This is a genomic window from Streptacidiphilus jiangxiensis, assembly GCF_900109465.1.
Lineage (GTDB): Bacteria > Actinomycetota > Actinomycetes > Streptomycetales > Streptomycetaceae > Streptacidiphilus > Streptacidiphilus jiangxiensis.
In genome coordinates this window covers 1-54,821 of the sequence record NZ_FOAZ01000034.1, presented here as the reverse complement: position 1 = coordinate 54,821, position 54,821 = coordinate 1, and the positions used below count along the sequence as shown (strand labels likewise).

Annotated in this window: 57 protein-coding genes and 1 pseudogene (1 of these 58 running past the window's edge); 26 read left to right on the top strand and 32 right to left on the bottom strand. The window is 71.8% G+C overall.

The features are described from left to right. Both BMY61_RS39175 and BMY61_RS39170 read right to left on the bottom strand, forming a co-directional pair. Positions 1 to 343 carry the 5' portion of a hypothetical protein gene (locus BMY61_RS39175; protein ID WP_042442566.1) on the bottom strand. It extends 170 nt beyond the left edge of the window, so 343 of the gene's 513 nt are visible here — the first part of the coding sequence; its start codon is at positions 341 to 343; its stop codon lies beyond the left edge, outside the window. A gap of 95 nt (positions 344 to 438) precedes the next feature. Then, positions 439 to 891: a MarR family winged helix-turn-helix transcriptional regulator gene (locus BMY61_RS39170; protein ID WP_236655849.1), complete on the bottom strand. Its 453-nt coding sequence runs from the start codon at positions 889 to 891 to the stop codon at positions 439 to 441. Between the two features lie 111 nt (positions 892 to 1,002). Between BMY61_RS39170 and BMY61_RS39165 the strand changes: the two genes are divergently transcribed. Both BMY61_RS39165 and BMY61_RS39160 read left to right on the top strand, forming a co-directional pair. After that, complete coding sequence (locus BMY61_RS39165) at positions 1,003 to 2,151, top strand: alpha/beta hydrolase family protein (RefSeq protein ID WP_075004234.1); 1,149 nt, start codon at positions 1,003 to 1,005, stop codon at positions 2,149 to 2,151. A gap of 355 nt (positions 2,152 to 2,506) precedes the next feature. Next, entirely contained in the window at positions 2,507 to 2,794 is a 288-nt protein-coding gene (locus tag BMY61_RS39160; RefSeq protein ID WP_143094743.1) for a hypothetical protein, read from the top strand. Between the two features lie 146 nt (positions 2,795 to 2,940). Here the strand turns inward: BMY61_RS39160 and BMY61_RS39155 are convergent, their stop codons facing one another. After that, positions 2,941 to 3,852, bottom strand: coding sequence for a LysR family transcriptional regulator (locus tag BMY61_RS39155; protein WP_042442571.1), 912 nt, complete (start codon positions 3,850 to 3,852; stop codon positions 2,941 to 2,943). Positions 3,853 to 3,957: 105 nt separating this feature from the next. Here BMY61_RS39155 and BMY61_RS39150 point away from each other — a divergent pair, with 105 nt between their 5' ends. Then, the gene (locus BMY61_RS39150) at positions 3,958 to 4,386 is read left to right on the top strand and encodes a nuclear transport factor 2 family protein (protein ID WP_042442573.1); all 429 of its coding nucleotides are present in this window, start codon (positions 3,958 to 3,960) and stop codon (positions 4,384 to 4,386) included. A gap of 157 nt (positions 4,387 to 4,543) precedes the next feature. On the opposite strand, the gene BMY61_RS39145 is transcribed toward BMY61_RS39150, so the two are convergent. After that, positions 4,544 to 6,184 (bottom strand): S53 family peptidase, encoded by a 1,641-nt coding sequence (locus BMY61_RS39145; protein ID WP_042442574.1) that lies wholly within the window; start codon positions 6,182 to 6,184, stop codon positions 4,544 to 4,546. Between the two features lie 284 nt (positions 6,185 to 6,468). On the opposite strand from BMY61_RS39145, the gene BMY61_RS39140 reads away from it, so the two are divergent. Then, positions 6,469 to 7,380 (top strand): dioxygenase family protein, encoded by a 912-nt coding sequence (locus tag BMY61_RS39140; protein ID WP_042442576.1) that lies wholly within the window; start codon positions 6,469 to 6,471, stop codon positions 7,378 to 7,380. 58 nt (positions 7,381 to 7,438) lie between these two features. Beyond that, a complete protein-coding gene (locus BMY61_RS39135; RefSeq protein WP_236655850.1) occupies positions 7,439 to 8,524 on the top strand; it encodes a maleylacetate reductase in 1,086 nt (361 codons plus the stop codon). Between the two features lie 40 nt (positions 8,525 to 8,564). On the opposite strand, the gene BMY61_RS39130 is transcribed toward BMY61_RS39135, so the two are convergent. The 3 genes and pseudogenes from BMY61_RS39130 to BMY61_RS39120 form a co-directional block, all read right to left on the bottom strand. Then, positions 8,565 to 8,867, bottom strand: coding sequence for a muconolactone Delta-isomerase family protein (locus BMY61_RS39130; RefSeq protein ID WP_042442578.1), 303 nt, complete (start codon positions 8,865 to 8,867; stop codon positions 8,565 to 8,567). A 90-nt stretch (positions 8,868 to 8,957) separates the two neighbouring features. After that, positions 8,958 to 9,050: pseudogene (locus BMY61_RS48150) on the bottom strand (NAD(P)H-dependent oxidoreductase); the annotation flags it as partial. 7 nt (positions 9,051 to 9,057) lie between these two features. Beyond that, complete coding sequence (locus tag BMY61_RS39120; RefSeq protein WP_042442580.1) at positions 9,058 to 9,720, bottom strand: SDR family NAD(P)-dependent oxidoreductase; 663 nt, start codon at positions 9,718 to 9,720, stop codon at positions 9,058 to 9,060. 109 nt (positions 9,721 to 9,829) lie between these two features. On the opposite strand from BMY61_RS39120, the gene BMY61_RS39115 reads away from it, so the two are divergent. Beyond that, positions 9,830 to 10,183 (top strand): MerR family transcriptional regulator, encoded by a 354-nt coding sequence (locus tag BMY61_RS39115; protein WP_042442581.1) that lies wholly within the window; start codon positions 9,830 to 9,832, stop codon positions 10,181 to 10,183. 72 nt (positions 10,184 to 10,255) lie between these two features. Here the strand turns inward: BMY61_RS39115 and BMY61_RS39110 are convergent, their stop codons facing one another. The 4 genes from BMY61_RS39110 to BMY61_RS39095 are packed head-to-tail and all read right to left on the bottom strand — an operon-like array spanning position 10,256 to position 14,904. After that, positions 10,256 to 11,149, bottom strand: a complete 894-nt coding sequence (locus BMY61_RS39110) for an amidohydrolase family protein (protein WP_143094742.1) — start codon at positions 11,147 to 11,149, stop codon at positions 10,256 to 10,258. Between the two features lie 16 nt (positions 11,150 to 11,165). Further along, positions 11,166 to 12,122, bottom strand: coding sequence for a 3-hydroxyacyl-CoA dehydrogenase NAD-binding domain-containing protein (locus BMY61_RS39105; protein WP_042442583.1), 957 nt, complete (start codon positions 12,120 to 12,122; stop codon positions 11,166 to 11,168). After that, positions 12,119 to 14,116 (bottom strand): acetoacetate--CoA ligase, encoded by a 1,998-nt coding sequence (locus BMY61_RS39100; RefSeq protein WP_042442584.1) that lies wholly within the window; start codon positions 14,114 to 14,116, stop codon positions 12,119 to 12,121. Before BMY61_RS39100 ends, BMY61_RS39105 begins: the two co-directional genes overlap by 4 nt. Continuing rightward, the gene (locus tag BMY61_RS39095) at positions 14,113 to 14,904 is read right to left on the bottom strand and encodes a crotonase/enoyl-CoA hydratase family protein (RefSeq protein WP_042442585.1); all 792 of its coding nucleotides are present in this window, start codon (positions 14,902 to 14,904) and stop codon (positions 14,113 to 14,115) included. The genes BMY61_RS39100 and BMY61_RS39095 overlap by 4 nt, the downstream gene beginning before the upstream one ends. A gap of 83 nt (positions 14,905 to 14,987) precedes the next feature. On the opposite strand from BMY61_RS39095, the gene BMY61_RS39090 reads away from it, so the two are divergent. The 6 genes from BMY61_RS39090 (at position 14,988) to BMY61_RS39070 (ending at position 19,847) form a co-directional block, all read left to right on the top strand. Beyond that, a complete protein-coding gene (locus BMY61_RS39090) occupies positions 14,988 to 15,416 on the top strand; it encodes a MarR family winged helix-turn-helix transcriptional regulator (protein ID WP_042442587.1) in 429 nt (142 codons plus the stop codon). A 120-nt stretch (positions 15,417 to 15,536) separates the two neighbouring features. Further along, positions 15,537 to 15,707 carry a hypothetical protein gene (locus BMY61_RS46770; protein ID WP_161791194.1) on the top strand — a complete coding sequence of 57 codons (171 nt, stop codon included), beginning with the start codon at positions 15,537 to 15,539 and terminating at the stop codon, positions 15,705 to 15,707. Continuing rightward, a complete protein-coding gene (locus BMY61_RS39085) occupies positions 15,704 to 16,279 on the top strand; it encodes a hypothetical protein (RefSeq protein WP_042442589.1) in 576 nt (191 codons plus the stop codon). Before BMY61_RS46770 ends, BMY61_RS39085 begins: the two co-directional genes overlap by 4 nt. A gap of 352 nt (positions 16,280 to 16,631) precedes the next feature. After that, complete coding sequence (locus BMY61_RS46765; RefSeq protein WP_161791195.1) at positions 16,632 to 18,044, top strand: DUF6777 domain-containing protein; 1,413 nt, start codon at positions 16,632 to 16,634, stop codon at positions 18,042 to 18,044. A gap of 159 nt (positions 18,045 to 18,203) precedes the next feature. Beyond that, positions 18,204 to 18,743, top strand: coding sequence for a hypothetical protein (locus BMY61_RS39075; RefSeq protein WP_143094741.1), 540 nt, complete (start codon positions 18,204 to 18,206; stop codon positions 18,741 to 18,743). Positions 18,744 to 18,971: 228 nt separating this feature from the next. Then, on the top strand, positions 18,972 to 19,847 hold the full coding sequence (locus tag BMY61_RS39070; RefSeq protein ID WP_042442593.1) for a hypothetical protein: 876 nt from the start codon (positions 18,972 to 18,974) through the stop codon (positions 19,845 to 19,847). 12 nt (positions 19,848 to 19,859) lie between these two features. Here the strand turns inward: BMY61_RS39070 and BMY61_RS39065 are convergent, their stop codons facing one another. The 6 genes from BMY61_RS39065 to BMY61_RS39040 all read right to left on the bottom strand — a co-directional run bounded on the left by BMY61_RS39065 (position 19,860) and on the right by BMY61_RS39040 (position 25,940). Next, a complete protein-coding gene (locus BMY61_RS39065; RefSeq protein WP_042442595.1) occupies positions 19,860 to 21,542 on the bottom strand; it encodes a glycoside hydrolase family 99 protein in 1,683 nt (560 codons plus the stop codon). A gap of 205 nt (positions 21,543 to 21,747) precedes the next feature. After that, positions 21,748 to 22,590 carry an aldo/keto reductase gene (locus BMY61_RS39060; RefSeq protein ID WP_042442930.1) on the bottom strand — a complete coding sequence of 281 codons (843 nt, stop codon included), beginning with the start codon at positions 22,588 to 22,590 and terminating at the stop codon, positions 21,748 to 21,750. A 77-nt stretch (positions 22,591 to 22,667) separates the two neighbouring features. Beyond that, positions 22,668 to 23,555, bottom strand: a complete 888-nt coding sequence (locus tag BMY61_RS39055; RefSeq protein WP_425314736.1) for an SDR family oxidoreductase — start codon at positions 23,553 to 23,555, stop codon at positions 22,668 to 22,670. An 8-nt stretch (positions 23,556 to 23,563) separates the two neighbouring features. Then, positions 23,564 to 23,974, bottom strand: a complete 411-nt coding sequence (locus tag BMY61_RS39050; RefSeq protein WP_201777515.1) for a cupin domain-containing protein — start codon at positions 23,972 to 23,974, stop codon at positions 23,564 to 23,566. A gap of 132 nt (positions 23,975 to 24,106) precedes the next feature. Beyond that, positions 24,107 to 25,018 (bottom strand): helix-turn-helix transcriptional regulator, encoded by a 912-nt coding sequence (locus BMY61_RS39045; protein ID WP_042442598.1) that lies wholly within the window; start codon positions 25,016 to 25,018, stop codon positions 24,107 to 24,109. Positions 25,019 to 25,034: 16 nt separating this feature from the next. Continuing rightward, the gene (locus BMY61_RS39040) at positions 25,035 to 25,940 is read right to left on the bottom strand and encodes a helix-turn-helix transcriptional regulator (protein ID WP_042442601.1); all 906 of its coding nucleotides are present in this window, start codon (positions 25,938 to 25,940) and stop codon (positions 25,035 to 25,037) included. A gap of 359 nt (positions 25,941 to 26,299) precedes the next feature. Here BMY61_RS39040 and dacB point away from each other — a divergent pair, with 359 nt between their 5' ends. Beyond that, positions 26,300 to 27,898 (top strand): D-alanyl-D-alanine carboxypeptidase/D-alanyl-D-alanine endopeptidase, encoded by a 1,599-nt coding sequence (dacB, locus tag BMY61_RS39035; RefSeq protein WP_052438304.1) that lies wholly within the window; start codon positions 26,300 to 26,302, stop codon positions 27,896 to 27,898. Between the two features lie 82 nt (positions 27,899 to 27,980). Here dacB and BMY61_RS39030 read toward each other — a convergent pair whose 3' ends face one another. Next, the gene (locus BMY61_RS39030; protein WP_042442603.1) at positions 27,981 to 29,075 is read right to left on the bottom strand and encodes a polyprenyl synthetase family protein; all 1,095 of its coding nucleotides are present in this window, start codon (positions 29,073 to 29,075) and stop codon (positions 27,981 to 27,983) included. A gap of 130 nt (positions 29,076 to 29,205) precedes the next feature. Between BMY61_RS39030 and BMY61_RS39025 the strand changes: the two genes are divergently transcribed. Continuing rightward, entirely contained in the window at positions 29,206 to 29,862 is a 657-nt protein-coding gene (locus BMY61_RS39025; protein ID WP_143094740.1) for a hypothetical protein, read from the top strand. 80 nt (positions 29,863 to 29,942) lie between these two features. On the opposite strand, the gene BMY61_RS39020 is transcribed toward BMY61_RS39025, so the two are convergent. Together BMY61_RS39020 and BMY61_RS39015 are read right to left on the bottom strand one after the other, a co-directional pair. Further along, positions 29,943 to 31,196, bottom strand: a complete 1,254-nt coding sequence (locus BMY61_RS39020; RefSeq protein ID WP_075004232.1) for a serpin family protein — start codon at positions 31,194 to 31,196, stop codon at positions 29,943 to 29,945. Positions 31,197 to 31,315: 119 nt separating this feature from the next. Continuing rightward, positions 31,316 to 32,554, bottom strand: coding sequence for a CopD family protein (locus tag BMY61_RS39015; protein ID WP_042442605.1), 1,239 nt, complete (start codon positions 32,552 to 32,554; stop codon positions 31,316 to 31,318). 175 nt (positions 32,555 to 32,729) lie between these two features. Here BMY61_RS39015 and BMY61_RS39010 point away from each other — a divergent pair, with 175 nt between their 5' ends. Beyond that, positions 32,730 to 33,080 carry a hypothetical protein gene (locus BMY61_RS39010; RefSeq protein ID WP_042442607.1) on the top strand — a complete coding sequence of 117 codons (351 nt, stop codon included), beginning with the start codon at positions 32,730 to 32,732 and terminating at the stop codon, positions 33,078 to 33,080. Between the two features lie 244 nt (positions 33,081 to 33,324). Further along, complete coding sequence (locus BMY61_RS39005) at positions 33,325 to 34,356, top strand: FUSC family protein (RefSeq protein WP_236655851.1); 1,032 nt, start codon at positions 33,325 to 33,327, stop codon at positions 34,354 to 34,356. Between the two features lie 41 nt (positions 34,357 to 34,397). On the opposite strand, the gene BMY61_RS39000 is transcribed toward BMY61_RS39005, so the two are convergent. Next, on the bottom strand, positions 34,398 to 36,077 hold the full coding sequence (locus BMY61_RS39000) for a serine/threonine protein kinase (RefSeq protein ID WP_161791196.1): 1,680 nt from the start codon (positions 36,075 to 36,077) through the stop codon (positions 34,398 to 34,400). 221 nt (positions 36,078 to 36,298) lie between these two features. Further along, entirely contained in the window at positions 36,299 to 37,027 is a 729-nt protein-coding gene (locus tag BMY61_RS38995) for a hypothetical protein (RefSeq protein WP_143094739.1), read from the bottom strand. A gap of 292 nt (positions 37,028 to 37,319) precedes the next feature. On the opposite strand from BMY61_RS38995, the gene BMY61_RS38990 reads away from it, so the two are divergent. Both BMY61_RS38990 and BMY61_RS38985 read left to right on the top strand, forming a co-directional pair. Further along, on the top strand, positions 37,320 to 38,489 hold the full coding sequence (locus BMY61_RS38990; protein WP_042442615.1) for a metallophosphoesterase family protein: 1,170 nt from the start codon (positions 37,320 to 37,322) through the stop codon (positions 38,487 to 38,489). 159 nt (positions 38,490 to 38,648) lie between these two features. Continuing rightward, on the top strand, positions 38,649 to 39,047 hold the full coding sequence (locus BMY61_RS38985; RefSeq protein WP_042442617.1) for a hypothetical protein: 399 nt from the start codon (positions 38,649 to 38,651) through the stop codon (positions 39,045 to 39,047). A 42-nt stretch (positions 39,048 to 39,089) separates the two neighbouring features. Here the strand turns inward: BMY61_RS38985 and BMY61_RS48145 are convergent, their stop codons facing one another. Both BMY61_RS48145 and BMY61_RS38975 read right to left on the bottom strand, forming a co-directional pair. Then, entirely contained in the window at positions 39,090 to 39,791 is a 702-nt protein-coding gene (locus tag BMY61_RS48145; protein WP_042442619.1) for a TetR/AcrR family transcriptional regulator, read from the bottom strand. A gap of 2 nt (positions 39,792 to 39,793) precedes the next feature. Further along, on the bottom strand, positions 39,794 to 41,257 hold the full coding sequence (locus BMY61_RS38975) for an MFS transporter (protein WP_042442621.1): 1,464 nt from the start codon (positions 41,255 to 41,257) through the stop codon (positions 39,794 to 39,796). Between the two features lie 245 nt (positions 41,258 to 41,502). On the opposite strand from BMY61_RS38975, the gene BMY61_RS38970 reads away from it, so the two are divergent. Beyond that, positions 41,503 to 42,027 (top strand): DUF4383 domain-containing protein, encoded by a 525-nt coding sequence (locus BMY61_RS38970; protein WP_042442623.1) that lies wholly within the window; start codon positions 41,503 to 41,505, stop codon positions 42,025 to 42,027. Between the two features lie 50 nt (positions 42,028 to 42,077). Here the strand turns inward: BMY61_RS38970 and BMY61_RS45620 are convergent, their stop codons facing one another. The 3 genes from BMY61_RS45620 to BMY61_RS38955 form a co-directional block, all read right to left on the bottom strand. Beyond that, complete coding sequence (locus BMY61_RS45620) at positions 42,078 to 42,614, bottom strand: MarR family winged helix-turn-helix transcriptional regulator (RefSeq protein WP_063773168.1); 537 nt, start codon at positions 42,612 to 42,614, stop codon at positions 42,078 to 42,080. Between the two features lie 84 nt (positions 42,615 to 42,698). Next, positions 42,699 to 44,744 carry an MMPL family transporter gene (locus BMY61_RS38960; RefSeq protein ID WP_075004231.1) on the bottom strand — a complete coding sequence of 682 codons (2,046 nt, stop codon included), beginning with the start codon at positions 44,742 to 44,744 and terminating at the stop codon, positions 42,699 to 42,701. 234 nt (positions 44,745 to 44,978) lie between these two features. After that, on the bottom strand, positions 44,979 to 45,260 hold the full coding sequence (locus tag BMY61_RS38955) for a membrane protein (RefSeq protein WP_042442627.1): 282 nt from the start codon (positions 45,258 to 45,260) through the stop codon (positions 44,979 to 44,981). Between the two features lie 165 nt (positions 45,261 to 45,425). Between BMY61_RS38955 and BMY61_RS38950 the strand changes: the two genes are divergently transcribed. From BMY61_RS38950 to BMY61_RS38940, 3 genes are all read left to right on the top strand, one after another. Beyond that, positions 45,426 to 45,926 carry a hypothetical protein gene (locus BMY61_RS38950; protein WP_042442629.1) on the top strand — a complete coding sequence of 167 codons (501 nt, stop codon included), beginning with the start codon at positions 45,426 to 45,428 and terminating at the stop codon, positions 45,924 to 45,926. Between the two features lie 116 nt (positions 45,927 to 46,042). Further along, positions 46,043 to 46,393, top strand: coding sequence for a hypothetical protein (locus tag BMY61_RS38945; RefSeq protein WP_042442631.1), 351 nt, complete (start codon positions 46,043 to 46,045; stop codon positions 46,391 to 46,393). Between the two features lie 328 nt (positions 46,394 to 46,721). Continuing rightward, a complete protein-coding gene (locus tag BMY61_RS38940) occupies positions 46,722 to 47,246 on the top strand; it encodes a DUF427 domain-containing protein (RefSeq protein ID WP_082014733.1) in 525 nt (174 codons plus the stop codon). A 28-nt stretch (positions 47,247 to 47,274) separates the two neighbouring features. Here the strand turns inward: BMY61_RS38940 and BMY61_RS38935 are convergent, their stop codons facing one another. Further along, positions 47,275 to 47,619 carry a hypothetical protein gene (locus BMY61_RS38935; protein ID WP_042442633.1) on the bottom strand — a complete coding sequence of 115 codons (345 nt, stop codon included), beginning with the start codon at positions 47,617 to 47,619 and terminating at the stop codon, positions 47,275 to 47,277. Further along, entirely contained in the window at positions 47,616 to 48,914 is a 1,299-nt protein-coding gene (locus BMY61_RS38930) for an NAD(P)/FAD-dependent oxidoreductase (RefSeq protein WP_042442634.1), read from the bottom strand. The genes BMY61_RS38935 and BMY61_RS38930 overlap by 4 nt, the downstream gene beginning before the upstream one ends. Positions 48,915 to 49,145: 231 nt before the next feature. Between BMY61_RS38930 and BMY61_RS38925 the strand changes: the two genes are divergently transcribed. The 4 genes from BMY61_RS38925 (at position 49,146) to BMY61_RS38910 (ending at position 52,561) form a co-directional block, all read left to right on the top strand. Continuing rightward, positions 49,146 to 50,657 carry a cryptochrome/photolyase family protein gene (locus BMY61_RS38925; RefSeq protein ID WP_042442639.1) on the top strand — a complete coding sequence of 504 codons (1,512 nt, stop codon included), beginning with the start codon at positions 49,146 to 49,148 and terminating at the stop codon, positions 50,655 to 50,657. A gap of 126 nt (positions 50,658 to 50,783) precedes the next feature. Beyond that, the gene (locus BMY61_RS38920) at positions 50,784 to 51,014 is read left to right on the top strand and encodes a hypothetical protein (protein ID WP_042442641.1); all 231 of its coding nucleotides are present in this window, start codon (positions 50,784 to 50,786) and stop codon (positions 51,012 to 51,014) included. A gap of 36 nt (positions 51,015 to 51,050) precedes the next feature. After that, positions 51,051 to 52,049 (top strand): MerR family transcriptional regulator, encoded by a 999-nt coding sequence (locus BMY61_RS38915; protein WP_042442643.1) that lies wholly within the window; start codon positions 51,051 to 51,053, stop codon positions 52,047 to 52,049. Positions 52,050 to 52,099: 50 nt separating this feature from the next. Continuing rightward, positions 52,100 to 52,561: an SRPBCC family protein gene (locus BMY61_RS38910; RefSeq protein ID WP_236655852.1), complete on the top strand. Its 462-nt coding sequence runs from the start codon at positions 52,100 to 52,102 to the stop codon at positions 52,559 to 52,561. Positions 52,562 to 52,579: 18 nt separating this feature from the next. On the opposite strand, the gene BMY61_RS38905 is transcribed toward BMY61_RS38910, so the two are convergent. The 3 genes from BMY61_RS38905 to BMY61_RS38895 all read right to left on the bottom strand — a co-directional run. Then, positions 52,580 to 52,918 carry a UBP-type zinc finger domain-containing protein gene (locus BMY61_RS38905; protein WP_082014754.1) on the bottom strand — a complete coding sequence of 113 codons (339 nt, stop codon included), beginning with the start codon at positions 52,916 to 52,918 and terminating at the stop codon, positions 52,580 to 52,582. Positions 52,919 to 52,947: 29 nt separating this feature from the next. Continuing rightward, entirely contained in the window at positions 52,948 to 53,313 is a 366-nt protein-coding gene (locus BMY61_RS38900; protein ID WP_143094738.1) for a phospholipase, read from the bottom strand. Between the two features lie 125 nt (positions 53,314 to 53,438). Then, the coding region (locus BMY61_RS38895) for a DUF4331 domain-containing protein (RefSeq protein ID WP_075004230.1) at positions 53,439 to 54,821 on the bottom strand (1,383 nt) is incomplete at its 5' end.

The following is a 54,821-nucleotide window of genomic DNA, read 5'->3' as shown; positions in this document are numbered from 1 at the left end:
CGAGGTCGGCCCCGGCCGGGGCGTCGGAGAAGAACAGGACGAGCTCCACGCTCCACAGCTGCGTCTGCCCGAAGCCGTCGTCCCGGTCGCTCTCGTCGCGCACCGCGAACTGCCGGGTGAAGGCGAGCGCGGGACGGTTGTCGTGCCAGGCCCAGCGGCCGCACTGCACGCTGAACCCGTCGCCGTCGTCCTCCGCCGGCTCGATCCCGTCGATGTCCGTCTGGACGAACTCCTGGAACGCGGACCATGCCCGCGTGACGTCGTCGACCGCGTCCGGGTCGAGTCCCTGGCGCCGAAGAAGCAGCGCGAAGGTCTCGGAACTGTTCGTCCAGTGCGTGGCCATGCGGGATGCTAACCGCTCCTCGTCCGACGCGAAGCCGCCCACCGATCTCATCGGGGCCGTGTGCGCCTTCGGACAACTCCTGAGTCGACGCCGTGTCAGGCCTCGGCCTGGGCCTGTGCGGCGCGGCGGACCGCGTGGTTGCAGCGGGCCAGGAGTTCGCGCAGTTGGGTGCGTTCGGCCTCGGTCAGTTCCTCGGCGATGGCGTGTTCGATGGCGCAGGCCCTGGCGTCGGCGAGGGTCAGGGCGGTGTGGCCGGCGGGCGTGAGGCGCGTCTCCAGGACGTTGCCGTGCCAGGGGTGGGGCGCGCGTTCGACCAGGCCACGGTCGGTGAGGTTCTTCAGCACCACGGCCATGGCCTGCGGGGTGACCTGGCAGGCGCGGGCCAGAGCCGCCCCGCTGATCCCGGCGTTCTCGGCCAGCACATGGAGGGTGGCGTACTGCGGCACGGTGAGTCCGGCCGGTTCCACCGCGGCCCGCTTGGCGGCCATCAGCTCCTGCTCAGCGCGTCGGATGTCGAGTCCGAGGCGCTCGTTCGCGGGCATTCCCATGATCCCACCATACAAGGCTTGGCGAGAGACAAGCTGGTTGACAGTCATCAATGCTTTGATGATGATCCATGTGTTGAAGATCGGACAGGGGAACCATCGGAAGGATCTGTTGTGACATCAGCAAACGGGGGACCGGCAGGCCCAGGGGAGCAGGTCGACCTGGCGTTCCTGGAGACGCCCGGGCTGGCGGCCGCCTTCGTCGCCGGGAACCGGCCACGGGCGCACGGTGCAGGGCTGGACGTGTACGAGTACGACCGGGTGACGGCCGACCTGACCTCCCTGTTGGACTGGCCCGTGCGCTGCGAGGCGTCCGGCCGAGAGCACCTGACGGTAGGTGAGCGAGCCGCGACGGCGCAGACGGCGGGGGCGGCGTACCGGATGGCCGCGCGCTGGTTCCACTTCGGCACGCTGCTCCCGCACCCCGACCGCGCGGCGGTGGCCCGGCTCGCGCTGGAGGCGGACCGGGCCATGGGTCGGGCGTTGGCCCTGCTGGACCCGGCGGCCGAGCGGGTCGAGGGCGAGGGCTTCGCGGGGTGGTTGCGGCGGCCGGCCGAGGGCGGGCGCGTTCCGGTGGCACTGGTGGTGCCCGGGCTGGACTCCAGCAAGGAGGAGTTCCATGCCGTGATCGAGGCGCTGTTGTCGCGGGGGCTCGGCGTGCTCGCGATCGACGGGCCGGGACAGGGCGTGCTGGCAGGTACGAGCACGTTCGAGCCCGAGTACCAGCAGATCGCCGGTCGAGCCCTGGACGCCCTGTCCGAGCGGAGCGATCTGGATGTCGAGCGGTCGGCCGTGGTGGGCCTGAGCCTGGGTGGCTGGTTCGCCGCCAAGTCTGCCGCGGGCGAACGCCGGCTTCGGGCTGCGGTGTTGGTCAGCGGGCCCGGCCGGCTGGACTGGGCGGGTCTGGTGCCCTTCGTCACGGCCACCCTGGCACAGCGCTGCGGCGGCCCGGCGGCGGCGCGCAGCTTCGCCGCGCGGGTGGACCTGGCCGGCCTGGCCGAGCAGCTCACCGGACCGGTCCTGCTGGTCGAGGGGGGTGAGGACCGCATTCCCGGAGTTCTGAACGCGGGCGATGTGCGCACCGAACTCCCCTCCGGGGAGCTCCTCCTCGTCCCGCACGGGAACCACCTCCTGGGCAACGCGCAGGGCGAATGGCTGCCGCAGGCAGCGGACTGGGTGGTGAGGGCCCTGGCGGACGCCGACGCCAACGCCGATGCCGATGCCGATGCCGACGCCGACGCCGATGCGGGCGTGTGCGCCTGATACTGCGCCAGTCGAGGGCGGGGAGGGGGGTTCGTGGCGCGGTCTGCGCCGCGGCCCCCTGGTTCGCTGCCCGTGATCCATGCGCGATCTGCTCCCGGGCGGGGAGTGCGCGGCTCGGTGCAACTCCAGCAGGTATCGACCGCCTTCACTCTGCTGCGTGGGCGTTTCGTGTGGTAACCCTGGTGGGTGGAGGAGAGGGAACAATGACTTTCCGTGATGTCCTGAACCAGGGGCTCGTCCACGGCATCGGCCATGCCGATGCAGATCGGCGCGCTCTTCGTCATGCGGTCCGCGGCTCGGACGAGACGTGCCCGCGCCTGGCCCGGCTCACCTCCCGACCGTCCAGGGGGCCGCGGTGACGCACCGTTCGTACGCGCTGGGGCTGGCGATCGTCGCCTACTCCGGGTTCGCGGTCAGCGGTGCCCTGTTCGCCGCGGGCTCGCTGGCCCACGTCGGCGGGGGTGACGCGCTGCTGGTGTTCCTGTCGGTGCTCACCGTGCTGTGGACGGCGGCAGGCGTCGTCGGTGCTCGGCTTCTTGTCGTGTTCGAGCGGGCCTGGGACCGGCAGTTCGACGAGACCGGGACGTCGTGGGCGGTCCGCGAGGCTGAGCGGATCCTGCAGAAGGCGGGCGAGCAACGGTGAGCGGCGCGGCCGACGGGACGTCGGCGGCGGGGGCCGTGCGGCACTGAGTCGTCGCCGGTGTGGGGTCGGTGTCGGCTGGGGGGAAGCCCACCAGGCCCGTCCGTGACACGGTCGGCGTCCGGCTGAAGCCGCCCCAACTCAGACGCTCATGGGCGCGGGTCCTCCGGCTCGGCACAGACCGTCGTGCAGGCGTGGACGAAGTCCTGGACGATCCGGTCGTGGTCGGCGGCCGCGCTCCACGCGACCGCGACGTGGCTGGGGCTGACACCGGTGACGGGGCGGTAGACGATACCGGGGCGTTGGTAGAAGCGGGCGGTGGCAGCGGGCGTGAGGCTGACGCCGTAGCCGTTGACGATGGCGTTGAGCCACTCGTCGGGGTTGTGCGCCACGACGCCGATGCGGGCCGGGTGGCCGTCGCGTTCGTCGGCGGCCAGCCACCAGTCACGCCACGAGCCGGACTCCGGCGGGGTGGCGACGAACGGCTCGTCCCACAGGTCGTGGAAGGGAACTTCGGAGACCTGCGCCAGCCGGTGACCGGCGGGCAGCGCGACCCAGCGGGGCTCCGTCAGCAAGGTCGTGACGCGGAAGGCCTCCTGACCGGGGAAGGGGAGCCGCAGCAGTGCGGCGTCGACCGAGCCGTCGGCCAGGCCCGCCGTGGGGTCCGCCCAGTCGGACTGGTGCATCTCGAGGCGCCAGCCCGGGTGCCGCCGGGCGAAGGCGGCGACGATCTCCTGCGTGTGTTCGTTGGCTGCGCTGGCAACGAAGCCGATCCGCAGCGTACGCGCGGCCCGGCCGGCGGCCGCGCGGGTCCGGCGCAACGCGACCTGCCAGGCGGTGAGCACGGCGGTGGCCTCGCTCGCCAGTGCGGCGCCGGCGGGAGTCAGCGTCATCCCGGCACGGGACCGGACGAACAACTCGACGCCCACCTGGGTTTCCAGCTGCTTGATCTGCTTGGTGAGCGCCGGCTGCGAGACGAACAGGCGCTCCGCGGCGCGGGTGAGGTTCCCTTCCTGGGCGACGGCGGTGAAGTAGCGCAGCAGGCGGGTGTCGATGTCCATGCCGCCAGGTTATGGAACCAGGTATTGGACGCCCCCGACCAGGGTCCGGCAGCCTTGATCACGTGAGCGGAACAGCTCGCCGGACGACTCGAGGGAAGCGGCATCATGACCAGCACGAACCCGAAGATCGAGGCCATCAGCAGGTTCTTCGCCGCCTACGCGGCCTACGACCTGGACGGCATGCGGCAGGTCCTGACCGACGACCTCGAGTGGACCATCCCCGGCCACCATCCGTTGTCCGGCACCAAGCACGGGGTCGAGGAGATCGTGGCGTTCTTCACCCAGCTCGGCAAGGCCGGCTTCCAGGCCGAGCCACTGTTCCTGGAGGCCAACGACGAGTACGTCGTCGACATCCACCGCGGCTGGTCCACCGAGGGAGTCGGCAAGGTCGACACGATGTGGGCGCTCGTGTGGCACTTCAACGCCGACGGCAAGGTGGATCGGGTCCGCAACCTGTCCGGTGACCAGCATCAGATGGACGCCTACGTCTGGGCCAACTACAGCTTGGCCCCGCTCCCTGACCGGCTCGCCTGACGCGTGCCGCCCCGGACATGACTCCTGCCTCGACCAGTGGAGGACTTTGGGCGTCGCCGTCCTCGGGCCGGCCGCCGCATCGGCCACGCGTCCTGCCGTTCCGTCGAGCCGGCGTGCTCGGCCCGACGGAACGGCAGGGTCGGCTCGGACCCGGGGGTCAGCCCAGTTCGGCGGAGAGGAAGTTCGCACCGTTGTACGAGCCCCAGCCTGTCACCCGGTCGTAGCCGGTGCCGGCGCTGTATGCGCCGTTGCTTCCGCCGGTGACGTCGTGGAACGCCTTGCTGTAGTTCGACGACTGGGCCAGGGCGTAGATGGTGGAGTTGGCGAAGCCGAAGGACGGCTTGCCCTTGGCGGCGGCCTCGCTGTCGTAGATCGCGGTGAAGGCGGCCCAGTTGGGGGCGGCGGCGCTGGTGCCGCCGTACTCGGTCCAGGCGCCCTGGCTGTAGACGGACCAGCCGGTGCTCGGGTTGGCGTCGGCGGCGACGTCGGGCACGTACCGGGACCCGCTGGTGTCGACCTTGCTCTGGAAGCTCGGCGTGGCGAACTGCGAGGAGACGCCGCCGCCACTGCCGCTCCAGGCGGTCTCCTTGCTCCAGGCGCCGGAGGAGTTGAGGGAGAGCGTGGTGCCGCCGGTGCCGGAGACCCAGGGGTCGGCGGCGGGGAAGTCGACGGAGGTGCCGCCGTTGCCGGCGTCGTCGGAGCCGCTGTCACCCGACGCCGCGTAGACGGACTGCCCCTGGGCGGCGGCCTCCTGCAGGTCGGTGTCGACGGCGGTCAGGTTTGAGGGGGTCTCGCCCGCCTCGTACTGGCCCCAACTGGTGGAGATGACGGGGACGTCGTCGCTGACCAGCGCCGCGTAGACGGCCAGTTCGCCGGCGTCGCTGTTGGGCGCCTCGTAGACCTTGACCGAGGCCTGCGGGGCGAGGGCCTGGACGACCTCGATGTCGAGCTCGACCTCGTCCTGGCCGGAGGTGTCGGTGGTGCCGCCGCCCGCGGCGCGCACCACGGGTGTGGGCGGGGTCAGCGCGTAACCCTTGTCGTAGGTGGTCACGTCCGACTGCGTGTAGGCGGAGAACTCCAACAGGCCGACGGTGACGCCGTGGCCGTTGTAGCCGGCGCCGATGGCCGGGGCGACGTTGTACGCGGAGCGGGCGTGCGCGGGGGTCAGACCCGGGTGAGTCGCCCCGGGGGACGCCGTCGCGGTCGTCTTGCGGGCCAGGTTCGTGTGGTAGTGGGCGTAGTTGTTCAGGCCGGCCACGTCGGTGACGTCGGCGGCGATGGCGGCGGGGAGCACCGGGGCGGCGGTGTTGGCGTAGAAGTCCTGGCGTGAGGCGGGGTCGCGGTAGTCGGCGAGGGTGGCCCCGAAGGCCTTCTCGACCTGGGCGGCGGTGCCGCGGGCCTGCACGCTCAGGTGGTTGGCGCTGACCTGGCCGACGGTGAGCCCCTGGCTGCGCAGATACGCGGTGACCCGTGCGACGGTCCGCGCCGTAGCGCCGAAGCGGTCCGCGAACTGCTGGACCGTCAGGTAGTGCCGGTACTGCGGGGATTGGGGGTCGGTGACCTGTCCAAGGAAGGCGGTCAGGGCCGCCTGGTCGCGCAGCGCGAGGCTGAGGGTGACGGGTATCGACCGGCGGGCGTCGACCGCTCCGACGCGCTGGAAGTGGGCGATCGCCGGGAGCACGTCGCCGTGCAGCGCCGCCGGGGTGGTGGTGGCCTGCGCGGGCACGGCCAGGGCGAGGGCGAGGATCGGCAGCGGCGCTGCGAGGAGTCCGACGGCGGAGCGGATCGTGAGCTTCACGGGGGTCCTCCTGGGACGACGGGGTGAGCGAAGGCAGGATCACTCGGAGCGAGAGCCATGCGCATGACAAGCCATGTGCGCCAGGACCGCGCAGCTCCAGGCGTCCTGATATGTCATCACAGCCGGTGGTGCCGATCTGCGTCAACGCTCCCCAGGTCGTCGCCATGCAACTGTCACGTGGCGTCACAGAAGCCGCCGGCGGGCGTGCCCCGCCGTGCCGCGCCACATTCGAGGGAAATAATGGTGCACATCCCCCTCGGCCACCCACGTAAGGGGCGCGCCCCATGACAGCGGACCCCACCGCCAGGACCACAGGCCCGGCGCGCTTCAGCGAGGAGCGCTCCGCCGAGGTCGTGGCCGCCTCCTTCGCCGGTACCCCCGATGCGCGGCTGGGCGAGGTCATGACCGCGCTCGTGCGGCACTTGCACGCGTTCGTGAAGGACGTCGAGCCCACCGTCGACGAGTGGGCGGCGGCGATCGGATTCCTCACCGAGGTGGGTACGGCCTGCACGCCGGTGCGGCAGGAGTTCGTCCTGCTCTCCGACGTCCTCGGCGTGTCGATGCTGGTGGAGACCATGAACAACCGTGCGGACAGGGGCACGGAGTCGACCGTGGAAGGGCCGTTCCACCTCGTCCGGTCGCCCGCGCGCGAACTCGGCGCCGACATCGCCCTGGACGGCAAGGGGGAGCCGTGCCTGGTCACCGGCACGGTCCGCGGAGTCGACGGCACCCCCGTCCCCGGCGCGGCCGTGGACGTGTGGCAGGCCAACGCGGACGGCTTCTACGACGTGCAGCAGCCGGAGCAGCAGCCCGAGGGCAACCTGCGCGGGCTGTTCACCACCGACGACGAGGGCCGCTTCTGGTTCCGGTCGATCGTGCCCCGCTACTACCCGGTCCCCACCGACGGGCCCGTCGGCCGCCTCCTCCAGGCGACCGGCCGCCACCCGAACCGACCCGCCCACATCCACTTCGACGTCCGGGCCTGCGGCTACCGGCCGCTGCTCACCCACCTGTTCGTCGCGGACACGCCCTACCTCGACTCGGACGCCGTCTTCGGGGTGAAGGACAGCCTCGTCCGCGAGTTCCCCACCGTCGACGACCCTGCCCGCGCGGCCGAGGTCGGGCTTCCCAACCCGTTCCGGGCCGTCCACTTCGACGTGGTGCTGCGGCCCGAGACGCCCGCGGACGGTGCCTGAGGCGCGCCTGACGGACCACCCGCATCCGCAGTTCGGACACCAGGAAGCAGGCTCAGCCGTGACCGCCCTTCAGCCGTTCACCTACCACTCCCTGCCGATGCGCGTGGTCTTCGGCCCCGGCGTCGTGGCGTCGCTGCCTCAGGAGATCGAGCGCCTCGGGTACCGGCGGGCGCTGGTCCTGTGCGGCCCGCAGCAGCAGGCCACGGGCGGGATGGTCGCCGACGCCCTCGGGAGCCGTGCGGCGGGCGTTCTGGCCGAGGCGCGCATGCATGTCCCGCTCGAGGTCGCCGACCTCGCCCGGCAGCGCGCACGCGAACTCGGCGCGGACTGCTGCGTGGCCGTGGGCGGCGGTTCGGCGGTCGGCCTGGGCAAGGCCGTCGCGCTGGAGCACGGGCTGCCGGTCCTCGCCGTGCCCACCACCTACGCCGGCTCGGAGATGACGCCCGTCTGGGGGCTGACCGAGAACGGACGCAAGCGCACCGGACGCGACCCGCGCGTCCTGCCGGTCAGCGTGTTCTACGACCCCGAACTCACCCTCACCCTGCCCGTCGGTCTCTCGGTGACCAGCGCGGTCAACGCCGCCGCGCACGCGGTCGAGGCCCTGTACGCGCCCGACGCCAACCCGGTGATCTCGCTCATGGCCGAGGAGGGCGTCCGCGCACTCGTCGACGCCCTGCCTGCCGTCGTCCGTGACCCCGGCGACCTGGAGGCCCGGGGCCAGGCCCAGTACGGAGCCTGGCTCAGCGGCGCCTGCCTCGGCGCCACGACGATGTCCCTGCACCACAAGCTGTGCCACAGCCTCGGCGGCACCCTCGACCTGCCCCACGCTCCCACGCACACCGTCGTCCTCCCGCACGCCCTGGCCTACAACCAGCGGGGCGCCCCGCAGGCAGTGGCCGCGCTGAGCCGCGCGCTCGGCGGTGCCGCCGACCCGGCCCGCCGCTTCTTCGACCTCGCCGGCGAGCTCGGCGCCCCGCGCTCACTGCGGGAGCTCGGCATGGCGGAGACCGCCATCGCGCGCATCGTCGACGAGGTGCTCGCCAACCCGTACGCCAACCCCGTCGAGGTCACCGCGGAGGGCCTGACCGCCCTCCTGCACGCCGCATGGGCGGGCGAGCCGCCGCAGGCCGCCGGGCCGGAGTGAGGTCGGCGACGATCCGCTCCCGCGGGGAGCCGCTCGGGGATCAGATCGCGTCGCGGCTCCCGGCCGGGTCGTTGGGGTGCGAGTGGACGGAGGTGACCGTCGAGGTCATCCACGGCCACAGGGGAAGTGTCCCGAGTACCGCCTCGTACAGCTCGGCCTCGTCGGCGGCCCGCCACAGGCCGATACTGCGCAGCTCACCCACCGGGCGCCACAGCCTGACCAGGTGCCCGGCGCGGGCCAGTTCCGCGGCCTGCACGGCTTCGGCCGCGCGCATCCGCTCGACCTCGGCCGGCTCGGTGCCCTCGGGCACGGTGGTGGTCAGCTCGACCAGGAACTCCTTCACGGTCTCTCCTTCTGATGCTGGTGCGACGGCTGTGGACAGTGCTGGTGCGACGATCGGTCAGGCGGCCTTGAGCCGGGCGGCGGTACCGGACTGCTTGAGCTCTGCGGAGACGTTGCCGAAGCGAGTGGGTGAGCCGAAGAGCACCGCGTCGGCCCACTCGATGTCCTCGGCGCTCGCCTCAGGTCCGGGTTCAGGCGGGCGCTGAGGCCGCGTGCACGATCTCGTGCTGCCACTGCGCACGCGGCTGCCGGTGCAGCGCCCAGTAGTGCTCGGCGATCAGCTCGGGGTCGGCGTCGGTGCCAGGCACGATGGCGCAGTCCACGGTCACGGTGGCCACGTGCACGCCGAACGGGCCGTACTCCTGGTCGAGGATCCGGGTGAGCGCGCGGACACCGGCCTTGCCGAGGGACAGGCTCGTGCTGCGGCTGAGGGGTCGCGGCATGCCGCCGGTGATGATCACCGTGCCGCCGCCGTTCCGGGTCATCTGCGGGGCCAGGTGGGTGGCCGCGTCCATCGCGCCGAGCACGTTCACCGACCACGCGTCCAGGTGCTGCTGCGTGCTCAGTTCGCCCGGCCGGTCCGGCTGGATGATCGCGGCGTTGTACACGAGCACGTCGGGCACGCCGTGAGCGTCCACAGCGGCGTCGAGGGCGGCGTGGAGCGCGGTACGGTCGGCGCTGTCGGCGCGCAGCGCGAGCACCTGCCCGGAGGTCCGCGTGCGGACCGCGGCGGCGACCTCGTGCACGGCTCGGCTACGGGCGATCGCTGCGACGGGCAGTCCCTCGCGCGCGAACCGCGCGGCGACCGCGGCGCCCAGGCCGGCTCCGGCGCCCACGATGACCAGTCCTGGCATGGGAATCTTCTCCAACTCGCGTGATGTTGAACGCGATGACCGTAGGTCCTCTCATCGGTGTGAGGAGCAAGCCCTGCGGCATCGCCGCAGGTAGGAGCGGAGAGCACGGATGCAGATCGGCGAACTCGCCGCCCGTTCCGGCGTGCCGGAGCGGCTGCTGCGGTACTACGAGGAGCGCGGGCTGCTGGCCCCTGAGCGGACGACCGCGGGTAGGCGTCGCTACCAGGAGTCGGACGTGCTGCGTGTCGACACCATCCGGGCGCTGCTCGCCGCGGGGCTGAACACCGCGAACATCGCGGTCATGCTGCCCTGCGTGGGGTACGACGCGGGTCGGCTGCTGCCGCAGTGCCCGGAGATGGTCACGCGGCTGGCCCGGCAGCGCCGGCGCCTCGACGAGTCGATCGAGGGACTCGAGCACTCTCGTCGCCTGGTCGACGCGCTCCTCGCACAAGCAGGGCCATGACGTGGTCACGGCCCTGCTTCCGGGTCTGCATCGTTGGGCTGGCGGGTCACGCCTCAGGGACGATCCGAGCGTTCAGGAAGGGTCGCGCAGACCCAGCAGCGCCAGCGCGTTCTCCTTCAGGATCAGCGGCTTGACCTCGTCCTTCATCTCCAGCTTCGCGAAGTCAGCGAACCACCGGTCCGGGGTGACCACGGGGAAGTCCGAGCCGTAGAGCACCTTGCGGGCCAGCGGGCCGGACAGCTGCCGCACCAGCTGCGGCGGGAAGTACTTCGGCGCCCAGCCCGACAGGTCGATGAACACGTTGGCCTTGTGGGTGGCGATGGAGATCTGCGTGTCCACCCACGGCACCGCGGGGTGGGCCATGACGATCCGCAGGCCGGGGAAGTCCGCGGCGACGTCGTCGAGCAGGAGCGGGTCGCTGTAGCGCAGCTTGATGCCGCGGCCGCCGGGCAGTCCGGCGCCGATCCCGGCCTGGCCGGTGTGGAAGAGGGCGATGGTGCCGAGCTCCTCCAGCGTCGCCCACAACGGCGCGTACGCCGGATCGTTGGGCGCGAAGGCCTGCAGCCCCGGGTGGAACTTGAACCCGCGGACGCCGTACTCCACGGCAAGGCGGCGTGCCTGCCTGCACGCGTCGGCGCCCCGGTGGGGGTCCACGGACCCGAAGGGGATCAGCACGTCGGCGTGCTCGGCCGCCTGCTCGGCGATCTGCTCGCTGGACAGCGGCGGGTGGCCGAGTCCGTGGCCGGCGTCGATGGTGAAGACGACGGCGGCCATGCGCCGCTCGCGGAAGTAGGCGGCGAGGTCCGCCACGGTGGGGGTGCGGTTGTGGTCGCCGCGGAAGTACGCGGCGGAGGCGTCCATCAGCTCCTGGTCGAGGGAGTGGTGTCCGTGGCCGTCGGCTTCGACGTGGGCGTGGAAGTCCAGGGCGACGATCGCGTCGAGGTCGATGCGGGGGGAGTAGGTCATGGTTCCCGTCGGCTTTCTAGGGCAGGGTGCGGTGGTCGCGCTTGTGCTGCAGGAGGGCCACCAGCAGTTCGTCGCGCTGGGCGACCAGCTCGGCCTGGTCCAGATCGGCGAGTTCGTCGTCGACGCCGCTCACCAGCTGCGCGACGAGCGTGGGCGACAGGCGGGCCGGGCGCAGGTCCTTCATCCACTCCTCAGCGGGCGGGCCCAGGTGTGCGAGGGTGTGCGCGAGGCCCCCGGCGCCGCCCGACAGATGCTGGTTGACCAGCGGCCCGAGTAGCGCCCAGCGCAGGCCGGGGCCGTGGCAGATCGCGGCGTCGACGTCCGCGACGCTCACCACGCCGCGCTCGACCAGTGAGTAGGCCTCCTGCCACAGCGCCGCCTGGAGCCGGTTGGTGACGTGGCCGGGCAGCTCCTGGCGGACGTGGATCGGGCGCTTGCCGAGGCCGGTGTAGAACGCCATCGCCTGTTCGACCGCGGCGGGGTCGGTCCGGGCGCCGGGGACGACCTCGACGAGCGGGATCAGGTGGGCCGGGTGGAAGGGGTGCCCGACGAGCACCCGCTCGGGTGCGCGGCCGCACATCTCCTGCAACTGACTCGGCGTGAGGCCGGACGAGCTGCTGGCGATGACGGTGTCGACCGGTGTGGCCGCGTCCAGGTCGGCGAACAGCCGCTGCTTGAGCTCGATCCGCTCCGGCCCGCTCTCCTGCACGAACCGCGCCTCGGCCACGGCCGCGGCGAGATCCGCGGTGAAGGTGAGCCGCTGCGGGGACGCGCCGCCCGCCAGGCCGAGTCGCCGGAGTGTGGGCCAGGCCTGGGCGACGGCCTCCCGCAGACGCCGCTCCGCCCCCGGCGCCGGGTCGTGGGCGACGACGTCGTGACCGCCTGCCAGGAAGAGCGCCGCCCAGCTCGCGCCGATGACTCCGGTGCCGACGACCGCGACGGTGCCCGGGTCCCCGACCCCGACCCCGTTCATCGGTCCTCCCGGCGTGCGCGGGCGTAGGCGGCGTAGGAGTCGAGGGCGCCCGGATCCATCAGGGCGCCGGGCGAGGCGACCTCGTCGGCGGCGGCGCCGCGCAGGATCTTCTTGATCGGCACCTCGAGCTTCTTGCCGGTCCTGCTGTAGGGCACGGCGGTGACCGGCACGATGCGGTCGGGCACGTGACGCGGGGACAGCGCGGTGCGGATCTCCCGGTTCAGCCGTGCCGTCAACTCCTCGTCGACGGCCGTGCCGTCGGCGGGCACCACGAAGAGGATGAGCTCGCCCATGCCGCCCTGCGCGTCCTCCAGGTGGACCACGAGGGCGTCGTTCACGGAGGGCAGGTCCTGCAGGACCCGGTAGAACTCGCCCGTGCCCAGCCGCACGCCGCCCCGGTTGAGGGTGGCGTCGGAGCGGCCGGTGATGGTGCACGACCCCTGCTCGGTGAACCGGCACCAGTCGCCGAAGCGGAAGACGCCGGGGAAGTCCTCGAAGTACGCCGCCCGGATCCTGCTGCCGTCCTCGTCGCCCCAGAAACCCACCGGCATGGACGGCATCGGCGAGGTGATCACCAGCTCGCCCAGTTCGCCGACCACGACCCGGCCCTGCTCGTCGAAGGCCTTCGCGTCCACACCCAGGCTCGCGCCGGACATCTCGCCGACGTAGACGGGCTGCAGCGGAGACGCCTGGACCAGGCCGGTGCACACGTCGGTGCCCCCGGAGCCGACGTTGAGCAGCACGCGGTCGCCGAACTGCTCGTGCACCCAGCGGAAGCCCTCCGCGGCGAACGGGCTGCCGGCCACGCCCAGTTGCCGCAGCCGGGACAGGTCGAACTCCTCGGCCGGGCGGACGCCCTCCTTGCGGCAGGACATGAGGTACCCGGGGCTCGCGCCGACCAGCGTCGCGCCGGTCTCCGCCGCGAGCTGCCACTGGAAGCGCAGGTCGGGGTGGAGCGGGTTGCCGTCGATCATCACCACGCCGCTGCGCAGCAGCAGCGCGGAGATGAGGTTGTTCCACATCATCCAGGCGGTCGTGGTGAACCACAGCAGCCGGTCGCCGGGGCCGAGGTCCCAGTGGAACGCGTGGTTCTTCAGGTGCTCCAGCAGGATGCCACCGTGGCCGTGCACGATGGCCTTGGGCTTACCGGTGGTGCCGGAGGAGAACAGGACGTAGAGCGGGTGGTCGAAGGGGACCGGCTCGAAGGAGAGCGGTTCGTCCGCGTCCGCCGCGAGCGCCTCCCACGACACCGTGTCCGGGACCTGCAGCGGGCCGTAGGGGACGTGGACCACGTGCGCGACGGTGGGCAGGGCGGCGCGCAGCTCCGCGACGTCCGCGCGCTTGTCGATCGGCTTCTCACCGTAGGTGTAGCCGGCGACGGTGAGCAGCACCTTCGGCTCGACCTGCTCGAAGCGGTCGATGACGCTGCGCGCGCCGAACTCGGGGGCGCAGGCGGCCCAGGTCGCGCCGAGGCTGGCGGTGGCCAGGAACGCGACCAGCGTCTCCGGGACGTTCGGCAGATAGGCGGCGACCCGGTCGCCGCGGGTGACGCCCAGCCGCCGCAGCCCGGCCCGCACCCGGCGCACCTGGTCGGCCAGCTCCGCGAAGGTGAGCTCGACCCGGTCGCGGGTCTGCGAGACGGCGATGACCGCGAGCTCGTCGGCGTCCTCGGGCTGCCCGAAGGCGTGCTCGGCGTAGTTCAGGGTCGCGCCAGGGAACCAGCGCGCGCCCGGCATGCCCCGGTCGTGCTCGGCGAGCACCGCCGTCGGCGGGGTGTGGGCGCGCACGCCGAAGTAGTCCCACACGCTGCGCCAGAAGTCCTCGAGACGGTCGACGGACCAGTGCCGCAGCTCGTCCCACGAGGCGAAATCGTGCCCGCGTTCCTCGCGCAGCCAGCGCAGGAAGCCCTGCACGCGCGCGTCCCGGGCAGCGTCGGGGTGCGGCGGGTGGAGAACCTCGGGGACGGTCGGGAGAGTCGTCTCGCTCGCACTCATCGCTGCACCACCTTGGCGGCTCGGCCGGACAGGAAATCGTTCATCCGCTGCTTGGCTTCGGGGCTGCTCTGGGCGACCGCTGCCATCAGCGACTCCATCAGCAGGCCGGTGTCGGGATCGGCTCCCGCGATGCGCGGCAGCGCGTGCAGGACCGCGAAGTTGGTGACCGGCGAGTTGCCGGCGATCTGCTCCGCGAGCTTCAGTGCCTTGTCGATGCCCTCGCCCTCGTCGACGAGGTAGTCGACGAGCCCGTCGCGCACGCCCTCCTCGGCGTCCAGCACGCGGCCGGTGAGCATCATGTCGGTCATGCGCTGCACTCCGACGATCCGGGAGACGCGCACGGAGGCTCCGCCGCCCACGAACAGACCGCGCGCGCCCTCGGGGAGGGCGAAGAAGGCGGAACGCTCGGCGACCCGCAGGTGCGCCGCGGTGGCGAGCTCCAGGCCGCCGCCCACGACCGCGCCCTTGAGCACCGCGATCACGGGCACGGGGCCGCCCTCCATCCTGGCGAAGGCGGCGTGCCACATCCGGGAGTGGTGGACGCCGGCGACGGCGTCGCGCTCGCTCATCTCGCCCAGGTCGAGGCCGGCGGAGAAGTGGTCGCCCTCGGCGGCGACCACGACGACCTTGGCGAACGGCGGGAGCGCGTCGAAGAAGCGGCCGATCCCCTGGATCGTCGCGTCGTCGATCGCGTTGCGCTTCTGCGGTCGGCAGAGCGTCAGGACGGCAACCTCGCCGCGCTGTTCCACGCGCAGCGAGGCGGGAAGGTCCCAGGTCGATGCATCCACCCTGATCCAATCATAAGGAAACCTGATGGTTCCGAGGGTGGAGTATCATCAGGGAACCTGTCAATACGCTCGGGGAGTCGTCGATGAGTGAGCACCGCAGCGAGCCCTCGCTGCTGTATGCGGCCAAGCGCCTGGAGCTCGCCATCCGAGCGCACCTCGACGACATGCTCCGCGAGTCCGGGGTGACCACGATGCAGTACACCGCGCTCACGGTCCTGGCCCACCGGGACGGGATCTCCGCGGCGCAACTCGCGCGGGACTCCTTCGTGACGCCGCAGTCCATGGCGGACATGCTGAGGCTCCTCGACTCCCGCGGCCTGATCAGCCGCCGCCCGAACCCGGAGAGCAAGCGGGAACTCCTGGTGCACATCACCGACGAGGGCCGCGAGCTGCTGACGACGTACGCCGACGCTGCCGCCGCGATCGAGAACCGCATGACCGACGGGCTCTCCGCCCGCCAGGTCACCGAGTTCCGCACGGCGATCCACGCCATGTGGGAACACCTGCGCTGACCCCCCTCTGCCCCGTCCGCCCCGTCCGCGACGCGCCCCCCCGCGACGTGCTCGCGCGGGGTGGGCCGTCGGCCGGGTGCCGCCGGGCCGGGTGGGGCGGGCGGCGATAAAATCCGGAGCATGGCAGAGCGCCCCGGGGCGTCGCGTCTGCTGCTCGAAGTCGACGGCGACGCGCAGTTCATCGGCTCGAATCACGGCCACCGGGTCCGGCACCTCGACGTCGGTCCCGGCAGCCCGCTGCGCCCCGGCCTGCCGCGGCGCCGGTACGAACCCGCGGTGATGCCTCGGTGAGCGCGGCGGACGGGACCGACCCGGCGGAGCCGGAGGACTTCCGGCCCACCCACGTCGCGCCGATCGAGGGCCTGGCCACCTGGATGAGGCCCGACTTCTCCGAGCCCAGCGTCCGCCTGGACCCGCTGCTGCCGCTGCTGGCCGTCGACGTCCGCGGCGACTGGACCCGCGTGGTCTGCTCCAACGGCTGGACCGCCTGGGTGGACGGCCGGCTGCTGGTCTCTCTCCCGCACAGTCCCCCGGGGGCCACCCAGGCGCTCGCGCGCTCGGCCGACCCCCGGCCGCTGCTGCGCCGACTGGAGCAGGCGCTCGCGCACTACCGCGAACAGGTCGAGGACGTCACCGAGGGCACCATCGACCTGGAGACCTTCCGCCGGCTCACCCGCGGCCTGCGCCTGGGCCTGGTGCTGGACGGGGACGCCGCCTGGCTGCTCGACGAGGAGCAGAGCCGCTGGGTCTACTACGACGGCCTGCAGCTGCACACCTACGCGACCGTCGAGCCCCCCGACACCGGCGCGCATCCGGTCACCGGGGCCCAGGGCCCGCCGACCTGGGTGCCCGGCGACGCCTGACGGGTCCCGACCCCGACGACACGACGCCCCGACGACACGACGCCCCGACGACCCCGGCGGCCCCGACGACCCCGACAGCCCCGACGGCCCCGGCAGCCCCGAAGACGGACGCCCCGACCACGCGACGACCCCGGCGGCCCCAACAGCCCCGACGGCCCCGACGGCCCCGACGCCCCGCGCCCCGACGCCCCGACCGCGCGACGACCCTGACGACCCCGGCGGCCCCGGCGACGTGATGGCCGTGCATACGCTGCGTGACGTCGCGCGGCGCCGCGTGTGCGAGCGCGGCGTGGTCGCCACACAATGGCCGTGATCGGTGGCCGCGACCCCGAGATCCCGGAAGGCAAGGCCTGTGAGCAGCCAACCCCCGATGGAACCCCCGGGCGAACCGTCCTGGGAGCGGCCCGGCGCGGAGTCCGGTGTTCCGCCCTCCGAACGGCCCACGATCGCGCCCTCGGGTCCGCCGTCCGGGCCCCTGTCGGCGCCCCAGACGCAGCCTCCCGCGCCCCAGCCCGGCGCCGAGCCGCCGACGCAGATGGCCGACCGGCCGGGCCCTCCGCCGCCCGGTGAGCCGCCCTCCGGCAGCCGCCCGCTGGGCTCCTCGCCCGAGGGCGGCGGTCCGCGCAAGCCCTGGTGGCGGCGCCCGGGCCTGCTGGCCGGGCTCGGCGCGGCGGTCGTGGCGGCAGTGGTGCTGCCACTGGTGCTGACGGGTTCCGGTACGAGCCAGGCCGTCGCGCTCCAGCCTGCGGACTCGACCGGACCTGAGCCGTTCACCCCGGCGCCGCCCGCCCACCCGAGCTCCAGCCCGTCGCCGCGGCACTCCGGCGCGACCGGTTCCCCCACCGGCTCACCAGCCGCCACCGGCAGCGTCACGCGCGTCGTGAGCGGCACCGCGCTCGGCCTGTACGGCGGCACGGAGTCGGTCTCCAGCTGCGACGTGCCCCAGCTCTCCGTGTTCCTGGCCGCGCACCAGGACAAGGGCCGCGCCTGGGCCGGGGTCGAGGGCATCTCCGCCGACCAGATCCCGGCCTTCCTGCGGACCCTCACCCCGGTCGTGCTCCGGGCCGACACCAGGGTCACCAACCACGGGTTCGCGAACGGCCAGGCGACGGCGTTCCAGTCGGTGCTGCAGGTGGGCACGGCCGTGCTGATCGACAGTCGCGGCCTGCCCCGCGCCCGGTGCGCGTGCGGCAACCCGCTGCTGCCGCCCCAGGCGTCCGGCGACGAGACCTTCACCGGGACCCCCTGGCCCTCGTTCCGGATCGAGAACGTCGTGATCGTCCAACCCGCGGTGGTCGAGCAGCAGACGATCACCCTCTACGACCAGGACTCGGGCCAGTGGTTCGTGCGACCGGTCGGCAGCCGGGGCGGTGGCGACCACCACATCCCGCCGCCGAACCCGAGTGCCTCGGCGAGCGGATCGGCCGGCGGTTCGGCGAGCGGGTCGGCCGGGGCGTCGACCGCCGGCTCGGCGTCGCCGTGCGCCTCGGTCTCCGCCTCCGCAAACGGGTCCGCGTCCGCCAGTGCGTCGGGCACAGCCTGCCCGTCCGGCAGCGCGTCCCTGACGACGAGTCCGTCCGCGTCGCAGTCGGGCTCGCCCAGTGCGTCGGGATCCTCCGGCTCGCCGTCGCAGTCGCCGTCCGCGTCGCAGACCGGTTCCGGTTCCCCGTCGGAGTCGGTGCCCTCACCGGCGACGTCCTCCGAGACCCCGGCGACGGCTCCCGCCGTGCAGCAGCCCTCGTCCGCGGGCGCACCGCCCAGCTGAACCCGTGTGGCCGGCGGGCCTGACCGTGAGGTGGCGGCCGGCTCCCCGAGCGTGACGATCCGTCACAGTCTCGCAACTCCCTGCGCATGCGCCTCACGGTTACGGGAGTGTTCGGGGATGAACCGGACCCTCACCCTCGCGGCCGGCGCCACACTGGTCGTGCTCACCGTCGCAGCCTGCGACCCCGCCGCCACCCGTACCAGCAGCGATACGGCCCCCAGTCCTGCCGCGGCTCCGAGCAACGCGGCGTCGGCCGCCAAGCCACACAATCTCGCCCACGGTGCACAGCAGGGCTTGGCGAATTGCGTCATCACGTACAAGGACGCCCAGGACGGCACAGGCACGTCGACGTTCACCGCGTATGTCGTAGACAACTCCGGCCAGGCCTACTCGCCCGCCGACAGTGACCCGTACAGCGTCATGTTCCAAATGACTGTCAGCGACCTGGGCGGGGGCCTGCACTCCGTGACCGAGAACTTCGGCAGCGGGACCCGCACGGCCACCGACAACGGCGGCAGCGACTGGTACACGACCGACCAGGGCGACATGAAGGTCAGTACCGACAACACCCACGGCGTCCTCGCTGCCACGGTGCAGGAGCGGCTGTCGGCCGTGTCGGCGATCAGCGGCAACATCACCATCATGAGCAACAGAGACAGCTCGGTGACGTCGAAGGACTGCGTCGTCCGACCCGGCTGAGGGCCAGGGCTGTCCCGTAGCGGCGGCGCCGGCATAGGCCTTCTCCGGCAGGTCCAGGTCGTCAAGGAGGCCCTCGCTGGCGTCCGCTGGACCCCTGCCGCACCCACCCCGACTGGATGGACTGACTGACCATCGCCGGAGCCTGCGGCCGTATCGGGAAGAAAGGATCCCCTGGGGGTCCGCCAAGCTCTAGCGTGGACATCCCAACGGCGCTAGTGAGGGACTCCAATGGGATCAGTTGAGACGCTGCTCGCGACCCAACTCTTGAGCGCCTACCCGGAGTATCTGTTTGGGCGCATGCGCCTGAATGCGAAGACCATCGCGATGATTCTGGCTCCGCTCGCGATCTTCGTTCCCCTGTCGATTCTCGGGGTTGTGGCGTTGGCTCGCGGTGATGCCGGAGGGCGAGGCGGAAAGGAGGGGTTGCCCCCGGCGTGGTTCTGGGGATCCCTTCTGGTCGGTCTTGGCGTCGCGCTTGTAGGAGGTGCGGGTCTGGCCACTGTTCACTTGAGGACGGTCAGGCGCCGTGAAGCCACGCTCGAGGTCGTGAAGATCAGGGAAGCCGAGGAGGAAGCCCTGAAGAAGGTCCTCTCCTTGGAGAACCTGTTCGCACTGAATCAGAAGCAGATTGCTGACTACCACTTGATTGCGACCGTCCAGGCGGCTCAGTCGTTCCGTTCCGCAAGGCTCGCAATGTGGGCGGGGCTGGGAGTTATTGTCGCCTGCTGCTCAGTGGGTCTGATCGTCCAGGCCGCCGAAGCCAAGGTCTTTCTGGGTGCGGTCGCGGCTGTGGGCGCGGCTCTCTCCGGATATCTGAATCGAACCTATTTGAACATGTACGGGCAGACCCTGGCGCAACTCAACCGCTTCTTCGAGCAACCCGTGCTGTCGAGCTCCTACCTCACTGCGGAGCGGCTGGCAAAGGGCCTGAGCGACGACCCGGAGAGTGAAGTGCGCCGGCAGATCGTCGCCCAGGTACTCGCGGCCAGTGCACAGATGAGCAAGTCCCCGGCCGCCGCGAAGGTGCCAACACCGCGGCGTTCCCGGCGAACCGTCGCTGCCGACGAGACGTCGGCAGTCGACACGTCGAGCACCCAGGCCTGATCGCCGCTTGAGTCAGGTCGCGTACACCGAGAACCCGGAGGCCTGGCCGGCCGGCCAGCCGGTGTTGGCGGTGAAGAGGAGCCGGACGTAGCGGGCCGTGGCGCCGCCGGGGTAGGCGATCGTGGCCGTGTTGCCGGTGGCCGGGTCGAACAGGTAGCCGGCCGAGGCGAGGATGGTGCTGAAGTTGGTGCCGTCGCTGCTGCCGAGCACCTGGATGGTCTGGGTGCGCGCGCCCCACGCGGTGGAGGGGGGCAGGGTGAGCACGATCCGGCGGGTGGTGACGGCGGAGCCGAGGTCGACCTGAAGCCACTGGGGGAAGGCGTTGTCGATGCTCTCCCAGTAGGTGTTGGGGTCGCCGTCGACCGCGTTGCCGGCGACGTAGACCTGGGTGTGGCCGCTGTCGGACACCGGCTGGTGCAGCGCAAGGTCCGGGTCGGAGCCGCCGCCCCCGGAGCCCACCACCGGCTGCGTCGGGCGGGTGGCGGTCAGCGCGGTCTGGCCCTTGAGCATCTTGCCGCCGTCGGCGGTGAGGCGCAGGTAGTAGTCGGACGAGCAGGCGGTGCCGTCCTCGTCCAGCGCCAGCAGACCGGAGCCGGCCGGCACCTGGCTCTGGTTCTCGGCGGTCCGGGCGATCTGGTTGCCCTCGCCGAACTCGTCGAACATGGAGATGTAGAGGCTCTGCACGCCGGCCCGGGTCATGTCGTAGAACTGCCGCCACATGAAGTCCCCGTGCGCCCGCTGACGGGCGGACAGGTCGCCGGGCAGGACGCACGGCTGGTAGTCGATGCCGTTGGCGTTGCAGTCGGCGAGGTCGGGCACGGTGGCGTTGCTGTAGAACCAGTCGACGTCGGAGACCGTGCCGATGCGGCCGACCATCCACGGCGAGAGCATGTCGAAGGAGTGGTACACGCCGAGGTATCCGGCCCGGGAGTCGCTGGTGCCGGTGCGCCACCAGGTCGGCACGCCGCCCATGACGTAGCAGCCCTGGGACTTGAACCAGCTGATGACGTCCGAGCAGGCGGACGGGTCCCAGGGATGGTTGGCGTCGTTGAAGCCGAACCCCCAGATGCCGACGACCGGCTTGCCGTTCTGGCGGGCGTAGGCGGAGGACGCGGTGTGCTGGGACATCAGGTTCGTCCAGTCCGTCTTGATCTCGGACTGCATGTTCGTCCAGCCGCTGACGTCGTACATCACGTAGAACTTGACGCCGTGCGCCTCGGCGGAGGAGCGGACCCGCGCGGTGATCGCGTTGCGGGTCGGGCCCTCGCTGCCGTTGGGGTCGAAGCGCTGCAGGGCGGCGGTGTCGCAGCCGTTCTGCTGCATCCACGTGAAGTGGGTGTCGATGGTCTGCTGGTCGTAGGAGGAGAAGAGGGTGGCCGGGGAGCCGTTGCCGAGGTTGGCGTAGGCGGTCGGGTAGGTGGCGGTGAAGTCGCGCGAGTCGGGCCAGGCCTTGATGACGTTGTTGCTCGGTGAGGGCGCCTGCGACCAGTTCTGGCTCCAGTGCCACCACGCGTCGATCGGGGCGCCGTCGCCGGGGCAGGCGAACCAGCCCTGGTAGCCGACGGTCACCTTGCCGACGACATCGCCGGCCGGACTCGCGGCCCTCGCCGAGCCGGGCAGCGCCAGCCCGCCGAGGGCGACGCCGGCGGCTCCGGCGGAAACAGTGGACAGGAAGGTGCGACGTGAGACTGCCATGGACCATCCCGGGGACAGGGCGGCCGGAACGGACGGGTGGGTGTGCCTCGGCCGCGCTCTGGGCGGGAGCGTATTGACCGGACGTCATCAAGGCAAGAGGCGAAGCCAATTGCGCAAGAACTGACGTATGGAGCGCAAGAACTGCTCTCTCGGGTCCGAATCGCGTCACCGGCCCGGTCAGGCCGACCGGTCGACGGTTGACCGGTCAGGCTTCGGGGATGTCCCGGCCGTAGGTCTCCAGGGTGATGGCTGCCGGGTCGGGGCCACCGCGAGTGCCCGTGTCGAGGGCGTCCAGGATCGCGAGTTCGGCGGGGGTCAGCTCGAAGTCGAAGACGTCGAAGTTCTCCGCGATGCGGGCGGCACGGACGGACTTGGGGACGGCGGAGCGGCCCTGCTGGAGGTGCCAGCGGAGCATGGCCTGGGCGGGGGTCCTGCCGTGGGCTTCGGCGATTGCGGTGATGGCGGGGTCGTCGAACGTGCTGGAGCCGGTGCCCCGGTAGCTGGTGATGCCGCCGATGGGGGACCAGGCCTGGGAGAGGATGCCGTGGGCGGCGTCGGCCGCCTGGACCAGCGGCTGGGTGAAGTACGGGTGCACCTCGATCTGGTTCACGGCGGGAACGGTGTCGCTGTTCTTCAGCAGGGCGTCGAGGTGTTCGGGCATGAAGTTGCTGACGCCGATGGCGTGGACCCTGCCGTCGGCGAGCAGGGTCTCCAGCGCGCGGTAGGCCTCGAGGGTGAGGTCGAAGCGGCTCGGCAGGGCCTGGTGCAGGATCAGCAGATCGATGTGGTCGAGGCCCAGTTTGCCGGCGCTCTTGTCGAAGGCGTGGAGCGTCTCGTCGTAGCCGTAGTCGCTGATCCAGACCTTGGTCTCGACGAAGATCTCGTCCCGCGGCAGCCCGGAGTCGCGGACGGCCTGGCCGACCTCGCGTTCGTTGGCGTAGGCGGCGGCGGTGTCGATCAGTCGATAACCGGTCTCCAGGGCGGTGCGTACGGCTTGGGTGGTGACGTCAGGCGGAGTCTGGAAGACGCCGAAGCCCAGGGCGGGCATGGTCACGCCGTTGTTGAGGGTCACGTGGGTGGGTGTCGGCACGGGTGCTCCAGAGAAGAGGTGTGGGGGAGGGGGCTTTACAGCGAGAGTTCGCCGGTGCGCAGGGCGGAGGTGACGCCGCCGTCCATGAGCAGGTCCGCGCCGGTGACGAAGCTCGCCTGGGGGCCGAGGAGGAAGGCGGCGACGTCGCCGACCTCGTCGGGCGTGGCGAAGCGCTGGGCGGCACAGCTCTGCCGCACGTGCTCGAACCACTCCTTGCGCGGGCCGGAGAGTTCGTCGAGGGCCAGCGGGGTGATGATCACGCCGGGGCTGACGGTGTTGACCCGTGCCCCGCGTCGGCCCCAGGCCGCGGCGGCGGTCTGCACCCGCAGGGAGTTGGCCCGCTTGGACAGGGCGTAGGCGTGAACGGTGGTGCCGATGCGTTCCGGCTGGAGGAAGGGCAGGGCCAGCAGCTCGTCGGTCGGGGTGGTGGCCAGTGCCTGTTCGACGTCGCGGTCGTAGGGGCTCTCGCGGTGCCCGGCCATGCTGGCGACCACGATCCCGGCACCGCCGGGTGCGATCACCTCGGCGAACGCGTCCAGGACGAGGGCGGTGCCCAGCAGGTCCACACGGAGCAGCCGTTCGATGCCGGCCTGCGTGGGGGACACACCGGCGGCGTGCACCAGGTGCGTGACCGGGCCGAGTGACGCGGCTTTCGCCGCCAGCGCCGTCACGGCCGCGTGGTCGGAGATGTCGGTGGGCTGGACGACGGTGTCGTAGCCGTCCCCCTGCAGCTCGGCAGCGGCCTGCTCGGTCCCGGCCCGGTCGTGTCCGGCCAGCAGCAGGGTGCGTCCGGCGCCGACCCGGCGGGCGATGGCCCGGCCGATGGCGCCGGGACCGATCACCACGACGACGTCGCGTCGCGGCGCGCCGGTCGTGCCTGACGTCGTGCTTGCGGTGACGCCGGACGTCATATTTGCGGTCATGCCGGCCGTCATGCCTGCGGCCCGTGGAACTGCTCGTCGGTGACGTGCTCGGCCCAGGTGACGCTGTCGGCGGGGTCGTCGGCGGACTCCATGAGGGCGATGTGCTCCATGAAGCAGCCGTCGGCGGCGGCGTGCCAGTGCTCCTGGCCGGGCGGGGTGTAGAGGGTCTGTCCAGGGCGGACCTCGACGACGTCGCCGTCGCGGGTTCCGAACCAGGCCACGCCGTCGGTGACGTGCAGGAACTGGCCATGGGCGTGGGAGTGCCAGGCGGTGCGCGCGCCCGGAGCGAAGCGGACCTTGGTCACGACGGCTCGTTGGTCGGTGCCGGGCTGCGGTACGGCGAGGTAGTCCACCCAGGCGTCGCCGTGGAACAGCTCGGGCGGGTTCTTGGTGGTGGCCGGGAGGTTCAGGAGGTCCACGGTGCTGTTCCTTCGGTGGGGGTCTGCGGGGTGTGCTCGCTTTCGTTCTCCACCCTGCCAGTGGCGTCGGCCCGACGCGCGCCACCAGGGGGGCCGGGTTGAGCCAGGGAGTGACAGGGCCTCCCAGGCGGATCAGCGGGGGTTGGGCTCCGGCACGGCGCGCTGCTCCGCGTCGAGCAGGTCCAGGAGGGTCATGGCGTCGTGGTCGGGGGTGCCGGGGGCGGCCTGGTAGGCGACCAGGCGATGCCCGGGCGTGCCGTCGAGCTGGAGGGACTGGTAGTCCAAGGTCAGGCCGCCGACGTCGGGGTGACGGAAGGTCTTGCTGCCGTAGGGGCGCGGTCGGACCTCGTGGCGCTCCCACAGGCGGGCGAAGTCCGGGCTCTTGAGCAGGAGTTCGCCGACCAGCCGGGCAAGGTCGGGCGCGTCGGGGTCGGTTCCGGCCAGGGCGCGCAGGCGGGCGACGCAGCCGCGCACCTGGTTCTCCCAGTCGGGGAACAGGTCCCGGGCTGCGGGGTGGAGGAAGACGTAGCGGGCCAGGTTGCGTTCGGCCGCCGGCCAGTTTGCCAGGCCGCCGTACAGGTTGAGGCCGGCGGGGGACCACGCCAGCAGGTCCAGGGAGCGACTGACGACGTAGGCCGGGGCCGGCCGCAGGCTCTCCAGCAGGCTGCGGACGGCGGGCCGCACGGTTCGGGCGGGCTCCGGCCTGGGGCGCGGCGGGGATCCCGCGGCGGCACGGGCGGCCAGGGCGCGCAGGTGGTCGTGCTCGGCGTCGTCCAGGCGCAGCGCGCGGGCGAGCGCGTCGATGACGGCCGCGCTGGGGTGGGCCTCGCGCCCGCGTTCCAGACGGGCGCAGTAGTCGACGCTGATCCCGGCGAGCGTGGCCAGCTCCTCCCGGCGCAACCCGGGGGTGCGACGCGGCCCGGGGCCTTCGGGCAGGCCCGCCTCGGTGGGGGAGACCCGGGCGCGGTACATGCGCAGGCAACGCCCCAACTGCTCGGCGCCGCGTGCCCCGGGGGCGAGTACTGCCGGCGGAGTGCTGCTCATGGGGTGGCCACCGCCGTCAGGCCACTGGCTGCGAAGGCGAATGGGCAGGGGCAGTGGGCCCTGCTGGCTCCTGGGCACCGATGGCGTCCAGGCGCAGCATCGCCGCATGGTCGGGCGTGCCGGGCGTGGCGTGGTAGACGGTCAGGCGGTGGCCGGGGGTGCCCTCGATCGGCAGTGACTGGTAGCCGAGGGCCACGTCACCGACGTCGGGGTGGTGGAACGCCTTGACGCCGTTGGCGTGCGGCAGCACGTCGTAGCGGTCCCAGAGCGCGGCGAACTCCGGGCTCTTGGCCCGCAGCTCGGTGACGAGCTCGACCAGGTCGGGGGCGTCGGGCTCGACGCCCGCCAACACCCGCAGCCTGCTGACGCATCCACGGATCTGCTCGTCCCAGTCGTCCAGCAGCTCGGGGGCGTCGGGGTGCAGGAAGACGTACCGGGCGAGGTTGCGCCGGCTCTGCGGCCACTGCTCCAGCCCCGGGTAGAGCCGCAGCCCGCCGGGGTTCCACGCCAGCACGTCGGTGGTCCGGCTGACGGCGTAGGCGGGGTTCGGGCGCAGCGCCTCCAGGATCGCCGCGATGCCGGGCGGCAGGTCGCGGGCCGGTGCGGCGTTCGGCTCGCTGCCGCGCCGGGTGCCCGCGGCGCTGACTGCGAGGTCACGCAGGTGCCGGTGCTCGAAGTCGTCCAGGCGCAGCGCGCGGGCGAGCGAGTCGACCACGGCGGGACTGGGGTGCGTCTCGCGGCCGCGTTCCAGCCGGATGTAGTAGTCGATGCTGATGCCCGCCAGTGAGGCCAGTTCCTCGCGCCGCAGGCCCGGGGTCCGCCGCGCGCCGGGCCCCGGCGACAGACCGGCGGCCTGCGGAGTGGTGCGGTCACGGCAGGCGCGCAGGAAGCCGCCGATGCTGCTGGAGCTGCTGTCGTTCATCGAATCGGCCTGTCTTCCCCTTCTCGCCGCGCTGTCGCTGCCCAGTCTGCCCCGGAGCCGACCTGCGCGGACGGGGTGAAGGGGGGTGTGTCATGCCCTCCCCTGCTGTTCCCCCGCAGAACCCGGTCTGCCCCAGCCACCCCGGGCCGCGCGATCGCAACGGACACGAAAGGTGGCAGCGCCCGACCGGCGCAACCGACGCGCCGTCCGTCGGCTGAAAGGATGATCTGCTCCTGACGTATCGGCATCCACGGGCGAGCCGACCGATCCGCGTGGACCCCTCGCCATACGATCCGCCGCGTGATGCCGGATGTTCCAGGACCTGGCCGGCATGGCTGCTTCCAGAATGGACGGTGCGCATGAACCCGTTGCTCCGTGGTCGGCTGCGGCCCTGGGCTGCCGGCTGGCTGACGCTGGTGACTCTCGCAGGCGGAGCCGCCCTCGCTCCCGCTGCGCTGGCGGGCACATCCGAGGGCGGCTTCCCCCTCCCGCCCGCCGTCGAGGCGATCATGCACAAGCCCGGCTACGAGCACGCGCAGTGGGGCGTGTACGAGGTCGACCCTTCGAACGGACAGGTGATCCACTCCCAGTTCGCGAACCAGTCCTTCGTCCCGGGCTCGGACACCAAGCTCGTCACCCTCTCCGCTGCCTGGCACAGCCTTGGTCCCGATCACCGCTTCACCACGCCCGTGTTCGCGACCGGCACCCGCCGCGGCACCACCCTGGACGGGAACCTGGGCCTGGTCGCTCAGGGCGACCTGACGATGGGCGGGCGGACCGAGCCGGACGGGTCGGTGGACTACACCAACGTCGACCACACGTCCGCCAACGACCTGCCCGGCGCCACACTCACCCCGGAGAATCCACTCGCGGGCATCAATCAGATCGCCCGTCAGGTGCGCGCTGCCGGGATCACCCGGGTGAACGGCAACGTGCTCATCGATGTGTCGATCTTCGCTCCGCCGGAGCTGGACCCGCAGCCCACGCCGCTGATCATCAACGACAACCTGATCGACCTGCAGACCACGCCCACCGCCCCGGGGCAGAAGGCCAAGCTCTTCTGGCGTCCCCAGGTTCAGCCGTACAAGGTCACGTTCACCGTGAGTACCGTGGCCGCCGACGGTCCGACGGACATCACGGTCAAGGCCTCCCCTGACGGCACCCGGATCACGGTGTCCGGCACCATCGCGGCGGGCAGCCAGCCCGTCCTGAGGACCTCTCCGATCGTGGATCCGAACACCTTCGGCCGCACCGCGCTGATCGAGGCGCTCGGCCGCGCGGGCGTGACCGTGACCGCGAAGGCAACCGGCCCCAACCCCGAGGCACCCGGCTCCTACGCTCACGATCCGCAGGTCGCCGCCTACGTCTCCCCGCCCTACCACGAGTACGCCAAGCTGATCCTGAAGGTCAGCCACAATCTCGGCGCCAACCTGGCGCTGTGCAACATGGCGACGGTCGTGGCCCACACCGACGACTGCTTCGGCGGCGGATTCGCGGTTGAGCACCGCTTCCTCACCGACGTCGCCCACGTCGACCCGCAGCAGTTCCAACTGGACGACGGCCGCGGCGGGGACGCGACCGAGAAGGCCACCCCGATCGGCCTGTCCGAGATCCTCGACTACTGGCTGCACACCCCGGACGCGACAGCCTTCCGGCGCTCCCTCCCCATCCTGGGTGTCAACGGCTCGAACGCGATCTCCTGCCCGGACTGCCCCGCCAAGGGCAAGGTGTTCGCCAAGCCCGGCACCGTCATCGGCCTCGACCGGCTCAACAGCCAGCTCGACATCGCGGACCAGAGCCAGGCCGGCTACCTGCTGACCGACGACGGTCACCTCGTCATCTTCGTCGTGCTCGTCAACTCCGCCACCACCCCTGACATCGCCGGCGCGGTGCGGATCTTCGACGACACCAACCAGATCTCCGCCCTGCTGCAGGAAGAGGCCTCGGCGCACCTGTGAGCCTGTGCGAGGTGGGTGCACGGCCCGGGTGCCCAGGGGACTCCCCGCAGGGGCGACGGTGCGGAAGCATGCTCTTCTGCCTCTACCGGTCGCGTGCGACCGTCCAGGTCGGGAGCAGCGTGAACAGCGCCACGGCGTCCGGCCGCCAGCGCCCCCGCCAGGTGGCGGCCAGGGCCGCCGCCTCGCGCGCGTGGCGCTCGGCCTCGGCCCGGAGCGACCGGTCGATCCCGTGCGCCCGCGCGATGTCGCGGACGCGGTCGAGCGTCTCCTCGTCGCCGTCCGGATCTCCCAGGGCGGCGTCCAACAGCTCGCGCTCGCTCTTGTCCGCGGCGGCCAGCAGGGCGCGGACGGCGTAGCTGCGGCGGCCGGAGCGGATGTCGGACCCGGGGGACTTGCCGAGGGTCTCCGCATCGCCGAACAGGTCCAGCCAGTCGTCGTGGATCTGGTTGGCGATGCCCAACGCGGTCGCGTAGCGGCGTAGTTCGCCGTCGTGCTCGGACGGGTCCGCACCGGCGGCGAGCAGGCCCAGCCGCAGGGGAGCGAGCACGGAGTAGCGCGTCGACTTGTACTCGGTGACCGCGTTCAGCAGATCGGTCGAGGGCTCGGGGTGGAAGTCGCGCTCCAGGTCCAGGATCTGCCCGGTGATCGTGGTCGCTCCGACGTCCGCGTGGACGGCGGCCATGGCCAGGGCGAGGGCGGGAGGCAGGCCGCTGCCGAGCAGCACGCGCACGGACAGGAAGGCCGCCAGGTCACCGGCGAGGACGGCGAGGGCCAGGGCGGTGTCGGGCCGATCCGGGAACTCGCGCAGGTAGGCGTAGTAGGTGGAGGGTCCGCCGCGGCGGACGGGCGTGTCGTCGATGATGTCGTCGTGGATCAGGCCGTGCGTGTGCAGCAGTTCGATGCTGATGGCGGCCTCGTCCAGCCCGGTCACGGGCTCGTCGGTGACCAGCGCGGCCGCCTCGTACAGCAGGACAACGCGCAGGCGTTTGCCCCCGCGCAGCGAGAGCTCGCGCACCAGGTCGAGGGCCCGGGCGGTGAACCGTCCGAACGCCGGGGTCTCCAGGGCGCCGCCCGCGGCGTCGGTCAGGGAATCGAAGTAGGCCGCGAAGCGGTCATTGAACCCGCGCTGGCGGTCGGCCGCGCGCCGCAGGACCGCGGTGAGAGAGTCGTCGTCCACGGGGACACCCTTTCACTCGATCAACGCCGACGCGGCGTTGCGGGCGGTGCGCGGAGCGACCGGTGGATCCTCACCGGCTGGGATCCAAGAACTGCCCATGACGCCCACAGTCGCGCTCTAGGCTGAGGCCATGCCTGACGAGGACGAGTCAAACAACGAACTGCTCAGGGAGACGGTCGATGTCAGGACCTCAGGCAAGAGGGAGAGACTGGATCAGCCTGAAGCACGGCTGCCCTGCCCAGTCGGCCACCTGTCCCGGAACCTCGACCGATGCGACCAGTGCTCACGTGACATGCCCGTACCGCGCTGCCCGACCTGTGACGCACGTTGGGCAGGCCGCTACTGCGAGGAGTGCGGTTACGACTGGCTCTACGTCGGGAGCATCAGCCAGACCTCCGAGAGTATGCCTCCCGTTGGCCGCCCGGCGCTTCGGGAGGTCCACTACGCGCAACCCGGCCACGCGCAAGCCGTGCCGGCACCGGGCTGGGAACCGGATGCTCTGTCAGTAGCAGAGTTCCTGAAGCTCCAGTCCGAGCCGGACATGGTCAACGAGCTCATCGCGAGCGGGGTTCTCGGAGCGATGGCCACCTCCTTCGGCGTCGTGGCGAAAGCCGCTCTGGAGCAGAAGACGGAACGGATGAAGGCACAACTCAACGCCGAGACGGAGCGGATGCGGATCGCGGCTGAGAACGAACGCGCTGCTCTTCGCGAGCGGGAGGAGACCAGGAGAGCACGCCTGCAGGCGCGCACCGCGCAGGCGCAGCCTTCCTCGGGCGGAAGCGAGTAGGCGGTCGCGCCTGTCGGTGTCGGCCCCGCCAGGCGTGCGCGTCCGTCGCGACCGAGGGGCCGGAGAGCTGTCTTCGGAGCTCAGCGCGGGTCGGTGACGCGGCCGAGGAAGAGCACCTGCCCGGTGGTGGTGTCGCGGATCAGGAAGAGGAACGGCCGGTCGAAGGAGATCTCGCGCGGGGGAGGGAGCTCGGCGGAGGTCGCGACGCCGATGCCGGTCGCGGCAGCGGCCGTGGTGCCCTGCTCGTCGACGTCCACCCTGGCGCGCTGGACCACGGTGCTGACGTGCAGGGAGGTCCCGTCCGCCGGGATGCCGCCGAGGTCGGCGGCCGGGCCGAACACGGTGCGCACGCCCAGCGACTGCAGGACGCCCGACAGCTCCTGGCCGTAGGAGAAGTGGAACCGGGGCAGGTGGACGGTGGCCGGTGTCCCCTGGCCGACCGAGGCCAGGGCCGCGCCGAGTTGGGCGGCGGTCGGCAGCGCCTGCCCGGAGGCGGCCGGGAGCAGCAGGTCCATGGCCAGGTGCGCGCCCCGGTAGGGGAGTTCGGCCGTCTGCCAGCCCTGGACGGAACCGGCGCGGGCGTCCACGTCGCCGGTCATGGTGGGCACCTGGACCACCTGGCCGTCGGCGAGGTGGAACGGCGCGGCCGTGGTCTTGTCCGAATCGAAGCTCCGGGCCCAGTCCGCGTGGAGGTAGAGCGCGTCGGTCAGCGCGAGCCTCGTCGACGTGTTCAGGCTGCCCTGGTCGAACAGCTTCGGGATCATGCCGCGGGTCTCGTGCAGGACCTGCGCGTTGATGGCCGCGACCGCGCCGCCGGGGTCCTTCTCGAAGTCCACCGTGTGCACGCCGGTGTCGAAGGCGGCGGCGAGGGTCCGCAGATAGGGGGAGCGCAGCCGCAGGCCGCTCTGCAGCCACAGGTCGTCCGCGTAGCTGAGATCGTTGTGGTCCTGGGTGGCTTGTGTCAGCTCCCCTCGGCGCAGTGCGCCGAGGGCGGCGGCGTACGCGTCACCGGACAGCCGGGTGCCCAGCAGCGCGCGGATCTCGTCGGCGGTCGCCCCCCGCGTACCGGGCAGCAGCAGGGCGAGCGCGCCTTCCAGACTCGCGGGCGAGACCGCGACGTCGCCCTTCCCGCTCAGCCGACTCAGCAGCGCCAGGCCGAGTTCGGCGCTCGGCACGGCGGCCGACCGGATGTCGGCCACGGGCGCGGCCGCCACCGGCGCGTCGACGCGCAGCACGTCGCTCCGCGCCGGCGCGGGCCCCGCGCTCGCACAACCGGTGATCGCCAGCAGTCCCGCGACCGTTGCCGCCGCGAGCGCACTCTTCGTCTTCGTCATCGCCACGGACCTGTGACGTGAGACCCCGCGAGCGGGTTCCCTCGCACCCGCCCCGGTTCGAGCTCGCCAAGGACGGCGGGGAGACGCCGAGCATGTGAAGGGTCCGGGGAAGCTTGCGGTTACCCGGCCGTGGCCGGGGCCACCGGTGCGGGCGCGGTGTCCGCGGTGCGTCGCCGGGCGATCCGTCCCGAGCAGCGGTAACAGATCGCCATGACGCCTGCGACGGACACGGTCTCGGAGATCCCCCAGCCCCAGGTCGAAGCCGACGCCTGCTTGGGCGGCAGCTTCGGCAGCGGCGCGGTGGCGGACGCCGTGTGTCGCGCCGCCTCGGCCTGGAAGGCCTGGTTACGGGCGGAGCCGTGCAGGAACGGGGCTATGAGGAGTACCAGCAGCACCAGCACGATCTCGGCCGCCACGACGACGGGGAAGCGTCGCAGCGCGATGCCGGCGCGACGGCCGGGATCACCCGCCACGCGCAGCGCCTCGATCCGGGGATGCAGCCAGAACTGGTTGAACGCACCGAGTGCCAGCACCGAGCCGAACACGAGGATCTTCACGCCCAGCACGCGCCCGTACATGGTGCTGACGAGCTGTCCGAGGCCGTCGACGTGCTCCCAGTACAGGAAGAGCCCGGACAGGGTGATCGCGGCGACGCAGGCCATGGCCGCGACGGAGAAGCGCCGGACGGCCGGGCCCCAGAAGGCCGCGCGCGCCGTGGGGTCCACCGCGCCGGGCAGGGCGAGCAGCAGCAGTCCGACCAGGCCGCCCAGCCACACGGCGGCGCCGAAGAGGTGGAGCATCCACACGACCGTCTCCATGACGGTCCGGCCGAGGCCGTTGCGGACCTGGGTCGGGAACCTGGCGCTGCCCAGGGCCACCAGACCGGTCGTCAGCCCCGCGAGGAGCAGTGTGGCGCCCGCGCGGGAGCCGAGGGTCGGGCGCAGCGCGGCCGGTGCGAGGAGGATCGCGCCGAGGACGGGCAGCGTCACCTGCAGTCCGGACAGGAGGCCGGAGGTGGTGCCGTCGAAGAGCCCGTCCCACGCGGCGGCGTAGTCGTAGCCCGCCCCCGGGCCGCCGGCGGCCTCATGGGCCAGCGCCGTCCACGCGGCCGGGCCGGCGAGCAGGCCGGACGCCACGGACGCGGCCGCCAGCCGCGAGCGGACCCGAACGCGGATCCGCGCCCCCGCGGTTCGGGCCGGGGCCGCCACCAGCAGGGCGAGCGCGATCAGGCCGACGAAGGACATGACCGTCGTCCAGCCCGCCCAGGCCAACGCACTGTCCTCGAACGGCCCGAGCGGGGTCGAGGGTGGCGCCGCCGCGAGGGACGCCGATGGTGCGGGCAGGGAGGAAAAGGGCATGGCGAACCATCCTTCGAGGGCAGGAGCAGGCACGAAGCTTGATTAGGTTAGCCTTACCTAAGCTCCTTGGGCGAGGCGGAATCGCGGAGGGCGAGCCTGCAGGGAATCTCGGGTGTCCCTGTCGCGGGACGCTCCTCCTCGGCGCACGCTGGCTTTGGGTCGGAGGAGGTACACGATGGCTGTGCACATGGCACTCACAGGCAATGCCGAGGCGGTCCGCGCCGTGGTTGCCGCAGTGGCCGGCAGCTTCACCACCACGGAACGGCAGGTACCCAAGGCTCCAGGAATGCTGCACACGAGGATCTACGACGTGGACGCGGCCTCAGGAGGCACTGACCGGCCCGGCAAGGCCCTGGCTCCGGCGGGCTCCGGCAGCGTGCACGTGACCCTGACCGGTGACGCAGAAGACACCGGTCGGCTCACGAGATGGATAGCCGGCACCTTCCGCTCCGAGGGCCCGAGCGTGAGCGCTGAGGGTCGGATGAGCTTTGATGTCCACGCGGACGAAGCTTCTCCGGGCGGGTAAGCCCGCCGGCCGTGTGAGCCACTGAGGCGCGGGAACCCGCAGGGAGTACCTGCCCCGTCCGGGGTCGACGGCAGTCGAAGCGATGTCGACGGGATCGGAGAGTGCGCGACAGGAGCGACATGTCCGGCGACGAGGGCGAGCGAGGTCGACGATGGCCAGTGCGATCGGATCAGCAGGGCAGCCCCGTCACGGGGGGAAGGTCAAGGGTTGGGCGTCGGAGGTCTTCCAACTCCACCCCGAGGGCGTGAACTGGCCGCGAGCGGTGCTGTTCCTGGACATCGCGCTGGTGCCGCTGGTCGTCTTCTGGGCGATCGGCCATGAGGAGTACCTGCTCAGCGCGTTGTTCGGCCTGCTGTTTGCGTGGCTGGACGACCCCGGCGGGAGCTACGGGCACCGTGCGTCGCATGTCGCCGTCTTTGCGCTGATCGGCGCGGGGCTGACCGCGTTGGGGTTCGGCATCGGAGCGGACGCGTGGGGTTGGTCGGTGCTGGCCGCCTTCGCCGTCACGTTGGTGGCCGGGCTGGCAGTTGCTTTCGGGGTTCGCAGGTTCGTGACCGGCCTGCTGCTCAACGTCTGGTTCATCCTCGCCCTGTCGCTCGCGTTCAGCTTCCATCAGCACCCTCGCCTCGCCAGCTACACCTGGGGTCAGGTGCTCGCCTGGGCCGGGGGGTCGGCGTTGTGGATCGTGGTGACGTTCATCGGGTGGCTGATCCGCGGACGCGAGGACCGGCCCCAGCCGATTGCGGAACTCCCCGGCGACACGTCGCGCCAGAAGCTGACCCGCCCGAAGGTCATGTTCGCGGTGATCCGGGCCCTGGCCATCGCCGGCAGCGTCGCGCTGGCATTCGGACTGAACCTGTCGCACGGCGTCTGGCTGCCGATCGCGACCATGATCGCGCTGAAGCCGAGCCTGGAGCAGGCCACGCTGGTCAGCGCACAGCGCCTTGCCGGCGCGTTGATCGGTGCCGTCGCTGCCGCGTTGCTGCTGCTGATTCCCACCAGTGAGCACGGACTGAGGCTGTTCGCGGTCGAGCGCGGACTCGAAGTGGTCGCGCTCGTGCTGTTGATGCACGGGGTGGGGATCCGCTTCTTGAACTACGCGATCTACTGTGCGGCCATCGCGGCGGGGGCGCTTGTCCTGATTGACCTCCCACAGCCCTCCGACTACGCCGCCGAGGGCTACCGCGTCCTGTGGACGGTCTGCGGCGCGGGGATCGGCGTGCTCGTCATGCTGCTTGCCGGCCTCCTCGGCAAGCGCACCTCCCGCTCGCATTGAGCCTCCATGGCGCAGGCTGGCTCCGCGATCGTGAGCCGACGTCAGGCGGTCTGGTCCGGGTGTTCGTACCGGTCGCCGGCGAAGCGGGCGAGGCCGTCCCGCAGTTCGCAGGCGGGGACGGCCCACGGAAACCTGGTTGAGGGGCCGTAGATTCTGTGCCAGCCCGAACCGAGGTCGGAGCCGAGCCGCTCGCCCGGGAGCACGTGATCGAGGTACCTCACGTGCAGTTCAGACTTGGGTCCCGCCGCCACCAGACGACCGGAGCGGTCGCGGACCGGGCCACCGTGCCCGGCGCGCTGCTCCCCGCCAGTGACCTTGATGACAGAGATGTCCGCCCATGCGACCGCGTGGGAGGATCGTTCGTCCTTCTTGCGGTTCGGCTGCTGCTGGAAGGTCAGGCCCTGGCTGTCGACGGTGACGACATCCGGCCCGTGGTCGTTCCTGAGGCCCAGCGCGTAAATGATGAGAAAGAAGGAGATGCCCAGGGACGCAGGGGCCCAAGCAGCGGTCGGAGTCGCATCCGGTATCAACCTCAGCAGGAGCCCGAAGCCGGCAAATACGACACCGGCAACCAGTCCCACCGTGAGGCCTATCAGGTGCGTGTGGGGAGTGTTCTTGACGTCTTTCTGGCTCTTGGTGACGATGACCGGCTCGAGCGATGGCACGGGGGCGCCGATGGGTCCGGTCGTGGGCTTGCCTGCCGTCGCGGGGTCAGCTGAATCACCGGGCGGGGTAGGGGGTTTCGCGCCGGTCGGCTTGTTCGGAGCGATGTCCGGGATCGTCCTGGGGTGTGTTTCGGGGCCGCCGGCTGAGGTGAGAACTGTGAGGGTGCGCAGTGCCTGTGTGCGGCTCCGGATGGCCGTCCGGGATCCCTCGATGGCCATCCACGCACCGGGGCCGAGGGTGTCGCCCAGGCTGGTCTCGCACCAGGTCCGCACCCACTCCGGGGTGGGGCGGTGGTCGGGGTCCTTGTCCAGGCAGGCGGCGATCAGGTCGCGCAGCCGAGGTGTGAGGCCGGTGAGGTCGGGGTGGTCGGCGACGATGCGGTGGGCGACGGCCCATTCGTTGTCGGCGGCGAAGGCCTCGCGGCCGGTCGCCAGGCGATGGAGGGTGGAGCCCAGGGCGAAGATGTCGGACGGCGCGCCGACCGGGCGGCCCATGGCCTGCTCGGGCGACATGTACAGGGGGGTGCCGATCCGGGTGGAACTGCTGCGATGCGTGACGGACTGGGTCAGGGATTTGACGATGCCGAAGTCGATGACCTTCGGACCGGTCTCGTCCAGGATGACGTTTGCGGGCTTGAGGTCCCGGTGGACGATGTCCGCCGCGTGGATGTCGGTGAGGGCGTGGGCGATGCCCCAGGCCAGCAGCATCACCTGCTCAGCCGGCAGCGGCCCGTGAGCGGTCACCAGCTCAAGAAGGGACGGGCCGGCCACGTAGGTGGTGGCCAGCCAGGGCTCTTCACCGTCCAGGTCCGCGGCCAGCAACGATGCCAGATGCGCGCCACGCACCCTCTGAGCGGCTCGGACCTCCGCCGCGAAGCGGCCCCTGAACTCGGGGTCCCCGGCGAAGTCGCGGCGGATGACCTTCACTGCCGCCCATTGTTCGCCTGGGGAGAGCGCGAGGAACACCTGGCCCATCCCGCCCTCACCCAGACGCGCCAGCGGACGGAATCCGCCCAGCTCCCTCGGATCCTCGAGCCGCAACCCGGCGAACTCCAACGCTGCCCCCGCCATACAGCCCCCTCGTCCTCCCCTGACGTGGAACCAGTCAGGTCCGCCCGCCGCCCAGCAGGAAGCCGATCATCGCAGTCGGACCTCACCTTCTGACAGGTCACACGACCGGCCACATGTGACCGGTTCGGTGGGCCCAGGAAGTCCGCTCCCCGCGACGGCACGGCCTTGCGGTGCCGTTCCCCAGAGGCCTCGACGCGTTGCCTGTCTCAGTGCAGGCCCTGCGCAATCCATAGCACGTCCGCCTCAGTGAGGTCTGGATCCTGTTCCTGAATCGTCATTGTGTAGGTGCCATCGAACCAGGACAGGGTCTCGCCCAGCTGACGGCCCGTTGCCGGGCGGACAGTGAAGTGCCCCAGGTGCCCGTTGACGCTCACGGACGCCCCGGTCGTCGGCGTCGATTCGCCGACCGTCTCCGTAATGATCAAGATTCCTTCATGGCCAGATGCGTATCCGCGCTCCCACGACGGCGTGGGCGAGGTGAGGAAGTGCGCACCATCGCGGTCGACGTGCACGGTGGCACTGTCGACGTTGGCCATGACGTCCGATGTCGGGGAGTATCCGGCTGGGAGATAGCCAGGCTGACGAAGATCCTTGGCCATGAACGTGCTCGTGTCCGAGGTGTGGCCGGGGCCGCCCAAGCTGCGGTTGCCCAGCGGATGGTCGAGGGACACCGAGAGATGCTGTGCCTGACCGTTGTCGCACACCGCGTCCGGGGGAGCATGCCTGTGTCGCACGACCTGCAGGGTGACGGCGCTGGAGGTCTCCGCCGCGACGAGCGTGGGCCGGTCCTCGCAGCCGTTCCAGAACACCGATGCCGTCAGGGTGCGCCCATCAACGCCGACCAGCACGTCACCGGTGACCGCTGTTGAGCCGGCTGCCGATGCATCGGCGGCCCCGTCAGGAGAGCTCGTCGCCCAGGCAGAAAGGCCGGCCATGGCGACTGCCCCGACTGCGGCCAGGGTCACCACCCCGGCGTGAGACGACCGAGATGCCACCGTACCTCCAGGTTCTTCTGCGTCGGGTGGTCCGGCGACACTCATGTGCGTCGCCGGATCCGCCCCGCAACTGGCGTGTGCAGCGCTCCGGGTGGCGCATCCGGGCGGCCACCGAAGCGTTCACCCAAGCATTCACCGAAGAGTTCACCGAAGCGCCAGAGCGTGTTTGTGTCAGGCGCCGGACGCGGAGCTTAGCGTGCGGTGGCTCACCTCCCGTGGAAGGACACCGCGCATGCGCCGCGTTACCAAGATCTCCGCCGCGACCGTCGGACTGGCCGTACTCGCGGTCACCGGCACCGCCGTCGCCGCAGCAGGTCACGGCAGTAACGACAACGACTGGCCCTACGCCCACCACAGCGAGGCGACATACACCTTGGCGGCCGTCGGTGACATCGCCTGCGAGCCCGACGACCCCGAGAACGCCGGCACTCCGACATCCCTCAAGTGCGGCAGCCCGACCCTGGGCGGGATGAGCGCCGAGTTCGCCACCGCCGGGCAGGCCACGGCCATGCACCCGGACGCGGTGGCCCTGCTGGGGGACGAGCAGTACCAGGTCGGCAAGTTGACCGACTTCCAGCAGTCCTTCGACCAGGCCTGGGGAGGCCTGAAGATGCTCGAGCGCCCGGCGCCGGGCAACCACGAGTACTACCCGTACGCCAAGAAGGGCGACAACGAGGCCGGCCAGAACGGCAACGGGTACTTCAGCTACTTCAACGGACACGACCAGTCCGGGGCGCCGACCAACCAGGGCCAGGCCGGCGACGACACCGCCGACAACCAGGGCTGGTACTCCTACAACCTCGGCAACTGGCACATCATCTCGCTCAACGCCGAGTGCAACTCCGACGCGTTCAACCACGACTGCTCCACCACGGACAACGGCCTGCTGGCCCAGGAGACCCAGTGGCTCTCCCAGGACCTGGCCGCCAACTCGCGTCCGTGCACCATCGCGTACTGGCACCAGCCGACCTTCAGCGCCACGACCGCCTCCACCGCGACGGTCCCGGCGGCCGCGCCGGGCGCGGGCGGTGTCGAGGGCGCGGCGGCCGACGCCTGGTGGCAGCTGCTGTACCAGAACCACGCCACGCTCGTCCTCAACGGGCACGAGCACGCCTACGCCCGCCTCCGCGCGATGGATCCGGCGGGCGACTACGACCCGAAGCACGGCATCCCGGAGTTCGTCGTCGGCTCCGGCGGCGAGGCCCTGGACACCCTCGCGGGTACGGCGGGCAACTACGACAACCCCAACGTGGTCACCGGGCAGGCGGGCGCGTTCGGCGTCCTGAAGCTCACGCTCAAGTCCCACGGCTACAGCTGGGACTACCAGCCCGTCCTGCCGGGCCCGGGCTTCGACTCCTCGGCGCTGCAGTACCGCGACACGGGCACCGGCTCCTGCCGCTGACCCCTCGCGGGGGTCGGTCGGCCGACGACGCCATCCTCGGGCAGGGCGGACCCACGCACTCCGTCCTGCCCAGGGCCATCTGGGAGATGATGATCGGACTGCTAGCCTCCACTCCACTCGCGGACGCACAGGCGTCCGGATCCAGGGAGGCTTTCGGCCATGGCGTTCGCCTACACCTTCGACCTGACGCGCACTGAGATCGAGGAGTTGCTTGCCTCGGCGAGCAACTTCTCCGGCCTCTTCGGCGGATTGAAGAAGAAGATCCTGGCCTCGGCCTCGGCCAGGATCGCCGAGCGGAACGAGGGCAAGGTCACCGTCGAGCTCTCCGAGACGGGCATCCGGCTGACCGACGACCGCGGTGTGCGGGACATGGTGTGGGCGAAGGTCCACTACGTCGTGGAGCGCCCGGGTCTGTGGACCACGCAGGACGTGGAGCACGGGGCCGCGATCCTCCCGGCGTCGGCGGTCCCCGAGGAGGACCGGGCCGCCCTCGCGGAGCAACTGCGGGCCTGGGTCGGCGGCAAGTACACGGTGCGCGACGGCGGCGTGGGGCGCTGAGGCGGGCAGCGTTGGCTGTGGCTGTGGCTGTGGCTGGGGGTGTCAGTGGCGGTGCTTGGGGATGCCGCGGGTGACCAGGGTGTCGTCCGCGGGCTGGTAGGCCAGCGGGCGTGCGCCGGGGGTGGGGCGGAAGCCGGCGAGGACGACCTCGAGGTAGCGGCGCCACAGGTCGGGGCCCGTGCCCGCGGTGTCGTCGATGAGGCTGCGCAGGGCGAGGACGGACAGGTAGACGTCCGTGAGGGTGAGCTCGGGGCGGACGTCGCCGGTGGCCTTGGCCTGGTCCAGCATCTGCCCCATCAGCTGCCACAGCTCGGTGCGGCGCTCGTCCTGCTCCGGCGGAGGGGACGCCTGCCACAGCCGGGCCAGGCAGCCGTGGTGAGAGGCCATCACCTCACCCATGTGGAACAGCGACTCCTCGAGCCCGCTGGGCGCGCCGGGGGCGCGGTCCGTGCCGAGTGCAGCCGACATCCGGGCGTACTCCAGGATGGATTCGAAGATGACCTCGCTGAGCTCGTTGATCAGCGCGTCCTTGGTGGGGAAGCGCCGGTAGAGCGTGCCCATGCCGACGCCGGCGCGGCGGGCGATCTCCTCCACGCCGGCGTCGGCGCCGTGCTCGGCGAACGCCTCCCAGGCGGCCCGCAGCAACCTCGCCCGGTTCTCCGCCGCGTCGCGGCGAAGTCCCTTGCCCGTCCGGGCGGTGGCGGTGCCGGCGGCTGCTGCGGCCCGGCCCTGGGAGTCGTTCATGGTCATCCGTTCAAGGAGGCTTCGTTCATGTCGGCCTGGCGATTGTCCTTCGAGTCGCCCGCGGCCACCATCCGTGGGGTCCGACGGACCGTCGGGATGAGCAGGCTGGCGACGGCGGCGAGGACGCCGCCCGCCGTGAGCATCCAGAAGACGTCGGTGTAGCCGGAGTCCTGCGGGAAGGGGTGGGTGGCGGTGACGCCGGAGGCCAGGATACTGGCCCCGATGGCGCTGCCGACGGCGCCGCCGATGGTGCGGATGTTGGCGTTCATGCCGCTGGCCACGCCGGTCTGCTCGGCCGGCACCGCCTCGACCACGATGGCCGACATCGACGAGAAGGCCAGGCCGAGGCCGATGCCCAGCAGGGTGGAGGAGAGGTAGAGCTCCCAGGTGCGGGAGTGGTCCACCGCGAGCAGCACGAACGGGACGACGGTGACGAAGCTGCCGGCCACCAGCACGGCCTTGGAGCCGTAGCGGGCGGAGAGTCGGCCGGTCCAGGTGCCGAGCAAGAACATCGCGACCGTCATCGGCAGCATGTAGAGGCCGGACTGGGTGACGCTGGCGCTGAAGCCGTATCCGGCGAGCTTGGCCGGGGTCTGCACCAGCTGCGGCAGGAACGTCATGGTGGTGTACATCCCGACGCCGAACAGCAGTGCCACGAGGTTGGCGGTCCAGACGGCGGGGATGCGCATCATCCGCATGTCGATGAGCGGCTCGGCGGAGCGCAGCTCGACGAGGATCCACAGGGCGACGAAGACGACGGTGGCGGCGAACAGGCCGAGCACGCGCGCGCTGCCCCAACCCCAGCTCGGGCCCTCGCTGACGGCGAGCAGCAGCGCCACCAGCCAGGCGGACAGCAGGCCCGCCGCGGTCCAGCTGATCCTGCCGGGGGTGCGCACCGGGGACTCCGGCACGAAGAGGAAGGTGGCGACGGTGGCGATCCCGGTCATGATCATGGGCAGCCAGAACAGCCAGTGGTAGTCCATGTGGTTGGTGATGGGACCGGCCAGGATCAGGCCGATGCCACCGCCGACGGCGGTGAGTGCCGCGGTGGTGCCGACCGCGCCGCGCACCTTCTCGGCGGGGAACTCGTCCCGGATGATCCCGAAGGCCAGCGGCAGCACGCCGCCGCCCAAGCCCTGGATCACGCGGGCGACGATCATCAGGCCTATGGAGTTCGAGAGGCCGGCGAGGGCGGAGCCGAGGGTGAGCGCCAGCAGCGTGGCGATCAGCATCCGCTCCTTGCCCACCTTGTCGCCGATGCGCCCGAGGATGGGCGTGGCGACGGAGGCGGACAGCAGGTACCCGGTCATGAGCCAGGTGGCGGTGGACTGGGAGGTGTGCAGGTGCTCGATCAGCGTCGGGAGCACCGGCACGATCATCGACTGCAGCAGCGCGTAGGCGCCGACGCCGAGCACCAGCACCGCGAAGGTGACGTTGTAGTGCGGGCGGTTCTTGGTTCTGGCCATAGGTCAGGCTCTCCAGCGGGCAGGCTAACCGGAGATTTGACTCCGCATACGGATCATAGCACGAAGCGGAGATGGGTCTCCGGTTGCGCTGGAAGCACTGACGCGGCGCTTAGGCGCGCGGGTCGGCGCACGGGGTGCACGGTCCCGGGCTGCCGTGCGCTGCGGAAACGATGCGCATCGCCGTGGTCCGGCGGGCGTTCGAGCGTGGAACCCGGTGACGCACCGCAGCCCCCCCGGAGGACACGATGAAACTCAAGGACGAACTGCCCGTGGATCACCGCCTGGCGCAGGTGTACCGCTACGGCGCCGGACTGTGCGGTGTCGCACTGCTGGTCTTCGGCTGCCTCGGCCTCGCGAACGGCCTGGCGTTCTTCGGCACCAAGGGCGAGCAGGTCGCCGGGCTGTCGAGCAACGGCCTGCTCAGCGTGGTCTCGATCGTGTTCGCGGCCGTGCTCGTCGCGGGTGCGGTGATCGGAGGCAACACCGCGTCGACGATCAACATCATCGTGGGCGCCCTCTTCGTGCTGAGCGGCTTCGTCAACCTCGGCCTGCTCGAGAGCGGTGCCAACTTCCTGGCGTTCCGCATGGCCAACGTGCTGTTCAGCTTCGTGATGGGTCTGATCATCGCCACCTTCGGCATGTACGGGCGCGTCAGCATGAAACTGCCCCACGACAACCCGTACTGGAAGGCACGCCACCCCGACCGGACTGGCGCGGCGGGCCTGTCCCCGGCGCTGCCCGGCCCGGCCGCGTCGGCCTCGCACCTGTAGTCGACACCACGAGGTGCCGTTCGACCCGGGCGGCTCGGCCCCGGCCTGCCTCAGGCCGGGTCGCCCTCGTCGAGCTGCGCGGCCGCCCGGCTGATCCGATCGGCCGCGGCCTGCAGGAAACGCACGACGGTTTCGCGCTCGCCGTCGCTGAGGTCGTCGGCGGCGGCGTCGACCGCGGCCACCAGCGGTCGCAGGGCGGTGACGATCTCCTGCCGCGCGTGCGGGGTCGGGTGGACCACCGTGCGGCGGCGGTCGGTGCGGTGGCGGCCACGGGTGACGTGGCCCGCTTCCTCGAGCCGGTCGACCAGGACGGTCGCTGAGGCGGAGCGGATGCCGAGCCGCTGTGCGATGTCCATCGGCCCGAGGCCCTCGGGCGAGCTGAGCAGGTGTTCCATGGCGGTGACGTCGTTGTGGCCCAGGCCCAGATGGCGGGCCAGCGCCTGCTCGGCGTTGCGGTTGGCCAGCAGAAGTTGCCGCACCGCCCAGGCCACCGGTCCGCCGATCCGCTGCCCGGACTCGCCGGGCGGTCCGGTCGGCGGGCCGGTCGGCAGGTCGGACGGGGTGTCCCCGGTCGCGGCCTCGCTCACCTGGCCCCACCACCTTCCGTGCCGCGCGCCAAGCCCCGGCGGGACTTCACTCGCGCGATCGACGTCTCTCCGACTGTTCCGCCGCTATTGTTCCGCAGCGGGCACAGTGCTTCGCCCATCGGCCGCCGCCGCGTGCGTCGGTCCGTGGCGCAGGCGGCCGGGCCACCAGACGCGGTCGCCGAGCTCGTACACCAGGGCGGGCACCAGCAGAGAGCGAACCAGCAGGGTGTCGAGCAGGACGCCGAAGGCGACGATGAACGCGATCTGCAGCAGGAACGCGAGGGGGATCACTCCCAGAGCCGCGAACGTGGCGGCGAGCACCACGCCCGCCGAGGTGATGACGCCGCCGGTGGTGGTCAGGCCCCGCAGGACGCCCGCCCGGGTGCCGGACCGCAGCGACTCCTCGCGCACCCGCGTCATCAGGAAGATGTTGTAGTCCACGCCGAGGGCGACCAGGAACACGAACCCGTACAGCGGGACCGAGGCGTCCGCGCCGTGCAGGTCGAACACGGCTGGGAAGACCAGTGCGCTGACGCCCAACGTCGCCAGGTAGTTGAGCACGACGGTCGCCACGAGCAGCACGGGCGCCAGCAGGGCGCGCAACAGCAGGACGAGGATGAAGGTGATGATGGCGAGCACCACGGGGATGATGACGAGCCGGTCGTGGGCCGCGGTGTTCTGGATGTCGAGCTGCTGGGCCGTGTAGCCGCCGACCAGTGCGTGGGCGTCGGGAATCCGGTGCACGGCGGCGCGCAGCGCCCCCACGGTCTGTTCGGCGGCGTGGCTGTCGGCCGGGTCGGCGAGAACCGCGTCGACGGTGGCGAGGTGCGATCCGGGCGCGGCCGGCAGGACCGTCGCGGAGGCGACCCCGGAGGTGGCGCGGGTGGCAGCGAGGACCTGGTCGGCCTGCCGCGCGTCGGTGAGGACGACGGCGGGGTTGCCCTGCCCGGCGGGGAAGTGCGCGTCCAGGACGCGTTGGGCGGTGACCGACGGCTCGGTGTGGATGAACGTCTCGTCCAGGGGCAGGCCGCGGGCGGTGAACAGGGGCAGGGCGCAGGCCGCTGCGACCAGCCCGGCCAGGGCCAGCGCCCACACGCGGCGCGGTCGGCGGCTGACCAGGTCGGCGGCGCGCCGCCAGACTCCCGAACTGGTCCTGTCGCCGGTGTGCGGACGGGCGGGCCAGTAGGCGCTGCGGCCCAGCAGCACCAGCACGGCGGGCAGGAAGCTCAGGGCGCTCAGTGCCGCGCATGCGACCCCGATCGCGCCGACCGGCCCCAGAGCCTGGTTGTTCGTCAGGTCGCTGAGCAGCAGGGCCAGCAGACCCAGGGCCACCGTCGTGGCGCTGGCGAGGACCGGCTCGACGGAGCGTCGCCACGCGGTGCGCATGGCCGCGAACCGGTCCGCCTGTCGGGTGAGTTCCTCCTTGAAGCGGGCGCTGAGGAGCAGGGCGTAGTCGGTCGCCGCGCCGATCACGAGGATGGGCAGGATGCCCTGGACCTGGCCGTCGATGCGCACCACGCCCTGGCGCGCGAGCAGGTAGACGATGCCGCCGGCCAGTCCGAGGGCGAAGACCGCGCTGACGATGACCAGCAGCGGGAGCAGGACACTGCGGTAGACGAGCAGCAGGATGACCAGCACCACGGCGAGGGCCACACCGAGGAGCAGCCCGTCGATGCCGGCGAAGGCGTCGACCAGGTCCGCCTGGCTTGCGGCGGGGCCCGCCAGGAAGACCGTCACGCCGCCGACGGCGGCGGTTGAGCGGACCTGGTCGACAGTGGCGTGCAGTTGGTCGCCGAGGTCCGCGCGCAGCGGCACCACCGCCTGCAGAGCCCGCCCGTCCCTGGACGCGATCACCGCTGTCGGCGGTTCGGCGAGACCTGGCACGCGGGCCACCCGCGCCAACGCCGCCTCGGCCGCCGTCGCCGCGCCCGGGGGCAGCGGGCTCGGTGACGAGGTCCACACCACGACGAGCGGGACGGACTCACGGGTGTCGATGCTGCGCTGCAACGCCAGCACCTTGGTGGACTCCGCGCTCTGCGGCAGGAACGCCGCGCTGTCGTTCGTCGCGACCTGCCCCAACTTGCCGACGAACGGCCCGAGGCCTCCTCCGACGGCCAGCCAGACGATCACGAGAACCGCGGGGAGAAGCCACCGGAGGCGGCGCTGGACTCTGGGCGAGGGGGACACGACTCCACCAATACAGCTAGAGAAACTTGCTACCTGTTTCCCTAGGTATATCAGAGCCGTGCCGAGGCGCGGCACGACAGAAGGACTCCAGGCTGTCGCCGCCGAGGCCGGACCCCTACCCGCATCGATGCCGAAGCGAATTCCGCCCGGTCCGGCGGACCCGCTTCAGCCGGCCCGCTACTTCAGTCGGCCCGCCAGGGTGTGACCGACGAACAGGTACAGAACCGCGGGGATGCCGTAGTTGAAGAGGGTGCGCAACCAGCCCTCGGAGGGTGTGAACAAGTCGTGCGCCCAGGCCGACAGCCAGTCGGCGGCGCTGTGGACCCAGTGCGCGAAGTCATTGGAGGGGTTGGCGTCGAGAACGTACAGCACGATCCACAGTCCCAGGATGCCCGCGACGACATCGGTGACCACCATGATGCTGCGGGCCGCGCCCGCCGATCCGTATCTGCCAGCCATGAGACGCGTCTAGCCCCGGACGTCCCCGGGCAAACGGGCGGTCCGTCAACCTGCGCCCATGCGGCGCGAGGTCGTGCGATGCGGCAACGGTGCGCCTCGTGACCGCGTCGAATTCATGGGGCCATGGGGGCAGGTGGGATCCCCGCGGTCCCGAAGGAGGACGACATGACGAACCGGCAGGTCCCTCGGACCGCAACCGGGACGCCCCGCCCGGGACCCAGCCGCCGGCTCCTCGGCGCCCGCGCCCTGCGCCGACCCGACCGGGCGCTCGTGGCGGTGTGGCGCACGGCGACCGTGGCCCTTCTCACGAGCTCCTCCCTCTGCGCGATACTGCTCTCCGGCCACCTGGCCGCCAGGGGTGCGGCCGGCTCAGCGGTCGGGTTCGCCGTCGATGCCGCCGCGCTCGCCGTTGCCGGCCTGGTCGTGGCGCTGAACGACACGCGCGCGGCGCGCCTGTGCGTGGCAGTCGTGACCGCCGCCCAACTACTCGCGGTCCTGGCAGCCCTGCGCACCGGTGGCTTGACGGTGACGCAGGACGACACGACGCGACTGCTGAGCTCAGGCGCCGCCGCGGTGGTGACCCTCGCGTTGCTCACCTGGCTCGACCCCCGGGCGCCGGACCCGGACGCCGACACCAGAAAACCCGGCGGTCCCGCGCGCCGATGACGGGGCCCGAGCTCCCCGGCGTGCGTCGCGCCGTGTGACCCGGCGGGGCGGGGGTAGGCGCGAAGGGTTCGGCCGGTCCGTCCGGGATCGGCCTCCGAGCGCGTGGAGGTACGCAGATGAGCCACCGGCTCTGGAGCTATCCGAGCGACAGCGCGGTGGTGGCCGGGGAGGACGTCACCGGCTACCGCGTCGAGGCCGCCGACGGCCCCGTCGGCCACGTCGAGGCGGTCCTGGACCGCGACGAGCGGCGCTGCCTGATCGTCGACACCGGCACCTGGATCCTCGGCCGGCGCGTGGTGGTCCCGGCCGGGACGGTCGCCCGGGTCGACTGCGCCGCCAAGGCGGTCCACGTGGCGCTGACACGGGACCAGATCAAGGGCGCTCCCGCCTTCGAGCGCGATGACGACTTCTGGACCACACTCGGCCGGTACTACGGCGCGTTCCCGGGCTTCGGTCCGATGCTCTGAGCGGAGCGCGCGGTACCAGCGCCCGGCGAATCCGGACTGTGGGTGTCCACCGGCAGCACCCCGGAGAACCGGGCGGTCAGGGGCGGATGGCGTGAGTCCTGCGGCCTCGGCCCCTCCCAGGGGCGGCCGGTAGCAGGTCCCGCCGCTCTGGGAGGGGTCCAGGACCGGCTTCGTCCGCTCGCACGAGACCGCGAGGGGTCTCGGGCGTGGTCGAATCGAGTCCGGCGGCGGGGTCTCGCTGCGGAAGCGATGCACGTCGATGCTTCCGGGTGGACGCTGGAGCGTGGGGACGGGCCGAGCCCGGTCTCGATCAGCTCCGGAGGGCGTGATGAAGCGCAAGGACGAACCCCCCGCGACCGACACCGTGGGCGTGGGCTTCGACGACGTCGCGCAGGAGTCGGTGTGGGACTACCCGCGCCCACCGGCGCTGGTCGCGTGCCGCAGCCGCGTGACGGTCGTGTTCGGGGGCGTGGTCGTCGCCGACACCACGCGCTCGCAGCGGGTGCTGGAGACCAGCCATCCGCCGGTCTACTACGTGCCCGCCGCGGACGAGACCCCGGGGGCGCTGCGGCGCGGCGCGGGGGAGTCCTGGTGCGAGTGGAAGGGCCACGCCGTCTACTGGGACCTGCACGTCGCCGACCACGTCAGTCGCCGCGCTGCCTGGAGCTATCCCCGGCCGGCGCCCGGATTCGAGGCGTTGGCGGACGCCCTCGCCTTCTACCCCGGCCGGGTGGACCAGTGCCTCGTCGACGGTGAACCGGTGCAGCCGCAGCCGGGCGACTTCTACGGAGGCTGGATCACCTCCCGGATCCGCGGGCCGTTCAAGGGCGGCCCGGGATCCCAGGGGTGGTGAACGGAAGGGCCCGGCGCGGGCGCTCCTGTCACGCCCGCCCCACGCGCTCCTCGGCCGGTGCGTGCTCGGCCACGCCACGCAGCCACCACGCGGACACCGAGTCCAGGCGCAGGCGGACCCGCCCGGCCGGGGCCCAGCGCTCGCCGAGCCGGTAGGAGGCACGGTCGAGATGCAGGTACCCGGAGACGGCCAGACGGTCCCGCAACGGTGGCCGCCTGCCGTCGCGGCACGGCAGGCTGCGCGCCCAGGACGCCCCGGTGACGGGAGTCCCGCGCCACATGATCCCGTCCGCGACCAACTGGACGAGCACTTCGCTGTCGTCGGCGACGATCGCCGTGATGGTGTCGCCCAACAGCAGGTCGTGGTCGCTCATCGGGTCGCTCCTGACGCGTTGCGAAGCTCTCGGAGGGCTTCCGGACGGGGTTGACGGGCTGCCAGGTCGTGCAGCACCTCGCGCGCGGCGTGGGCACCGGACGCGAGCGCGCCCTGCACGGACGCCGTGGCCCGGTGGTCGCCGCAGACGTAGCGGCCAGGGCCGAGGCGCGTGCGCAGGCTCAGCGGCTGCGCGGCGGGGAGCGCCGGCAGGGCTTCGCTGATGCGGTGGACCGCGATCCGTTCCCACGTGCGGGTCGAGGTCCGGTACAGCTCGGCCAGGCGCCGCTCTGCGGCCTGGACCTGCTCCGGGGACGCCGTGCCCAGCAGCGAGGTCGACACCAGGGCGACGCCCGGAGGGGCGTAACCGGGCTGGACGTTGCTGACGACACTGGTGTGCAGCAGTTGCCCGTCGCCGTCCACCAGGAGCTGCCTGGACGGCCAGGGTGCCTCCGGAGCCGCATGGTAGAGCGTCGTCACCGCGCGTGCCGAGACCGGCGGCAGCTGCGGGAGCAGGGCACGCGCGGCGGCCGGTCCGGTGGCGACGACGACTGCCGGCGCGCGCACCTGCCCGCCTTCGGCGAGCCGGACGCCGTCACCGTCCAGCCGCTCGACACCCGAGCCGAGCCGCAGCACGCCGACCGGAAGCCGCTCCGCGAGCTGGAGCGGGATCTGGGCGACGCCGCGTTCCGGCAGGCACAGGCTGCCACGGAGCATGCTGCGCAACACCAGATGGAAGAACCGCCCCGAGACCGCCAGGTCCTGGTCCAGGAAGACCCCGCGCAGGAACGGCGCCAGCACGGCTTCGCAGAAGGCGTCGTCCAGTCCGGCGCCCTGCAGGGCCTGACGGACCGTCGTCCCGCGCCTGCGCTTGACCAGGCCGACCGGAGCGAGCATGTCCCAGGTTCCGAGCGCCGCGAGCGCCAGCAGGTCGCGCGGGGGCCCGAGGCGCAGCATGCCCGGCAGGGCACCGGGCTCCCGTGTGGGATCGGCGACCCGATCCCGTCGCTCTCCGCGGGCTCCTCGGGCGAGGACGAACCCGGCCTCGAACGCCTTCAGGCGCAGCGCCCGCAGGTCGACCCGCCGTCGCACCTGCGGGTAGGCGGTGTTGAAGACCTGGAAGCCGCGATCGAGAACGAACCCGTCCTGGTAGTCGGACACCATCCGGCCCCCGACGCGACCGGCGGACTCCAGCAGCACGACCTCGAGCCCCGCGTCGCACAGGTCCGTCGCGCACGCGAGCCCGGCCGGTCCGGCCCCGACGACCACCGCGTCGACTCGTGCCGTCCTCGTCATCGCGCCTCACTCCGGTTCTGGATTCCCCGTACTCGCACGGAACGACGCTCCTCCACACCTCGACCCACCACGACACGCACCGTTGGCGCATCGAAGCGACCGCATCTGATCGGTCGCGTCGAAGCGTCAGTGGGGAACCGATGCCAGGGCGATGCGAATCGCCGCCGACGCGGCTGGTGTCGACCGTGTTGGCGCCCGGGGTCGTCGACCCCGGGCGCCAAGGAGGCAGATGTGTGTGCCGCTCGCCCGCACTGGCTGTTCGCCGACCAGCTCGGCCCGCACTTCCTGCGGGAGGGCGACGCAGGACCCGACCCGGATGCGCCGGTGGTGCTCGTCGAATCCCGTGCGGTGCTGCGCCGTCGCGTCTTCCACCGGGCCAAGGCCCATCTGGTGCTGTCCGCCCTGCGGCATCGCGCCGCCGAGCTCGGGGACCGGGCCCGGTACGTGCGCGCGGACACCTACCGTGAGGGCCTCCGGCTGGCGGTCGGCGCGTCGGCGGTGACGGTGCACCATCCCACCTCACGTGCCGCCTTGAAGCTGGTGGAGTCCCTTCCGCAGGTTCGGGTGCTGCCTGCGCGCGGGTTCCTCACCGATTTCGTCGCGTTCCGTCGTTGGGCCGACGGTCGGGGCCGGCGTCGGCTGCTGCTGGAGGACTTCTACCACGCCGTGCGGGTGCAGTGCGGCCTGCTCATGGACGGGGGAGCGCCGGTCGGCGGTCGCTGGAACCTCGACGCCGAGAACCGTGAACGGCCGCCCCGCGGCGCGGAGCGGCTGCCGGTGGAGCCGCCCTGGTGGCCGCAGGAGGACGAGATCGACGAGGAGGTCCGGGCGGATCTGGACCGTTGGGAGCGGCGGGGAGAGGTGCGTTTCCTCGGTCGGGACGGCCCGCGTCGTTTCCCCGTCACCCGGGGAGAGGCGCAGCAGGCTCTGGACCGGTTCCTGGCCGTGCGGCTGCCCGCTTTCGGTCGTTTCGAGGACGCGATGCTCGCGGGCGACCCGTGGATGGCCCACAGCCTGCTGTCCGTGCCGCTCAACCTCGGGCTGCTCGACCCGCTGGAGTGCGTGCGTGGCGCGGAGGCGGCCCACCGGGCCGGTGCGGCACCGCTGAACAGCGTCGAGGGGTTCGTCCGGCAGATCGCGGGCTGGCGCGAGTACGTGTGGCATCTGTACTGGTACTTCGGCGACGATTACCGGCACGCGAACGCCCTGGACCACCGGGAGCCGGTGCCCGCGTGGTTCGCCGACCTGGATGCCGACGCCGTCGAGGCGGCCTGTCTGCGCGGCGCGCTCGCCCAGGTCCGTGACACCGGTTGGACCCACCACATCCCCCGTCTCATGCTGCTGGGCAACTGGGCGTTGCAGCACGGCTGGAACCCGCGCGAGGTCACCGACTGGTTCCACCGGGCGTTCGTCGACGGCTACGACTGGGTCATGGTGCCCAACGTGGTCGGCATGTCCCAGCACGCCGACGGCGGCAGGATGACCACCAAGCCGTATCTGGCCGGTGGCTCCTACATCCACCGCATGAGCGACTTCTGTGGTGCCTGCCGCTACCGCCCCCAGGAGCGCACGGGTCCCGCAGCCTGTCCGGTCACGACGGGCTACTGGGCGTTCGTCGCCGGCCACCGCGCCCTGTTGGAGCACAATCCCCGCACCGCGCGCACCGTGGCCCAACTGGACGGCCTGAGCGGTATCGAGGACCTGTTGGCGGTCGAGCGTCGACGGGGTGGTGGCCCGCCGTGACTCCGGTCCGGCGATCCGCCGTGCGGCGATCCCGTGCGGGCGTGAATGGATGCGCGATCGATGCCGGCTGCGAACGCAGCGTCCAGGGTCAGGCTGGAGGCATCACGATCAGCCGGGAGGCCAGCCATGTCCGGTCACGTTGTCTCGCCGCAGCCCGTTCCCCCGCTCCTGCGGGTCCAGTCCCTGGGCCGCCCGGAGGAGACGCCCGAGTGCGAGTCGTCCACCTGCCACGGGATCTCCATCCACGACCCGGTCCACCACCACGACCTCTGGTGGAACTGGGTCGGGTTGTTCGGGCTCGCCGTTCTCGTCATCGGCGCCGTGGGCTTCATGGTCGGGCGGATCCTCGCCCTGTGACCGCCTCCGGCCGAACGCAGTGAGAGGGGAACGACCATGACGCCGCACCGGAGCGACACGGCGCGCGAGGCCGGACTGCCCACCGGGGAGGTCGCGCGCCGGTTGGGCGTGTCACCGGTGACACTGCGGTCGTGGGAGCGGCGCTACGGCATCGGCCCGGCCGCACGCGACCACGGCCACCACCGCCGCTGGACACCCGCCGACATCGCCCGGCTGGAAGGCATGTGCGCACTGACGGCGCGAGGCCTGCCACCGGCCGAGGCCGCCCGGATCTGCCTCGACGGCCCGACCCCCGCGGTCGACGCATCACTGCCCGCCACCGCCCCCGGGCAGCCGGACCGGCGGGAGCCCACTCCGCACGAGGGCATGACGGGGCGCGTGCGCGGCCTGGTCCGCGCCGCAGACCGCCTCGACGCGCCCACCGTCCAAGCCCTTCTGGCCGCAGCTGTCGACGAGTTGGGCGTGGAGGCGGCCTGGGAGGAGGTGATCGCGCCCTCGCTGCGTGCGGCCGGACGCCGCTGGGCCGCGGTGGGGGAGTCGTACATCGAGGTCGAACACCTGCTGTCCTGGCACGTCTCCGCCGAGCTGCGCCGACGGGCCGTCCCGATCCCCCGATCCGGTCCCGTCGCCCTGCTGGCGGCGGCTCCCGGGGAGGACCACACCCTGCCCTTGGACGCGCTGGCCGCCGCGCTCACCGCGCGCGGCATCGCGTTCCGGATGCTCGGGGCCTCGGTCCCGCCGGCCGCCCTCGCCCAGGGCCTGCGTCGCCTGGGACCGGCCGCCGTGCTGCTGTGGTCGCAGACCCGGGCCACCGCGGCGCCGCAGATCGCCGCCGACATCCTGACCCTCCCCTTCGGCGTCGCCGGTGCCCGCCGCCGCCCGCTCCTGCTGCTGGCCGGTCCGGGCTGGCACCCGCTCCCGCCCACGGGCGCGGCCGTCAAGCCCGCCAGCCTGAGGGGCGCGGTCGACCGCATCGCGGCCACGACGGGCGCGCTCACCGACCCGTCCGCGAGCATCCCGTCCGCGAGCACCTGACAGAGCCGTCCCCGTCCCCACCCCCGTCCCCGCACGCCCAGGAGAATCGCGTGGCCATCACCGTGGTGCGCTCGTTCCGCGTCGCCACCCCCGCCCCGACCGTGGCCTCCTACCTGGAGGACTTCAGCAACACCGAGCAGTGGGACCCGGGCACCGTGCGGTGCCGTCGCCTCGACCCCGGCCCGCTCGCGGTGGGCGCCCGCTGGGAGAACACCTCCCGCTTCCGCGGCAGGCAGGCCACACTCGACTACCGCCTGGTCACCCGGGAACCGCACCGGCTGGTCTTCCACGGCGTCAACCGGACCGTCTCCGCCACCGACGACATCGCCATCCGCCCGCACGGTGACGGCTCCCTGGTCACCTACCGGGCCACCCTGACCTTCAAGGGCCTGCTCCGGTTCGCGGAGCCGATCCTGCGCCGGTCCTTCGAGGACCTGGCCGACGCCGTCCAGGTCCGGCTGCGCCACGTCCTCGACGCGCTCCCGCCGGCCCCGCCCGACCCGCCGTCCTGACCGTTCGGGCGGGGCACGTCACCGCTCCTTCGGAGTGGCGCGGACGGGCTCGAGGAAGACGTCGTCGACGTAGCACCAAGCCCAGGTCTCGCCGCTCTTCAGCGTCCGGGCGATCGGATGGCCCGTCCGCGTGAAGTGCTCGAACGCGTGCCGCCGCGGAGAGCTGTCGTCGCAGCCGACCGTTCCGCACGCCGTGCACGCCAACAGGTGCACCCAGGTGCTCCCTGACGCCAGGCACGCGCCACACCCGGCGCCCGCGGCCGCCGCCACCAGGGCCGCGTCGACATGACTGCAGGTCCTCTCGGTGGCCGCGCCCGCCGGCTGGGTCACCCGCCACTGTCCCGATCGGTCGTCCATGGCCTCAGCCAACCACGATCCGGCTCCGCTCAGGCCCAGTGGTAGTCGGTGACCTGGCCGTCGTGGACGGCGATGGAGCCGTGGGCGGTGTCGTCCAGGTCCCAGACGGTGTAGTGACCGGCCGGGAGCGGAGTGATGACGGCCGCGTACAGGGTGCGGTGCGGCAGGTGGCGCGGGCGCACGGCGGCGTGGGTGCGGTGGGCGGGGTCGGTGTCCGGGCTGACGTGGATCTCCAGACCGTCCTGCAGGGCGGTGGTGTGGATGACCAGGGCGCCGGTTCCCGCGCCGATGTCCAGCAGCACGCTGCCCTGGTGCGAGGGGGCCGGGAGGGGCGGGTGTTCGTGGGCGTGCTGGTGGGGCATGTCGATCGTCTGCTCACTGGCCTCGGAGTGCATGGCGGTTCCTGTTCAGCTGTACGGCGTGGGGGCTCCGGTGCCGCGCCTGCGGGGGCACGGCCGCAGTGGGGTGTGCGGGCACCGGAGCGGTCAGCGTCCGACGCGGTGGCCGGGTGGGGCGGGGGTCAGGAAGCGGGGTGGTGGTAGCCGTCGTAGGGGACGCCCAGGTAGGGGAAGGTGTCCAGGTAGGGGTTCTCGGGGGCGGTGTTGTCCAGGCCGTCGGTGACTTCGGTCGCGGCCTTGTCGGGGGTGAAGGTCTTGTCGACGAGTGCGTAGGTCAGTCCGGCGATCGCGCGGATCTCGACGGTGACGACGTCGTCGAACACGCGGCGGCCGTTGGGGAATCCGGCTGCGTCGCCCGCCACGAGGCCCAGGATGTTGGGCTTGTCGGTCGGCGGGACGGCGACGTTGAGGCGGAGCATGTCGGCTTCGGTGGTGCCGGTGAAGTTCTGGAAGCCGGGGACGACGCCCTTGGGGATGCCGGTGAGGAGGATCGCGAGGAGGTCCGCGCGCGGCTTGCCGGACTTGTCGAGCGCCTCGAGGCTGGGGAAGACGTCCGGGTACAGGACCGGGAGCAGGCCGGCGAGTTCGGGCTTGGCGACGTAGGAGGCGAACCTCTTGTCGTCGGCCGGGGGCAGCGCGTTCCACTCGTCCTTGCGGGCCATCGGCACGATGACCTCGTTGAACAGCGGGTTGCCCAGACGGGAGACCTGGACGAACGGTCCCGACTCGGTGTCCTTGCCCCGGCCGGGCTCGATCACCCGGGCGGCACGACGGCTGGCCGAGGTCCACACGCCGATGACGGCGCGGGGGTCGTCGACGTCGGAGCCGCACCAGCCGCGGGTCAGCTCCTGGATCGGGACCTGCAGCGCGAGGCTGTGGACGTTGAGCTCCTTGGTGGCGTTGACGCCGGGCTGGTCGGGCAGGCCCTGGGCCTTGGCGAAGACGTGCAGCGACTGGAACGGACGCAGGTCACCCAGGTCGAAGATCGAGCCGAGGTCGACGTAGAAGCCCTCGGCGCGCTGCCCGGCGAACACCTTCCGGCCCGGTCCCACGCCGTGCACGGCGGCCCTGGCGAGGGCCGGGTAGTCGGGGGTGGACAGGGGGCCGATGTTGCACGGTGGGCAGAGCAGGTCCCGGCCGAGGACGGTCTCGCGGCCGTGCTCGACGCGGGTGAGGGTGTAGGTCTGGAAGCGGTTCCAGGCCGTCGAGGTCAGCGAGGTGATCGGGCCGGTGTTGTAAAGGAACGTGTCGTGGTTGCGCAGGTGGGTGGTGAAGCGGAACTGGTAGCTGACGTCCGCGCGACCGTCGCCGGTGTTGTCGATGTGGATCTCGTACAGGACGTCGTCGCCGAACTCGTAGAAGTTCGGGCCGCCCGCGGGGTTCTGCAGCGGGATGTAGTTCGCGATCAGGGTGACGGTGTCGCGCTTGTCGGGGCTGACGAACGCGTACAGGTCGGTGCTGTCGGCGACCGGGTCCTTGGAGATCTCGGGGGCTTCACGGTGGGA

Coding starts and splice junctions, on each gene's coding strand:
- BMY61_RS38940 (WP_082014733.1), top strand. CDS start 46,722: ATGAAGCGCAAGGACGAACCCCCCGCGACCGACACCGTGGGCGTGGGC.
- BMY61_RS38970 (WP_042442623.1), top strand. CDS start 41,503: ATGAAACTCAAGGACGAACTGCCCGTGGATCACCGCCTGGCGCAGGTG.
- BMY61_RS38955 (WP_042442627.1), bottom strand. CDS start 45,260: ATGGCTGGCAGATACGGATCGGCGGGCGCGGCCCGCAGCATCATGGTG.
- BMY61_RS39070 (WP_042442593.1), top strand. CDS start 18,972: ATGGGATCAGTTGAGACGCTGCTCGCGACCCAACTCTTGAGCGCCTAC.
- BMY61_RS39055 (WP_425314736.1), bottom strand. CDS start 23,555: ATGACCGCAAATATGACGTCCGGCGTCACCGCAAGCACGACGTCAGGC.
- BMY61_RS39100 (WP_042442584.1), bottom strand. CDS start 14,116: ATGAGTGCGAGCGAGACGACTCTCCCGACCGTCCCCGAGGTTCTCCAC.
- BMY61_RS39020 (WP_075004232.1), bottom strand. CDS start 31,196: ATGACGAAGACGAAGAGTGCGCTCGCGGCGGCAACGGTCGCGGGACTG.
- BMY61_RS38930 (WP_042442634.1), bottom strand. CDS start 48,914: ATGACGAGGACGGCACGAGTCGACGCGGTGGTCGTCGGGGCCGGACCG.
- BMY61_RS39015 (WP_042442605.1), bottom strand. CDS start 32,554: ATGCCCTTTTCCTCCCTGCCCGCACCATCGGCGTCCCTCGCGGCGGCG.
- BMY61_RS38915 (WP_042442643.1), top strand. CDS start 51,051: ATGACGCCGCACCGGAGCGACACGGCGCGCGAGGCCGGACTGCCCACC.
- dacB (WP_052438304.1), top strand. CDS start 26,300: ATGAACCCGTTGCTCCGTGGTCGGCTGCGGCCCTGGGCTGCCGGCTGG.
- BMY61_RS38995 (WP_143094739.1), bottom strand. CDS start 37,027: ATGGCCGGCCTTTCTGCCTGGGCGACGAGCTCTCCTGACGGGGCCGCC.
- BMY61_RS39010 (WP_042442607.1), top strand. CDS start 32,730: ATGGCTGTGCACATGGCACTCACAGGCAATGCCGAGGCGGTCCGCGCC.
- BMY61_RS46770 (WP_161791194.1), top strand. CDS start 15,537: ATGGCAGAGCGCCCCGGGGCGTCGCGTCTGCTGCTCGAAGTCGACGGC.
- BMY61_RS39060 (WP_042442930.1), bottom strand. CDS start 22,590: ATGCCCGCCCTGGGCTTCGGCGTCTTCCAGACTCCGCCTGACGTCACC.
- BMY61_RS39155 (WP_042442571.1), bottom strand. CDS start 3,852: ATGGACATCGACACCCGCCTGCTGCGCTACTTCACCGCCGTCGCCCAG.
- BMY61_RS39065 (WP_042442595.1), bottom strand. CDS start 21,542: ATGGCAGTCTCACGTCGCACCTTCCTGTCCACTGTTTCCGCCGGAGCC.
- BMY61_RS39115 (WP_042442581.1), top strand. CDS start 9,830: ATGCAGATCGGCGAACTCGCCGCCCGTTCCGGCGTGCCGGAGCGGCTG.
- BMY61_RS39045 (WP_042442598.1), bottom strand. CDS start 25,018: ATGAGCAGCACTCCGCCGGCAGTACTCGCCCCCGGGGCACGCGGCGCC.
- BMY61_RS39170 (WP_236655849.1), bottom strand. CDS start 891: ATGGGAATGCCCGCGAACGAGCGCCTCGGACTCGACATCCGACGCGCT.
- BMY61_RS38950 (WP_042442629.1), top strand. CDS start 45,426: ATGACGAACCGGCAGGTCCCTCGGACCGCAACCGGGACGCCCCGCCCG.
- BMY61_RS38935 (WP_042442633.1), bottom strand. CDS start 47,619: ATGAGCGACCACGACCTGCTGTTGGGCGACACCATCACGGCGATCGTC.
- BMY61_RS39105 (WP_042442583.1), bottom strand. CDS start 12,122: ATGAACGGGGTCGGGGTCGGGGACCCGGGCACCGTCGCGGTCGTCGGC.
- BMY61_RS38985 (WP_042442617.1), top strand. CDS start 38,649: ATGGCGTTCGCCTACACCTTCGACCTGACGCGCACTGAGATCGAGGAG.
- BMY61_RS39140 (WP_042442576.1), top strand. CDS start 6,469: ATGACAGCGGACCCCACCGCCAGGACCACAGGCCCGGCGCGCTTCAGC.
- BMY61_RS39150 (WP_042442573.1), top strand. CDS start 3,958: ATGACCAGCACGAACCCGAAGATCGAGGCCATCAGCAGGTTCTTCGCC.
- BMY61_RS38975 (WP_042442621.1), bottom strand. CDS start 41,257: ATGGCCAGAACCAAGAACCGCCCGCACTACAACGTCACCTTCGCGGTG.
- BMY61_RS38920 (WP_042442641.1), top strand. CDS start 50,784: ATGTCCGGTCACGTTGTCTCGCCGCAGCCCGTTCCCCCGCTCCTGCGG.
- BMY61_RS48145 (WP_042442619.1), bottom strand. CDS start 39,791: ATGAACGACTCCCAGGGCCGGGCCGCAGCAGCCGCCGGCACCGCCACC.
- BMY61_RS38945 (WP_042442631.1), top strand. CDS start 46,043: ATGAGCCACCGGCTCTGGAGCTATCCGAGCGACAGCGCGGTGGTGGCC.
- BMY61_RS39040 (WP_042442601.1), bottom strand. CDS start 25,940: ATGAACGACAGCAGCTCCAGCAGCATCGGCGGCTTCCTGCGCGCCTGC.
- BMY61_RS39120 (WP_042442580.1), bottom strand. CDS start 9,720: ATGCCAGGACTGGTCATCGTGGGCGCCGGAGCCGGCCTGGGCGCCGCG.
- BMY61_RS38905 (WP_082014754.1), bottom strand. CDS start 52,918: ATGGACGACCGATCGGGACAGTGGCGGGTGACCCAGCCGGCGGGCGCG.
- BMY61_RS39090 (WP_042442587.1), top strand. CDS start 14,988: ATGAGTGAGCACCGCAGCGAGCCCTCGCTGCTGTATGCGGCCAAGCGC.
- BMY61_RS38900 (WP_143094738.1), bottom strand. CDS start 53,313: ATGCACTCCGAGGCCAGTGAGCAGACGATCGACATGCCCCACCAGCAC.
- BMY61_RS39110 (WP_143094742.1), bottom strand. CDS start 11,149: ATGACCTACTCCCCCCGCATCGACCTCGACGCGATCGTCGCCCTGGAC.
- BMY61_RS38990 (WP_042442615.1), top strand. CDS start 37,320: ATGCGCCGCGTTACCAAGATCTCCGCCGCGACCGTCGGACTGGCCGTA.
- BMY61_RS39025 (WP_143094740.1), top strand. CDS start 29,206: ATGCCTGACGAGGACGAGTCAAACAACGAACTGCTCAGGGAGACGGTC.